This is a genomic window from Flagellimonas iocasae (assembly GCF_042682725.1).
GTDB lineage: Bacteria > Bacteroidota > Bacteroidia > Flavobacteriales > Flavobacteriaceae > Flagellimonas > Flagellimonas iocasae.
The window spans coordinates 864,535-919,327 of the sequence record NZ_JBHUHU010000005.1 but is presented as its reverse complement, the minus strand read 5'-3'; the positions used below and the strand labels follow the sequence as shown (position 1 = coordinate 919,327).

Annotated in this window: 64 protein-coding genes (2 of these 64 running past the window's edge); 44 read left to right on the top strand and 20 right to left on the bottom strand. The window is 41.9% G+C overall.

Features of this window, described 5'->3' with window-relative positions:
• The 4 genes from ACFSJE_RS17985 to gcvP form a co-directional block, all read right to left on the bottom strand.
• Positions 1-611, bottom strand: the 5' portion of a protein-coding gene (locus ACFSJE_RS17985) for a glycosyltransferase family 2 protein (protein ID WP_379832254.1). Its footprint begins 235 nt before the window's first position; only the first 611 of its 846 coding nucleotides appear in the window; its start codon is at positions 609-611; its stop codon lies off the left edge, out of view.
• A gap of 150 nt (positions 612-761) precedes the next feature.
• Entirely contained in the window at positions 762-1,280 is a 519-nt protein-coding gene (locus tag ACFSJE_RS17980) for a methyltransferase domain-containing protein (protein WP_379832253.1), read from the bottom strand.
• 127 nt (positions 1,281-1,407) lie between these two features.
• Positions 1,408-2,466: a 3-oxoacyl-ACP synthase III family protein gene (locus tag ACFSJE_RS17975; RefSeq protein ID WP_379832252.1), complete on the bottom strand. Its 1,059-nt coding sequence runs from the start codon at positions 2,464-2,466 to the stop codon at positions 1,408-1,410.
• Positions 2,467-2,629: 163 nt separating this feature from the next.
• Positions 2,630-5,482, bottom strand: a complete 2,853-nt coding sequence (gene gcvP / locus ACFSJE_RS17970) for an aminomethyl-transferring glycine dehydrogenase (protein ID WP_379832251.1) — start codon at positions 5,480-5,482, stop codon at positions 2,630-2,632.
• Between the two features lie 124 nt (positions 5,483-5,606).
• On the opposite strand from gcvP, the gene ACFSJE_RS17965 reads away from it, so the two are divergent.
• Positions 5,607-6,431 carry a UbiA prenyltransferase family protein gene (locus ACFSJE_RS17965; protein ID WP_379832250.1) on the top strand — a complete coding sequence of 275 codons (825 nt, stop codon included), beginning with the start codon at positions 5,607-5,609 and terminating at the stop codon, positions 6,429-6,431.
• Here ACFSJE_RS17965 and ACFSJE_RS17960 read toward each other — a convergent pair.
• On the bottom strand, positions 6,428-6,658 hold the full coding sequence (locus tag ACFSJE_RS17960) for a hypothetical protein (protein ID WP_379832249.1): 231 nt from the start codon (positions 6,656-6,658) through the stop codon (positions 6,428-6,430). The two genes, ACFSJE_RS17965 and ACFSJE_RS17960, sit on opposite strands and share 4 nt — an antisense overlap.
• Positions 6,659-6,660: 2 nt before the next feature.
• Positions 6,661-7,215 (bottom strand): sigma-70 family RNA polymerase sigma factor, encoded by a 555-nt coding sequence (locus ACFSJE_RS17955; RefSeq protein ID WP_379832248.1) that lies wholly within the window; start codon positions 7,213-7,215, stop codon positions 6,661-6,663.
• A 225-nt stretch (positions 7,216-7,440) separates the two neighbouring features.
• Between ACFSJE_RS17955 and ACFSJE_RS17950 the strand changes: the two genes are divergently transcribed.
• Both ACFSJE_RS17950 and ACFSJE_RS17945 read left to right on the top strand, forming a co-directional pair.
• On the top strand, positions 7,441-7,767 hold the full coding sequence (locus ACFSJE_RS17950; RefSeq protein ID WP_379832247.1) for a hypothetical protein: 327 nt from the start codon (positions 7,441-7,443) through the stop codon (positions 7,765-7,767).
• Between the two features lie 20 nt (positions 7,768-7,787).
• The gene (locus ACFSJE_RS17945; RefSeq protein ID WP_379832246.1) at positions 7,788-8,159 is read left to right on the top strand and encodes a hypothetical protein; all 372 of its coding nucleotides are present in this window, start codon (positions 7,788-7,790) and stop codon (positions 8,157-8,159) included.
• Here ACFSJE_RS17945 and ACFSJE_RS17940 read toward each other — a convergent pair.
• From ACFSJE_RS17940 to ACFSJE_RS17925, 4 genes are all read right to left on the bottom strand, one after another.
• Positions 8,146-10,191 carry a M3 family metallopeptidase gene (locus tag ACFSJE_RS17940; RefSeq protein ID WP_379832245.1) on the bottom strand — a complete coding sequence of 682 codons (2,046 nt, stop codon included), beginning with the start codon at positions 10,189-10,191 and terminating at the stop codon, positions 8,146-8,148. The genes ACFSJE_RS17945 and ACFSJE_RS17940 overlap by 14 nt on opposite strands.
• A complete protein-coding gene (locus tag ACFSJE_RS17935; RefSeq protein WP_379832244.1) occupies positions 10,188-10,583 on the bottom strand; it encodes a hypothetical protein in 396 nt (131 codons plus the stop codon). The genes ACFSJE_RS17940 and ACFSJE_RS17935 overlap by 4 nt, the downstream gene beginning before the upstream one ends.
• A gap of 11 nt (positions 10,584-10,594) precedes the next feature.
• The gene (purE, locus tag ACFSJE_RS17930; RefSeq protein ID WP_379832243.1) at positions 10,595-11,086 is read right to left on the bottom strand and encodes a 5-(carboxyamino)imidazole ribonucleotide mutase; all 492 of its coding nucleotides are present in this window, start codon (positions 11,084-11,086) and stop codon (positions 10,595-10,597) included.
• Positions 11,087-11,160: 74 nt separating this feature from the next.
• A complete protein-coding gene (locus ACFSJE_RS17925) occupies positions 11,161-12,318 on the bottom strand; it encodes a 5-(carboxyamino)imidazole ribonucleotide synthase (RefSeq protein WP_379832242.1) in 1,158 nt (385 codons plus the stop codon).
• A gap of 119 nt (positions 12,319-12,437) precedes the next feature.
• On the opposite strand from ACFSJE_RS17925, the gene ACFSJE_RS17920 reads away from it, so the two are divergent.
• The 7 genes from ACFSJE_RS17920 (at position 12,438) to ACFSJE_RS17890 (ending at position 18,011) form a co-directional block, all read left to right on the top strand.
• Complete coding sequence (locus ACFSJE_RS17920) at positions 12,438-13,544, top strand: adenylate kinase (RefSeq protein WP_379832241.1); 1,107 nt, start codon at positions 12,438-12,440, stop codon at positions 13,542-13,544.
• Between the two features lie 2 nt (positions 13,545-13,546).
• The gene (locus tag ACFSJE_RS17915; RefSeq protein WP_379832240.1) at positions 13,547-14,107 is read left to right on the top strand and encodes a hypothetical protein; all 561 of its coding nucleotides are present in this window, start codon (positions 13,547-13,549) and stop codon (positions 14,105-14,107) included.
• Positions 14,104-15,105: a GTPase ObgE gene (gene obgE, locus ACFSJE_RS17910; RefSeq protein WP_379832238.1), complete on the top strand. Its 1,002-nt coding sequence runs from the start codon at positions 14,104-14,106 to the stop codon at positions 15,103-15,105. Before ACFSJE_RS17915 ends, obgE begins: the two co-directional genes overlap by 4 nt.
• Positions 15,106-15,169: 64 nt before the next feature.
• The gene (locus ACFSJE_RS17905; RefSeq protein ID WP_379832237.1) at positions 15,170-15,694 is read left to right on the top strand and encodes a DUF4136 domain-containing protein; all 525 of its coding nucleotides are present in this window, start codon (positions 15,170-15,172) and stop codon (positions 15,692-15,694) included.
• A 262-nt stretch (positions 15,695-15,956) separates the two neighbouring features.
• The gene (locus ACFSJE_RS17900; RefSeq protein WP_379832236.1) at positions 15,957-16,166 is read left to right on the top strand and encodes a hypothetical protein; all 210 of its coding nucleotides are present in this window, start codon (positions 15,957-15,959) and stop codon (positions 16,164-16,166) included.
• A 193-nt stretch (positions 16,167-16,359) separates the two neighbouring features.
• On the top strand, positions 16,360-17,286 hold the full coding sequence (locus ACFSJE_RS17895; protein ID WP_379832235.1) for a sensor histidine kinase: 927 nt from the start codon (positions 16,360-16,362) through the stop codon (positions 17,284-17,286).
• Positions 17,283-18,011, top strand: a complete 729-nt coding sequence (locus tag ACFSJE_RS17890) for a LytR/AlgR family response regulator transcription factor (protein ID WP_379832234.1) — start codon at positions 17,283-17,285, stop codon at positions 18,009-18,011. The genes ACFSJE_RS17895 and ACFSJE_RS17890 overlap by 4 nt, the downstream gene beginning before the upstream one ends.
• Positions 18,012-18,051: 40 nt before the next feature.
• On the opposite strand, the gene ACFSJE_RS17885 is transcribed toward ACFSJE_RS17890, so the two are convergent.
• The 3 genes from ACFSJE_RS17885 to ACFSJE_RS17875 form a co-directional block, all read right to left on the bottom strand.
• A complete protein-coding gene (locus ACFSJE_RS17885; RefSeq protein WP_379832233.1) occupies positions 18,052-18,429 on the bottom strand; it encodes a DoxX family membrane protein in 378 nt (125 codons plus the stop codon).
• 93 nt (positions 18,430-18,522) lie between these two features.
• Positions 18,523-19,308 carry an SDR family oxidoreductase gene (locus ACFSJE_RS17880; RefSeq protein ID WP_379832232.1) on the bottom strand — a complete coding sequence of 262 codons (786 nt, stop codon included), beginning with the start codon at positions 19,306-19,308 and terminating at the stop codon, positions 18,523-18,525.
• Positions 19,309-19,310: 2 nt separating this feature from the next.
• Positions 19,311-19,622: a cupin domain-containing protein gene (locus tag ACFSJE_RS17875; protein WP_379832231.1), complete on the bottom strand. Its 312-nt coding sequence runs from the start codon at positions 19,620-19,622 to the stop codon at positions 19,311-19,313.
• Positions 19,623-19,718: 96 nt separating this feature from the next.
• Here ACFSJE_RS17875 and ACFSJE_RS17870 point away from each other — a divergent pair, with 96 nt between their 5' ends.
• Positions 19,719-21,077, top strand: a complete 1,359-nt coding sequence (locus ACFSJE_RS17870) for a UDP-N-acetylmuramate--L-alanine ligase (RefSeq protein WP_379832230.1) — start codon at positions 19,719-19,721, stop codon at positions 21,075-21,077.
• Here ACFSJE_RS17870 and ACFSJE_RS17865 read toward each other — a convergent pair.
• The gene (locus tag ACFSJE_RS17865) at positions 21,074-21,523 is read right to left on the bottom strand and encodes a DUF1569 domain-containing protein (RefSeq protein ID WP_379832229.1); all 450 of its coding nucleotides are present in this window, start codon (positions 21,521-21,523) and stop codon (positions 21,074-21,076) included. The genes ACFSJE_RS17870 and ACFSJE_RS17865 overlap by 4 nt on opposite strands.
• A 57-nt stretch (positions 21,524-21,580) precedes the next feature.
• Here ACFSJE_RS17865 and radC point away from each other — a divergent pair, with 57 nt between their 5' ends.
• From radC to ACFSJE_RS17835, 6 genes are read left to right on the top strand one after another with little or no spacing between them, the layout of a single operon-like run.
• Positions 21,581-22,279: a RadC family protein gene (gene radC / locus ACFSJE_RS17860; protein WP_379832227.1), complete on the top strand. Its 699-nt coding sequence runs from the start codon at positions 21,581-21,583 to the stop codon at positions 22,277-22,279.
• Positions 22,280-22,292: 13 nt separating this feature from the next.
• A complete protein-coding gene (locus ACFSJE_RS17855; protein ID WP_379832226.1) occupies positions 22,293-23,588 on the top strand; it encodes a polysaccharide deacetylase family protein in 1,296 nt (431 codons plus the stop codon).
• Positions 23,581-24,270 carry a YjjG family noncanonical pyrimidine nucleotidase gene (locus tag ACFSJE_RS17850; protein WP_379832225.1) on the top strand — a complete coding sequence of 230 codons (690 nt, stop codon included), beginning with the start codon at positions 23,581-23,583 and terminating at the stop codon, positions 24,268-24,270. The genes ACFSJE_RS17855 and ACFSJE_RS17850 overlap by 8 nt, the downstream gene beginning before the upstream one ends.
• A 55-nt stretch (positions 24,271-24,325) precedes the next feature.
• Positions 24,326-24,874 carry a hypothetical protein gene (locus ACFSJE_RS17845; RefSeq protein WP_379832224.1) on the top strand — a complete coding sequence of 183 codons (549 nt, stop codon included), beginning with the start codon at positions 24,326-24,328 and terminating at the stop codon, positions 24,872-24,874.
• On the top strand, positions 24,871-26,325 hold the full coding sequence (locus ACFSJE_RS17840) for a DUF5723 family protein (RefSeq protein ID WP_379832223.1): 1,455 nt from the start codon (positions 24,871-24,873) through the stop codon (positions 26,323-26,325). Before ACFSJE_RS17845 ends, ACFSJE_RS17840 begins: the two co-directional genes overlap by 4 nt.
• A gap of 13 nt (positions 26,326-26,338) precedes the next feature.
• Positions 26,339-27,193 carry a hypothetical protein gene (locus tag ACFSJE_RS17835; RefSeq protein WP_379832222.1) on the top strand — a complete coding sequence of 285 codons (855 nt, stop codon included), beginning with the start codon at positions 26,339-26,341 and terminating at the stop codon, positions 27,191-27,193.
• Here ACFSJE_RS17835 and ACFSJE_RS17830 read toward each other — a convergent pair.
• Complete coding sequence (locus tag ACFSJE_RS17830; protein WP_379832221.1) at positions 27,190-28,467, bottom strand: replication-associated recombination protein A; 1,278 nt, start codon at positions 28,465-28,467, stop codon at positions 27,190-27,192. The two genes, ACFSJE_RS17835 and ACFSJE_RS17830, sit on opposite strands and share 4 nt — an antisense overlap.
• A gap of 119 nt (positions 28,468-28,586) precedes the next feature.
• Between ACFSJE_RS17830 and ACFSJE_RS17825 the strand changes: the two genes are divergently transcribed.
• Positions 28,587-29,315: a rhomboid family intramembrane serine protease gene (locus ACFSJE_RS17825; RefSeq protein ID WP_379832309.1), complete on the top strand. Its 729-nt coding sequence runs from the start codon at positions 28,587-28,589 to the stop codon at positions 29,313-29,315.
• Here the strand turns inward: ACFSJE_RS17825 and rlmB are convergent.
• The 5 genes from rlmB to ACFSJE_RS17800 form a co-directional block, all read right to left on the bottom strand.
• Positions 29,312-30,043 (bottom strand): 23S rRNA (guanosine(2251)-2'-O)-methyltransferase RlmB, encoded by a 732-nt coding sequence (rlmB, locus tag ACFSJE_RS17820; RefSeq protein WP_379832220.1) that lies wholly within the window; start codon positions 30,041-30,043, stop codon positions 29,312-29,314. The two genes, ACFSJE_RS17825 and rlmB, sit on opposite strands and share 4 nt — an antisense overlap.
• 36 nt (positions 30,044-30,079) lie before the next feature.
• Entirely contained in the window at positions 30,080-33,418 is a 3,339-nt protein-coding gene (locus ACFSJE_RS17815) for a VCBS repeat-containing protein (RefSeq protein ID WP_379832219.1), read from the bottom strand.
• Positions 33,419-33,650: 232 nt separating this feature from the next.
• Positions 33,651-34,553: a hypothetical protein gene (locus tag ACFSJE_RS17810; protein WP_379832218.1), complete on the bottom strand. Its 903-nt coding sequence runs from the start codon at positions 34,551-34,553 to the stop codon at positions 33,651-33,653.
• 7 nt (positions 34,554-34,560) lie between these two features.
• Entirely contained in the window at positions 34,561-36,303 is a 1,743-nt protein-coding gene (locus ACFSJE_RS17805) for a SusD/RagB family nutrient-binding outer membrane lipoprotein (RefSeq protein WP_379832217.1), read from the bottom strand.
• Between the two features lie 22 nt (positions 36,304-36,325).
• Positions 36,326-39,577, bottom strand: coding sequence for a SusC/RagA family TonB-linked outer membrane protein (locus ACFSJE_RS17800; protein WP_379832216.1), 3,252 nt, complete (start codon positions 39,575-39,577; stop codon positions 36,326-36,328).
• 469 nt (positions 39,578-40,046) lie between these two features.
• Between ACFSJE_RS17800 and ACFSJE_RS17795 the strand changes: the two genes are divergently transcribed.
• The 26 genes from ACFSJE_RS17795 to rpsE all read left to right on the top strand — a co-directional run.
• Positions 40,047-40,862 carry a hypothetical protein gene (locus ACFSJE_RS17795; RefSeq protein ID WP_379832215.1) on the top strand — a complete coding sequence of 272 codons (816 nt, stop codon included), beginning with the start codon at positions 40,047-40,049 and terminating at the stop codon, positions 40,860-40,862.
• 26 nt (positions 40,863-40,888) lie between these two features.
• The gene (locus ACFSJE_RS17790; RefSeq protein ID WP_379832214.1) at positions 40,889-41,689 is read left to right on the top strand and encodes a hypothetical protein; all 801 of its coding nucleotides are present in this window, start codon (positions 40,889-40,891) and stop codon (positions 41,687-41,689) included.
• Positions 41,690-41,737: 48 nt separating this feature from the next.
• Positions 41,738-42,505 carry a hypothetical protein gene (locus ACFSJE_RS17785; RefSeq protein WP_379832213.1) on the top strand — a complete coding sequence of 256 codons (768 nt, stop codon included), beginning with the start codon at positions 41,738-41,740 and terminating at the stop codon, positions 42,503-42,505.
• 18 nt (positions 42,506-42,523) lie between these two features.
• Positions 42,524-43,294, top strand: coding sequence for a hypothetical protein (locus tag ACFSJE_RS17780; RefSeq protein WP_379832212.1), 771 nt, complete (start codon positions 42,524-42,526; stop codon positions 43,292-43,294).
• Positions 43,295-43,473: 179 nt separating this feature from the next.
• Positions 43,474-43,848 carry a 30S ribosomal protein S12 gene (gene rpsL, locus ACFSJE_RS17775; RefSeq protein WP_013305196.1) on the top strand — a complete coding sequence of 125 codons (375 nt, stop codon included), beginning with the start codon at positions 43,474-43,476 and terminating at the stop codon, positions 43,846-43,848.
• A gap of 19 nt (positions 43,849-43,867) precedes the next feature.
• The gene (gene rpsG / locus ACFSJE_RS17770; RefSeq protein ID WP_116218595.1) at positions 43,868-44,344 is read left to right on the top strand and encodes a 30S ribosomal protein S7; all 477 of its coding nucleotides are present in this window, start codon (positions 43,868-43,870) and stop codon (positions 44,342-44,344) included.
• Between the two features lie 8 nt (positions 44,345-44,352).
• Positions 44,353-46,479, top strand: coding sequence for an elongation factor G (gene fusA / locus ACFSJE_RS17765; RefSeq protein ID WP_379832211.1), 2,127 nt, complete (start codon positions 44,353-44,355; stop codon positions 46,477-46,479).
• An 11-nt stretch (positions 46,480-46,490) separates the two neighbouring features.
• Entirely contained in the window at positions 46,491-46,796 is a 306-nt protein-coding gene (gene rpsJ / locus ACFSJE_RS17760) for a 30S ribosomal protein S10 (RefSeq protein WP_013073266.1), read from the top strand.
• A gap of 163 nt (positions 46,797-46,959) precedes the next feature.
• Positions 46,960-47,583, top strand: coding sequence for a 50S ribosomal protein L3 (gene rplC / locus ACFSJE_RS17755; RefSeq protein ID WP_379832210.1), 624 nt, complete (start codon positions 46,960-46,962; stop codon positions 47,581-47,583).
• Positions 47,583-48,212: a 50S ribosomal protein L4 gene (gene rplD / locus ACFSJE_RS17750; protein ID WP_379832209.1), complete on the top strand. Its 630-nt coding sequence runs from the start codon at positions 47,583-47,585 to the stop codon at positions 48,210-48,212. Before rplC ends, rplD begins: the two co-directional genes overlap by 1 nt.
• A gap of 7 nt (positions 48,213-48,219) precedes the next feature.
• Entirely contained in the window at positions 48,220-48,510 is a 291-nt protein-coding gene (gene rplW / locus ACFSJE_RS17745) for a 50S ribosomal protein L23 (protein ID WP_379832208.1), read from the top strand.
• 9 nt (positions 48,511-48,519) lie between these two features.
• Positions 48,520-49,344 carry a 50S ribosomal protein L2 gene (gene rplB, locus ACFSJE_RS17740; RefSeq protein ID WP_379832207.1) on the top strand — a complete coding sequence of 275 codons (825 nt, stop codon included), beginning with the start codon at positions 48,520-48,522 and terminating at the stop codon, positions 49,342-49,344.
• A 12-nt stretch (positions 49,345-49,356) separates the two neighbouring features.
• On the top strand, positions 49,357-49,635 hold the full coding sequence (gene rpsS / locus ACFSJE_RS17735) for a 30S ribosomal protein S19 (protein ID WP_090293755.1): 279 nt from the start codon (positions 49,357-49,359) through the stop codon (positions 49,633-49,635).
• Positions 49,636-49,642: 7 nt separating this feature from the next.
• Positions 49,643-50,050, top strand: coding sequence for a 50S ribosomal protein L22 (gene rplV / locus ACFSJE_RS17730; RefSeq protein WP_379832206.1), 408 nt, complete (start codon positions 49,643-49,645; stop codon positions 50,048-50,050).
• 10 nt (positions 50,051-50,060) lie between these two features.
• On the top strand, positions 50,061-50,780 hold the full coding sequence (gene rpsC, locus ACFSJE_RS17725; RefSeq protein WP_207096767.1) for a 30S ribosomal protein S3: 720 nt from the start codon (positions 50,061-50,063) through the stop codon (positions 50,778-50,780).
• Positions 50,781-50,799: 19 nt separating this feature from the next.
• A complete protein-coding gene (rplP, locus tag ACFSJE_RS17720) occupies positions 50,800-51,219 on the top strand; it encodes a 50S ribosomal protein L16 (RefSeq protein WP_379832205.1) in 420 nt (139 codons plus the stop codon).
• A gap of 19 nt (positions 51,220-51,238) precedes the next feature.
• On the top strand, positions 51,239-51,430 hold the full coding sequence (rpmC, locus tag ACFSJE_RS17715) for a 50S ribosomal protein L29 (RefSeq protein ID WP_379832204.1): 192 nt from the start codon (positions 51,239-51,241) through the stop codon (positions 51,428-51,430).
• A gap of 13 nt (positions 51,431-51,443) precedes the next feature.
• Entirely contained in the window at positions 51,444-51,701 is a 258-nt protein-coding gene (gene rpsQ, locus ACFSJE_RS17710; protein WP_014032003.1) for a 30S ribosomal protein S17, read from the top strand.
• Positions 51,702-51,703: 2 nt separating this feature from the next.
• On the top strand, positions 51,704-52,072 hold the full coding sequence (gene rplN, locus ACFSJE_RS17705) for a 50S ribosomal protein L14 (RefSeq protein WP_036379836.1): 369 nt from the start codon (positions 51,704-51,706) through the stop codon (positions 52,070-52,072).
• 16 nt (positions 52,073-52,088) lie between these two features.
• Entirely contained in the window at positions 52,089-52,400 is a 312-nt protein-coding gene (gene rplX / locus ACFSJE_RS17700; protein ID WP_036379834.1) for a 50S ribosomal protein L24, read from the top strand.
• 2 nt (positions 52,401-52,402) lie between these two features.
• Positions 52,403-52,954, top strand: coding sequence for a 50S ribosomal protein L5 (gene rplE, locus ACFSJE_RS17695; protein WP_379832203.1), 552 nt, complete (start codon positions 52,403-52,405; stop codon positions 52,952-52,954).
• A gap of 1 nt (position 52,955) precedes the next feature.
• Positions 52,956-53,225 carry a 30S ribosomal protein S14 gene (rpsN, locus tag ACFSJE_RS17690; RefSeq protein WP_036379829.1) on the top strand — a complete coding sequence of 90 codons (270 nt, stop codon included), beginning with the start codon at positions 52,956-52,958 and terminating at the stop codon, positions 53,223-53,225.
• Between the two features lie 18 nt (positions 53,226-53,243).
• On the top strand, positions 53,244-53,642 hold the full coding sequence (rpsH, locus tag ACFSJE_RS17685; protein WP_379832201.1) for a 30S ribosomal protein S8: 399 nt from the start codon (positions 53,244-53,246) through the stop codon (positions 53,640-53,642).
• 19 nt (positions 53,643-53,661) lie between these two features.
• Entirely contained in the window at positions 53,662-54,204 is a 543-nt protein-coding gene (gene rplF / locus ACFSJE_RS17680; protein WP_379832200.1) for a 50S ribosomal protein L6, read from the top strand.
• Between the two features lie 11 nt (positions 54,205-54,215).
• Positions 54,216-54,569, top strand: a complete 354-nt coding sequence (gene rplR, locus ACFSJE_RS17675) for a 50S ribosomal protein L18 (RefSeq protein WP_379832199.1) — start codon at positions 54,216-54,218, stop codon at positions 54,567-54,569.
• A gap of 7 nt (positions 54,570-54,576) precedes the next feature.
• Positions 54,577-54,793 carry the 5' portion of a 30S ribosomal protein S5 gene (rpsE, locus tag ACFSJE_RS17670; RefSeq protein ID WP_379832198.1) on the top strand. The gene runs 308 nt beyond the window's last position, so 217 of the gene's 525 nt are visible here — the first part of the coding sequence; the start codon lies at positions 54,577-54,579; its stop codon lies off the right edge, out of view.

Below are 54,793 nucleotides of genomic sequence, written 5' to 3'. Positions count from 1 at the left end.
GAACTATACCCATGGCCTGTGGGGCGGAGGTGTTTTACTTGAAGTTCGGGAACGGTCTGGGTGTCAAAGTCATGGTATTGGGCCAATAGCACGTCCACCGTGTCCCAGCCAACACCGGGTCGTAGTCCACCTATCTTGTCAAAACAGGCTTTATGATACATTTTTATGGGACCGCGAATATGGGTTTTGTCCGCAATGTTCTCGTACACCCAATCATTGTTTTTTTGGATATACAGTAGTCCAGAACACATGCCCAATTTCCAATTGGACTGAAAACGATTCAGAATAGCTTCAAAATAGTTGGTTGGGAGGATGATGTCCGCATCAAATTTGCCAATTAAATTGTAAGCGGAAGCATGTTGCAGTCCAAAATTAAAGGTGTCCACCACTTTTTTGCCGGGAATGTGCTCATCTACTGAGTTTCGTTGCACCGCTTTTATCCAATCATGGGATTGGGCAAATTCCGAAGCAATCTGGAAGGTTTCATCAGAAGAATTATCATCCACGATAATGACTTCATCCGGTCGGTGGGTTTGGGCCACAAAAGAATCCAAGCAATCCTTGAGGTAGGAAGCTTCGTTGTGGGCGGGAATGACAATGCTGATTCGCATCCGCTAAAATTCCAAAAAACAATTCACAATTCCCAAAGATGTTTGGCTTTTGAAAGCATCGAGCAGATATACTAATAGATTTCTCGACTGCGCTCGAAATGACAATACCGTATTGAACATTGGTAATTGTTTATTGTAAATTGATGAGAATCACCGTTCGGCGTAAACAATATAATATCGGTCGGTAAAAAGACGGAGTAGGGGCCTCAATCCTATTTTTTTGGTGGGATTAGTCCATTTGGCCGAGTCTTTTATGGTCCATCCGGCTTTTTCCAAGAGCCAATCAAACTGCCAGTCCTCAAACTCGTGATAATGTCGGTCCCAGGGGTCGGTTTTACTTCGGTAGGCAGAAGAAAACCATAATCGCATGGGTATGCTGGTCACCAGTTTTTTTGCCTTCACTTCCTTGAGTACATTGAAAGGGGCCACCAAGTGTTCAAAAATCTCAAAGGCGGTGACCACCTCGGCATTGGATTGGGCAACCTCATCAAAATCGACATCCAAATCCTCACCTTTGGTGTTTTTCACCCGATAGCCTTGGGTTTTCATGATTTCAGAAAATGGATTTTCAACACCTAAATCCAAAATGGACTCCGAAGTGCTGATGTGTTTTTGAAGAAACGCCAGCGTATGTCGGTAGCGCTTATTGGGAAAATTGTTCTCGTACATGGGCTAAAATTCCAAAAAACAAACCACAAATCCCAAAGAAGTTTTCATGTTATTGCGTTGTTTTGATTTGTTGGGATTAGTGAAATTCGTGTCCGGCCAAAAAGGGGATTTTTATTTCAACCTAGTTTTAATATCTATAAACCATGGCGTTGATGTTCATTCCAGCACCAACGCTTGCAAAGATAACAACATCTCCTTTTTTTAATTTGTGTTCTGGCATTTCTCCTTTGGTGACCAAATCGAATAGGGTAGGAACGGTTGCCACGGAACTATTTCCCAATTTGTGGATGCTCATGGGCATAATATTTTGGGGAACTTCTTTTTGATAAAGTCGATAAAAGCGTTTTACAATCGCCTCATCCATTTTTTCATTGGCCTGATGGATAAAAATCTTTTTTACGTCTTTAATTTCCACACCGCTTTTATCCAAACAGTCCTTCATGGCCTGAGGCACATATGTACAGGCAAATTCGTAGATTTTACGTCCATTCATTTTGATGTAGCGCGTATCGGCACAGGCATCCTCGTCGTTGGATTTATCAAAGTAGAGGTAATAGGCCTCTTCATTGGCGTAGGTGGCCGAGGCATGTGCCAAAACATTCCCTGATTTAGGATTTGCTTCAAAGATGGCCGCGCCAGCACCGTCCGAAAAAATCATGCTATCGCGATCATGTTTGTCCACAACCCTTGAAAGTGTTTCCCCTCCAATCACCAAGCATTTTTTTGCCATGCCACTTTTGATAAAAGCAGTGGCTTGAATGGCACTTTCTATCCACCCAGGGCATCCAAAAATCATATCATAGGCCACACATTTTGGATTTCTAATGCGAAGGAGATGCTTTACTCGCGTAGCGAGACTGGGTAGCGTATCCCCTTGAATCTTTCCAGGAATAAGGTCTCCAAAATTATGGGCGAAGATGATATAATCCAGCCCTTCCGGGTCTATTCCGGAGTCCTCAATGGCTTTTTGGGCAGCCAAAAAACCTAAATCCGATGTTTTTAAATCGGATGGGGCGTAGCGCCGTTCCGCGATTCCTGTGATGGATTTGAATTTTTCAATAATCACAGCATTTCCTTGTGGAAAGTGGGAGCCATCATTTTCTAAAAAAGTGTGCCCCAAAAAATCTTCATTCTTTGTAATGATGGATGGAATATAACTTCCAATCCCTGTAATGCCAATCTCCATGGTAGAGGTTTTATCTAGAAAAGATAGCAATCAAAAATTTAAGTGCTATGCATGCATAATATATTTTACACTGTCCAAGACATCCAAAAGACCGGTTTTGTATAAAAAAAAGCCTTGAGTTTGTTTTGAATCAAGGCTTTTTACCAATAAAATCATGGTTTTGCTATGCTTCCGCGTACGCTTCGATGGGAGTACAGGTACATATCAAATTACGATCCCCAAACGCTTCATCCGTTCTTCGAATAGAGGGCCAAAACTTATTTTCAGCTACATAGGACAATGGGAATGCTGCTTGTTGTCTGCTATACGGAAACTCCCAAGCATCATTGGTGACCATTTCCAACGTATGTGGTGCATTTTTAAGCACGTTATTGGGTTGGTCCGCAGTTGCTTCATCGATTTCCCTTCGGATGGACAACAAAGCATCACAAAACTTATCCAATTCGGCGAGACTTTCACTTTCGGTGGGTTCCACCATCAAGGTTCCAGCCACAGGGAAAGATACCGTTGGAGCGTGGAAGCCATAGTCCATAAGTCGTTTGGCGATATCCGTTACTTCAATGCCATTGGCTTTGAAAGGTCGGCAATCAATGATCATTTCGTGGGCAGCTCTACCTCGTTCTCCAGTATAGAGCACATCAAATTTTCCTTTCAATCGGTCTTTGATGTAGTTTGCGTTAAGAATTGCAGCTTTTGTAGCATTCGTAAGACCTTCTGCCCCCAACATTTTAATATAACCGTAGGAAATCAAACAGACCAAAGCACTTCCCCAAGGGGCTGCAGAAATGGCTGTGATTGCTTCATCACCGCCTGTTTTTACCACAGGATTTGAAGGCAAAAAGGGTTTCAACTGCTCCGCTACGCAAATAGGGCCAACTCCCGGACCTCCACCTCCGTGTGGAATGGCAAAGGTCTTGTGCAGGTTGAGGTGACATACATCCGCACCAATAGTCGCTGGATTGGTCAAACCCACTTGAGCATTCATGTTAGCGCCATCCATATAAACCTGACCTCCATTGTCATGGATTAATTTTGTAATCTCTTTGATGGAGGATTCAAACACGCCGTGAGTGGATGGATAAGTCACCATCAAAGCCGCAAGATTTTCAGAATGAAGCTTTGCTTTTTCTTCCAAATCGGCCATGTCAATATTTCCCTTTTCATCGGTTTTGGTGACGACCACCTTCATTCCGGCCATAACAGCAGATGCCGGGTTGGTTCCGTGGGCCGAAGCAGGAATCAAACAAATATTTCGGTGCCCTTCGCCTCTACTTTCATGATAGGCACGAATCACCATAAGTCCCGCATATTCGCCTTGCGCACCGGAGTTGGGTTGCAATGAGGTGGCGTCAAAACCTGTGATGACATTCAATTGCTGTTCCAAGGTCTTCAACATTTCTTGGTAGCCTTCAGCCTGATTCAAAGGTGCAAATGGGTGAATATTGCTCCAATGGGCCCAGCTCAACGGAAGCATTTCCGAGGCAGCATTCAACTTCATGGTGCAGCTACCCAAGGAAATCATGGAATGGTTCAGGGCCAAATCCTTTCGCTCCAATTTTTTGATGTAGCGCATCAACTCCGTTTCGGAGTGATAGCTGTTAAACACTTCATGTTCAAGAAATGGAGCTTTTCGTTGGAGTGCAACTGGAATAACCTGACCATTCTCGATATCTAGTCCACTGTGATTTTTACTGTCGTGTGAATCAGCAAAACAAGCAATCAATGTTTTCACATCTTCGTTTGAAACGGCCTCGTTCAAAGAAATGGAAACAGTATTGGCATCCACATAATTTAAGTTGATGCTCTTACTTTCGGTAGTTTCTTTAAGCCTTTTGGCATCTTTAACAGCCACTTTGATGGTGTCAAAATAAGCGGAATTCAATTGCTCAAAACCGAGGGCTTCCAAACTTTTGGCCAATTTTTTGGTTTGGGAATGGACTTTTTCGGCGATATATTTTAATCCATTTGGACCATGGTAAACGGCATACATTCCAGCCATAACCGCTAAAAGCACCTGAGCGGTACAGATGTTGGAGGTGGCCTTGTCCCTTTTGATATGCTGTTCCCGTGTTTGCAACGCCATACGCAATGCGGGATTGCCATCAGTATCTTTTGTTCGTCCGATAATTCTACCGGGGATACTTCGTTTGTACTCATCCTTGGTGGCAAAAAAGGCGGCGTGTGGGCCTCCATAACCCAATGGAATTCCAAAACGTTGGGTGGTGCCCACCACAACATCAACACCCCACTCTCCGGGAGGCGTAAGTAATACCAAACTTAAAATATCGGCAGCAACGGCTACTTTTATTTCCTTGGCTTTGGCTTTTTCCACAAACTCGGCATAGTCATACACCTGTCCATATTTTCCGGGATATTGAAGTAGGGCTCCGTAAAAATCCTCCGAAAAATCAAAGGTTTCGTGATTGCCCACCACCAATTCAATACCTAAAGGTATTGCTCTGGTTTTCAATAGACTCAAGGTTTGAGGAAGGATTTCTTCGGACACAAAAAACTTTACAGTTTCCTCCTTTTTTTGTTGACGTGAACGAAGTTCAAACAACATGGTCATTGCTTCCGCTGCGGCAGTACTTTCATCCAAAAGGGAAGCATTGGCGATTTCCATTCCAGTAAGGTCGCTAACCATGGTCTGAAAATTCAGCAGGGCCTCCAAACGACCTTGGGCAATCTCAGCCTGATATGGCGTATAGGCCGTATACCATCCTGGGTTTTCCAAAATGTTCCGTTTGATCACGGAAGGGGTAAGGGATTCATGATATCCCAACCCAATATAGGTTTTGAAAACCTTGTTTTTCTGCGCGAGTTCCTGAATGTGGCTCAAGAATTCATGCTCACTTATCCCTTCCGGAAGGTCCAAGTTTTTTTTCAATTTAATATCATCTGGAATAGTCTCATGAACGAGTTGTTCCATGTTTTCCACCCCTATGGTTTCAAACATTTGGGGCAGGTCTTTTTCAGCAATGCCAATATGTCTGGCGGCAAAAACTTCTGTATTCATCTAAATCCAATAAAGTGCACAAAATTAGGGATTAATTCAATGAAAATAAGCAATTTTGAGGGTCTCTAAACCAAAGTTGTTAACCACAAATTAACCTTTGTGGTTGCAGCAAAGAATCTGTTCCATGCGAACTTTGAAATCCATTTTTGATTTTTATCTGGATGCTTGTATCCATGTGGCTTTGGCAGTGATATCACTTGCTGGCGTGACTTTTTATCTGTTGGATGCCTCGTTTGACCCGTCACTTTTGGGTTTTATCTTTTTTGGGGTGATAGTTTGCTACAATTTTGTGAAGTATGGGGTAGAGGCCCATAAATATTTGATTGTTTCCAACGCCTATCATAAAGTCATCCAAATCTTTAGTTTTTTGGCCTTTGGTTTTGCTGTTTATTTTTTATTACGGCTGGATACGGATTTATGGGTTGTAATAGGGGTGATGACCTTACTTTCCGCTCTTTATGCGGTCCCCATGTTACCGAGTACCAAGAATTTGAGAAATCTCGGAGGATTCAAAATTTATATTGTGGCCTTGGTTTGGGTGGGATTCACCGTTATTATGCCGGCGATGGATGCCAATTTGCCATTGGATTGGGATATTTGGGTACTGTCTTTACAACGTTTCATTTTTGTAGTGGTACTGATCCTTCCGTTTGAGATTAGGGACTTACAATGGGATGATATTAGCTTGAGAACACTGCCACAGGTATTTGGAGTTGAAAAAACCAAGGGAATTGGGATGGTTCTGACGGTGATTTTATTTTTTTTGACGTTTTTAAGGGATAGGGTGCATCAGTCTGAAATCCTATTGCGGCTTATCCTTTGTGGAATGTTAATTTTTGGATTGCTTTCCAGCAGAAGGATACAGTCCCGCTATTTTGTGTCATTTTGGGTAGAAGCTATTCCTATTATTTGGGTGGGCTTATTTTGGGTGGCTAAAAATTATTTCTAGAGGCGTTTTTCCAAATCGCGCTTCATGCACTCCTTGTCGTTTTCGGTAAGTGAAGTCAACCCAGCCTTGTCACAAAGGGATGTTAGTTGGGTGTTCTTTTTTGAATATTTAGCACATGCTTTGCAATATAAAACATGCAAGCGAAGCTTAAGAACCTCCCAAAAGCTTGCCTCATTATATTGTGATTTGGTGCAAATATGTGATGCCTCCTCGCATGTAATCTTCATAATTAAAACCAATTTTCATTTAAACAACCCATGAGAGCCGTCCTTGCCCGGTGGAGCATTACCCACAGATTGGACGGATTTATATCCAGTTCATTACAAATATCCTCCGTGCTCATTCCCTGCATCGTCTTCATTTTAAAAACCTCTGACTGCTTTTTGGGCAGTTTGTCAATGCACTCTTGGAGTGCCATCCCCAACTCTTCATTTTCAAGAATATTGTCGCCGTCCTTACTAAAAGGGTCGGCTACTTGCTCTTCAAGCCAATCACCATCTGAATCCGTTTCGGTGGAATAATTTATTCGAACTTCTGCTTTTCCTTTTTTTGAATTGACTTTCCGATAATGATCAATCACTTTTCGCTTCAAGATTGCGATGAGCCAAGTACGCTCCGCGGCGTCACCTTTAAAGTTTTTGGCGGAGTTAAGTCCAGCAAAAAAAGTTTCCTGCACCAAATCCTTGGCAATTTCCGAATCGCTTACGCGGGCCACAGCATAATTAAACAAGTAATCTGCATACAGGTCTACCCAATTCTCGGGATGAAGTTTGTGCTCTGCCATACTTTTAAGAAGTACCAAAAATAATGGTTTTTAATTATGCTTTGTGATTTGTGCAAGGTAAAAGACTTTAAAATTAGGTTGATGACTTTCAGGCTAAATCTAAGATTGGCAAAATCCAATGGAGAGACTATGTTTTTCGTATTCCAAAACAAGTTGGGATTTTGTTTTGAAATTTTTCATAAATTTATGAAAACCAATACACTAACTATTCTTTAATCCACTTCAATGGGAAAAAAACTAACCTTTATTTCCATTTTACTTTTCCTAAGTGGGTGCTACACCTATAAATCGATACCATCCTATGAAAATGATTTTGTGGTCGGCGAAAAGTATGAAATCAGGATTGGAGACCGTCCCATGCAACGTGTTTTTGTGAATTCGGTGACAGATTCAACTTTGGTGGTACGAAGAGGAAGAACAGAATTGGTGGTGCAAAAGGATATGATTACGGAAGTTAAGTACCGAAAAGTGTCCACTGGAAATACTGTGTTTGGGGTAGTTGTGGGAGGTCTTTTGGCGCTCGTCCTTGTTGGTACTTTGAGCTGGTTGTAAAATTAGTAAAGTGTTATACTATGAAAATTGCTGCATTTTGTCTCGTTATTCTGGTTCTGTTCAATAGCTGTTATACCTATCAACAAATAAATCCTGTGAAAGATGAATTCATCGTCAGTGAAAAGTATGAGATTAGGATTGGGAATAGGGAAAAACAAAGGGTTTATGTAAAGGAAGTAAAAGAAACTACTTTGCTGGTAACACATGGCAAAACGGACATGGTTGTGCAAAAGGCAATGATTACAGAGAGTAGAAAAATGAAGCCTTCCACCGAGAAAACGGTTTTGGCAGTCGTTGCAGGTTCATTGGCATTACTGGGTGCCATGGTATTGATTGTTGAAAGGGAGGGAGGCTTCGTGGATGGAGATTTTCTAGATTCTAAAAACCCTTAGGCACTTTTCCCAATAATCCCGCCCTCTCCAACAATGCATCAATTTTGGGTTCTGCTCCTCTAAAACGCTTATAGAGTTCCATGGGATTTTCAGTTCCGCCTTTGGATAAGACATGCTCCTTGAACTTATCCGCAACCGATCTGTTAAAAATGCCCTGTTCCTTGAAATAAGCAAAAGCATCTGCATCCAAAACCTCAGCCCATTTGTAGCTGTAGTACCCTGACGAATATCCACCTTGAAAAATATGCGAAAACGAAGTACTCATACACGTCTCAGGAGTTTTTGGGAACAAATCGGTGCCCTCAAAAGCTTTGTTTTCATATGCTTTTACATCCTTGATGTTGGTAGGGTCGGTGCCATGCCATGCCATGTCCAAAAACCCAAAACTCAATTGGCGTACGGTGGCCATACCTTCTTGGAAAGTCGCCGATTCCTTTATTTTTTCAACATATTCCATGGGAATTAACTCCCCAGTCTGATAGTGGTGTGCAAAAAGCTCAAGTGCCTCCTTTTCATAGCACCAGTTTTCCATAACCTGACTGGGTAACTCCACAAAATCCCAATATACCGAAGTACCCGACAAGGAAGGATAGGTAGTATTTGCCAACATTCCGTGAAGACCATGACCAAACTCGTGGAATAAGGTGGTGACCTCATTAAAAGTGAGTAAGGAAGGCTTTGTGCTTGTTGGTTTGGTAAAATTGCAGACATTGGAAATGTGGGGTCTGCTGTTTTTGCCATTCAATGTGAATTGTGATTTGTACGAAGTCATCCAAGCGCCACCGCGTTTTCCAGCACGAGGGTGAAAATCAGCATAGAAAAGGGAAATAAAATTGTTTGAATCATCGTACACCTCATAGGTTTTTACATCCTGATGGTACTTGTCAATAGTGGAGACTTCCTTGAAGGTAAGTCCGAAAAGCATTTCAGCAACTTTAAAAACCCCATTGATTACATTTTCCAGTTTAAAATAAGGTTTCAACTTTTCATCGTCCAGATTGAAGAGTTTCTGCTTTAATTTTTCAGAATAATAGGCACTGTCCCATTTTTCCAATCGGTCAATGTGGTCCAATTCCTTTGCAAAATCCTCTAATTCTTTAAATTCCCTTTCCGCAGCAGGTTTCGCTTTTTCCAGAAGCTCGTTCAAGAAATCTGTCACTTTTTCTGGAGTTTCCGCCATCCGTTCTTCCAAAACAAAATGGGCATGGGTGGGGTAGCCCAACAAGTTGGCCCGTTGATGTCGAAGTGCAACAATTTTCAGTACGTTTTCCTGATTATCCAATTCATCATTGTGGAAACCTTTGCTGCCAAAAGCAATGGAAAGCTCTTTACGCAATTCCCGGTTCTTGGCATATTTCATGAATGGGATGTAGCTGGGGTAATCCAATGTGATCAGCCAACCTTCCTTCCCTTTGGATTGCGCTAGTTGTTCCGCAGCTTCTTTTTCGCCTTCAGGCAAACCTTCAACATCTTTTTCGTTGGTCAGTAGCAACTCATATTTGTTGGTTTCGGCCAAAACATTCTCTCCAAAGGTCAGTTTCAACTTGGAAAGCTCGGCATCAATTTTTCGAAGCTTCTTTTTGTCCTCTTCATTCAGGTTGGCGCCGTTGCGACTGAACTTTTTATAGGTTTTTTCCAGTAGGGTATCCTGTTCTGGGGAGAGACTGAGTTCATCTTTTTTTTCGTAGACCGATTTTACCCTGTGGAAAAGTCCTTCGTTTAAGATAATATCGTTGCCGAATTCAGATAATAAAGGAGAAATTTCTTGGGCAATCTTTTGGATTTCCTCGTTGGTCTCGGCGGAATTCAGATTGAAAAAGACACTGGAAATACGATCTAGTTGGTGTCCTGAAAAGTCCAAAGCCTCCAAAGTGTTTTCGAAGGTGGGTGCATCGGGGTTGTCAACGATGGCATCAATTTCCGCTCTGGCATCTTCAATGGCTTGAATAAAAGCCGGTTTAAAATGTTGGTTCTTTATTTTTGAAAATGGAGCTTGGTCAAAAGGCTCCAACAATGGATTTTTTTCACTCATTTCTTGAATTCTTTGTTTTTTAATCGAAACACCATAATATCACTCATTAAAAAGGAAAAACCAACAATTGCGGATAGCGCTGCCATGGTCAATGAGGCATAGATTCTAACAGTGGCACCGTACGTTTTTCGGTTCATGGCTTTTATGGCCTCCTCGGAATATTCGCCAAGATCAACAAAGCCATTTCCATTAACATCGAACTTACTTGCATATTCTGATATGAAATGCCAGCGTACTTCAATAAAAATCAATAAAACGGCGTACATTGAGAAAGCCAGTAAACTACTTTTCCAGAGACTTTTTAAATAGGGATTATGGACTTTTTTCCAAGTCAGAAGTATAAAAAGGACAGCACATATCCCCAATAAAATTCCTATTTGGTTGTAGTTCATGTGATTTTAGACTAGCCTTTTTTCTTGACTTCTTCGGCTCCTTTAATGACTTTTTCCTTTAATCCTTGCTTGTAGGCTTCCATTTTACTCAAAATTTCAGTATCTGAACTTCCCATGATTTGGGCTGCAAGAATTCCTGCATTTTTGGCCCCATTTAAAGCAACGGTGGCCACGGGAACACCTCCTGGCATCTGTAGGATGGAGAGCACTGAATCCCATCCATCAATAGAATTGCTACTTTTTACTGGGACACCAATCACGGGCAGTGGTGATAATGAGGCCACCATTCCTGGAAGGTGTGCTGCTCCGCCAGCCCCAGCAATGATGACAGCATAGCCATTTTTGTGGGCGTTTTTGCCAAAATCAAATAATTTCTCTGGAGTGCGGTGGGCGGAAACGATATCCACGTCCACATCAATCCCAAATTCCTTTAAGATATCAATGGCATCTTGCATAACAGGAAGGTCGCTGGTACTTCCCATGATTACGGCTACTTTTTTCATAAAATTTCAATCTATAAATTCCAAATAACAAATTTCAACTTGAACTTGAAACCTGAACTTGAACTTGATTCTTCCTATTTGTTCGTCATTACCTTAATGGTTTCCTTCACTTTTTGTGCCACTTCCCGAGCTCGTGTCATATCTTCATCCACAATGGTCACATGGCCCATTTTACGAAAGGGTCGGGTTTGTCTTTTTCCATAGATGTGAGGGGTGACGCCATCCATCTCTAATATGGAGGCTATATTCTCATAAACCACATCTCCGGTATGGCCTTCGGCTCCCACCAAATTGACCATAATTCCGGCTACTTTGCTATCTGTTTTACCTAAAGGTAAGCCTAAAATGGCACGGATATGCTGTTCAAATTGATTGGTATAACTGGCCTCAATGCTATAATGTCCGCTATTGTGGGGTCTTGGGGCTACTTCGTTCACCAAGATTTCATCGTTATGGGTTTGGAAAAGTTCTACCGCCAATAGCCCAACATGCTTCATGTGTTCTGATACCTTCAGGGCCACATCTTTGGCTTTTTGGGCCACAGCATCATCAATTCGGGCGGGGCAAATAACATATTCCACTTGGTTGGCTTCAGGGTGAAATTCCATTTCCACCACGGGATAGGTTTTGATTTCTCCTGTAGAACTTCGAGCCACGATGACGGCCAACTCGTTTTTAAAATCCACCAAATTTTCGGCAATACACTCCACGTTGGGCAGACCTTTAAGGTCATCCATTTTTCGGACCACTTTTACACCCTGTCCATCATAACCAAATTGAGCACTTTTCCAAACAAAGGGAAGTTGAAGTCCACCGTTGGATATACTGTCTTCGATTTCTGAAGTATAGGCAAACCGGGTGAAAGAGGATGTTGGAATCCCATGGTCGGTATAAAAAAGTTTTTGAGTAGCCTTATTTTGAATGGTCCTCAGGGTTTTGGTGGGTGGATAGACGGTAATGCCTTCATGCTCCAGCTTTTCCATCGCATCCAAATTCACGTTTTCAATTTCAATGGTGAGGACATCCACGTCCTTTCCAAAGTTGTAAACCGCGTCAAAATCCATAAGACTGCCTTCCACAAATTCATTGCAGGCGATTTTGCAGGGAGCTTCGGGAGAGGCATCCATCACTTTGGTGTAAATGTCCCATTTTCGGGTTTCGTAGAGCATCATTTTGCCCAGTTGTCCACCTCCTAAAATTCCCAGTTTAAAGTCCGAAGAGAAAAATTGCATTGATCAGCGAATTGGAATAACAGCAAAAATACGTGAATTCCTTGAAGGGATAAAAGACTGAGGTCAATACCACCCCCAAAAAATGCTATCTTTGCCAACCTGACTAAAATAATGTTGCCTTGATCAAGCTTCACGACAAGTATTTTAAACCCTATCTCAGGGAAGAGCAGATTCTGGAGGCCATAGATAAAATGGCTGCTGAAATTGCCGAGGACTATAAAGATGAGATCCCACTATTCGTGGGCGTGCTCAATGGAGCTTTTATGTTTGTCTCCGATTTTTTAAAGGCCTATCAATACCCCTGTGAAGTTTCTTTTGTGCGGTTGAGTTCATATCAAGGACTTACCTCAACAGGAATTGTGGAAACCTTGTTGGATGTCACGGAAGAAATCGAGGGGAAGAGTGTCATTATTTTAGAAGATGTGGTCGATACAGGAAGGACACTAAAACAATTGGTGCACCTATTTTCCCAGACCAATGCAAAGGAATTTAAGATTGCCACGCTTTTTTATAAATCGGACATGTACAATGGGGAATACCCTATTGATTATGTGGGCCTGGACATCCCCAATAATTTTATTGTGGGCTATGGGCTGGATTATAATGAGCAAGGGCGAAATCTAAGAGAAGTATACCAATTAAACCAAGCAGATATGATCAACCTAGTGCTTTTTGGAAAACCAGGCGCAGGAAAGGGAACTCAAGCGGAGTTCCTTAAGGAAAAATACAATTTAAAACATATTTCTACCGGGGATGTGTTCCGTTACAACATCAAAAATGGAACAGAACTGGGCAAATTGGCCAAATCCTATATTGACAAAGGTGATTTAGTGCCCGATGAAGTTACCATCAACATGTTGAAGAACGAGGTGGAGAAAAATCCAGAAGCCGCAGGCTTTATTTTTGACGGATTTCCAAGAACCGATGCCCAAGCAGAAGCTTTGGACAACTTTTTGGAATCCAAGGATATGAAAATAAACGCCACCATTGCTTTGGAAGCAGAAGAAGATATTCTGGTGGCTCGATTGTTGGAGCGTGGCAAAAGCAGTGGTCGTTCTGATGATCAAGACGAAAGTAAGATTCGCAACCGTTTTGATGAATACAACCAAAAAACAGCTCCATTGAAGGCCTTTTACGAAAAGCAGGGCAAGTTTCATTCCGTTAACGGGATAGGAGAAATCAATGAGGTGACCGCCCGGTTGTGTGCCATTATTGATACCCTGTAATTATGAGGCGCATTCTTTTCCTTTTCATCCTTTTTTTAGGAGTTTCTTGCAATTCAAAAGACCAATGGATTGACGACATAAACGATCAGGTGAAGGAATATAACAGGAATGCTGAACTTGCGGAGGAGGAGTATTTGGTTGATTCTGGGACATCTACAGCAATCTTTGTAGCTCCCTACAAAGAACAAAATGGCATTCGGAAGACCGTTTATAGACATATGCGTACCGAAGTCATGTACTTTGAACGACATATTTTTTTCAGAGGGGATACGATTATTTACGAACATCATGTAGGGATTGCCCCAAGATTGGTTGAGGCCGAAGGTAGAGGTGTAAAAGCTTCCAACTATGCTATTTTCAACAAACAAAGTTTCTTTAAAAACAAGGAAGCCGGAAAGCAATACCGCCAACAAACCTTGGTTGAAGAATTTGTGCCAAAAGATTCCGTGTTGTCCATTGTAAAAGACCTGGATATTGAAGAATCTTTCCTTTATCTTAAGGATTATCTTGAGATAAATAATTACCTTAAAGATATTGCAGCTTTTGAACGTATAGAAGAATGACCGAAGGCAATTTTGTGGATTATGTAAAGGTGTATGTCTCTTCCGGAAATGGGGGTAAAGGCTCTGCGCATTTACATCGTGAAAAATACGTAGCCAAAGGTGGCCCGGATGGCGGTGACGGTGGACGTGGTGGCCATGTCATCATAAAAGGGAACAAAAACCTTTGGACGCTCTACCATTTTAAGTTTAAGAAGCATTTTAAAGCCGGTCATGGAGAGCATGGCAGTAAAAATAGAAGTACCGGTGCCGATGGTGCCGATGTATATATGGAGGTGCCATTGGGAACCGTGGTGCGAGACACCGAAACCAATGCCGTTTTGTTTGAAATAACCGAGGACCAAGAAGAAAAAGTAATCCTGGAAGGTGGAATGGGCGGCCGAGGGAACTGGCATTTTAAGAGTCCCACCAACCAAACCCCAAGATATGCCCAACCCGGAATTAAAGGTCAAGACACCCAAATAACATTGGAGTTGAAGGTCTTGGCAGACGTTGGTCTAGTGGGCTTCCCCAATGCTGGAAAATCAACCTTGCTTTCCGTGGTGACCTCAGCAAAACCGAAAATTGCCAACTACGAGTTCACTACGTTAAAACCCAACTTGGGGATTGTGGAGTATCGCGACTTTAAGAGTTTTGTGATGGCCGATATCCCTGGAATCATTGAAGGTGCCGCCGAAGGAAAAGGATTGGGTCACTACTTTTTGCGCCATATAGAACGAAATGCTACTTTACTTTTTCTGATTCCGGTAGATAGCAAGGATATCAGTCAGGAATACGCGATTTTGTTGGACGAATTAAGACGTTACAATCCAGAATTGCTGGATAAAGGCCGATTGGTGGCCATATCCAAGTGTGATATGCTGGATGAAGAACTCATCGCAGAAATGCGAGAGGATATGGAGGAGGATTTTAAGGATGTGCCTTATATGTTCATCTCTTCAGTGAGTCAATTGGGTATCCAAGAACTCAAGGATAAACTCTGGGAGCTGTTGAACGAATAACAGCGACAATTCCCATTCAAAAGCCAAATATTCATTAATTTTAATGGTAATCCAGAATCTTGCTATGAGATACGTATTGCCTATACTGTTTTGTTGTCTGCTGGCATCCTGCACTTCCATCAGGGTGAATTATGATTATGATAAGGGCACGGACTTTTCCAACTATACCACCTATAATTACTTTTCGGATATGGAGACGGGCCTCACCCAGTTGGATGAACGCCGTTTGATTCGCATCTTGGATTCTACCCTGCAGTTCAAAGGATATCGTTTGGCAGAGGAGCCTGAGTTTTTCATCAATATCCTCAGCAGTGAATACCAAAGTGCCCCTAATAGCGGTCTTGGGGTCGGTATTGGTGGAGGTGGCAGAAATGTTGGTGGAGGAGTTTCCGTAGGATTGCCTATTGGCAACACAGGAATTCAACGTCACATTCAGTTTGATTTTGTGGATGCACAGCGTGATGCTTTGTTCTGGCAAGCATCTACAGAAAGTGGGTATCGAGACAATGCCTCACCGAGTGTTCGGGAGCAACGATTAAGAGCCTTGGTTAAAAAGGTCTTTTCCAAGTTTCCTCCAGAGACCAAATAATTAGGGTGTTCTTCCCTAGAAAAGCCAAATAAATCTCTTTCTTCTTTTTGTAAATGGTTTATATGCAGTGGGTTTACCGTTCGCACAATCATTTTTACCACTGGCCATAATCTCCTTTCAGGCTGATGTAAAGCCCACTACTTTAGCATCATACAAAACCATTAAAGCAACAAACGATGATAGCACTTGCAAAAATTATGATATCCGTATTGATTGATATCCTGCTGTAAATCGGTCATCAAAACTTTTAAAAATCCATACAATGAGAAAATTGACAACTACACAAAAAGTAATTTTGGGAATGGGAATTGTAGGAGCGCTAACAGGTTTCTATGGCAAATGGACCGGATGGGCCTATGATGACTATTTTGTGTTTTTCTACACCGGAATGACTTTTGTTTGGATAGCATTTTTACCGTCCAGCAAGTCCTGCTGTTTCCCTTTTTGGAAAAAGAATGCCCAAAAACAGTAAGACAGCTATTCTACAAGTTGAATAGCAAAGAGTATATTTGGATTATCGCTGGTACCGTTACATGGAATTAAATACAAGAAAAGGAAACATTGTTTTTTGGGTTCTTCAACTTTTGGGTTGGGGTTTTATTAATACAATATCCATTTTTGTAGTCAAGGGAATAAGTCCACAATTGCTATTTTACTCTGTGGTAATGGGCACTTTTCTAGGTATTTTCACCACGTCCATGCTCCGTTGGTATTTAAAACAAAATGTCCAGTTTGAGTCCTTCGGGGGAAAGGAGTTTATTAAGATTCTTGTCGCTTTTTTACTTACCGCACTTCTCTTTGGTGTCTTAAATACTTTTTTTGGTTTCCTCTATGTAAAATTTGGTCCAACATTGACGGAAACAGAGCATCAGATGTTCAAGAACTATGATAACGTGGGTATTCAAATACTAAACTCACTGTTTTTGATGGGGGCATGGACGGTGACCTATTTGGTCATTAAATTATTGCTCAAGCTCAACCAAGACCGAATAGAGCGTTTGGAAATGAACACCCATTTAAAACAAGCGCAGTTGAATACTCTTAAGGGGCAAATCAACCCACATTTTATGTTCAATAGTCTCAACAACATCCGTGGGCTCATGTTGGAGGATGTGGAGAAATCCCGCGAAATGTTGACGAAGCTCTCGGAGATTTTACGATACTCTCTTACCAAAAACAACAGCAATGGAATTGCTGTTCGGGAAGAGCTGGAGGTGGTGGACAATTATATCGACCTTTCCAAAATTCAGTTTGAGGACCGATTGGAGTTTATAAAAAATATTGACGGGGACACGCTAGATATGCAGATTCCGCCCATGATCATACAATTGTTGATTGAGAATGCCATTAAACATGGAATTTCCAATCTAAAGCGAGGAGGAACAGTTACCCTGGACATAAAGAAGAAAGACAGCGTTTTGGTCATTGAGGTGCGTAATACGGGCCAGCTTCAAATTTCCAAGGATTCTACCAAATTGGGATTGAAAAACATTGAGCAACGCCTAAAATTGCTTTATGCAGATAAAGCCTCTTTTAATTTGGAAGAAATATCCAATGAGGTTGTGGCGCTCATAAAAATTCCGTTGGCATGAAGATAAAAGCAGTTATTGTTGAAGATTCCCGTTTGGCCAGGAACGAGCTGAAAGAACTCATCAAAAAACATGAGGAAATTGAGCTGGTCGGAGAAGCTGAAAATGTGGACAATGGATTTGAACTCATTCAAAATACAATACCAGACCTTTTGTTTTTGGATATCAACATGCCAGAAAAAGACGGTTTTGAGCTTTTGGAAATGTTGGATGAGGTACCTATCACCATTTTTACCACCGCTTTTGATGAATACGCCATAAAATCCTTTGAGTATAATGCGTTGGATTATCTTTTAAAACCGGTCAGTGAAAAGCGATTCGCCATGGCCATGGATAAAGTAAAGGCCAAATTAGAAGGTAGAGGTGAGGATAAGGTTGCAGAAACCAAAAAATTATCAGAAAGCAGCCAGATTTTCATCAAGGATGGAGAGGCGTGTTGGTTGGTGAAGATTGGTGACATTGCTTTGTTTGAAATTGTAGGTAACTATACCCGTGTATTTTTTGAAGATAAAAAACCACTGCTGTACAAATCGCTCAACCAAGTAGAGGAAAAACTTCCCGAAGCCTCTTTTTTCAGGGCAAACCGACAGCAAATTGTAAATACCAACTTTATTGAAAACGTAGTGCCTTGGTTTAATGGAAAACTCAAACTGACCCTTAAGAACGGAGAAGAGGTTGAAGTCTCACGAAGGCAATCCTATATCTTCAAGGATAAAATGAGCCTTTAATCAAAAAAAGCCTTCAATTGTTGAAGGCCCTTTTTGAGTTTTAAGGTTGTAATAGGCTTTTATATCGGTCTTTATACCCAATGAGGACCAAAATATTCAGTATCAATAGTGCTAGTGCCGGACCAATACCTTCTGGTAACAAGGTGGCATGGAACAATACCGCATTTATTGATACGCTCATTAAAATTATGGCCATTAAAGCACCATATTTGTTGAAAATAAACGATAGGCCTGCCAAAATTTCAACAATGGCTACCAATTTTAGGGTGTACGAGGATGAAACCGCACCAAAAAAGGCAATTACGGAATCAGGCATTTCGCCACCCATAGGAATGAAGCTTAAAAACTTGTTCAGTCCAAAAACAAGCACGAAAATCCCCAATAAAATACGGACTACCATAAAAACTTTTGAATTCATAGTTTTAATTTTTGCTGGTTACCTAATAAATGTATGCAAAAATTACGAATTTGATAATTTTTAAGTCGCTTAATTTGGAGGATAACCGTTTAACTACAAGGATTTTAGCAATCCGCCATCAATGGGAATATTGGTCCCCGTAATGTAGGCAGCTTGGTCCGAAGCCAAAAAGGTGGCCAGATATCCGTATTCCTCTGGTTTTCCGATACGTTTTGCTGGTATCAAGTCTTCCATGCTGGAGCGGACTTCTTCCTCTGGAATCCCCATTTTTTCGGCTTTTTTGGAATTGATTTGCGCTATCCGGTCCGTATCAAAATAACCCGTCAAAACACTGTTTACCGTTATGCCATCTTTGGCCACATCATACGCCAAACTCTTTGCCCATGTGACCACCGCTGCTCGTATGGTGTTGGAAAGTGCCAAATAACTCAAAGGTTCCTTTACCGATACAGAGGCCACATTAATGATGCGCCCCCATCTGTTCTTTTGCATATGTTTCAGGGCAAGTTCTGTAGTGTAGACCACGGATTTAAACAATAAGTCGAACGCGTTTTGATAATCATCCACATTCTTTTCCAAGGCTCCACCACCTTCAGGACCTTGTGTATTGTTTACCAAAATATCGATGGTATTGTGCTCAAAAAAGGATGAAATAGTGCTTTTAAAAGTATCGAAGTTGGAAAAATCCACCACCAAATACTGATGCTTTTGACCTTCATCAGTGTTTAATTGGCTAACGATGCTCTTCATGCGTTCTTCATTTCTGGCCATAAGCGTGACACTGGCACCACTTTCGGCCAATTGCCGGGCAATGGCTTCACCGATTCCTTTACTGCTCCCTCCCACAAGGGCTTTTTTTACTTTTAATGATATCTCCATAACTATCTATATTCTTCCCGAACAGGACTAAAAATGTCCATTAATTTACATTTGGTGAGCGCTTTTCCGCTATGCGGTGCATTGGACGGAATGATAACTACATCTCCAGGATGGTAGATGTTGGTTTTTCCATCCAGCGTAAATTCAAAAGTACCTTCCACTACATGCATAATTTGCTCGTGAATGTGAAAATGTTCAGGTACTTCGGCATCTTTCTCAACATCCCAAAACACCCAACTCATGGTATTGGCATGCACCATTTTGCCATGATATCCAGGCATAATTTCCTTGGATTTGATTTCTGATAGGTTCATCGGTTTCAATTTTCCACCAAGATAAAAATTAATAAGATGGATTCTTTGTTTGGATTGGTTTTGCCATTGGCTATTTTTGAAGGATAAACGCGTTTGATGAACATCCATTTTATTGCCATTGGCGGAAGTGCCATGCACAATCTGGCCCTTGCCTTAGAGCACAAGGGGTACAACATTACAGGAAGCGATGATGTGATTTTTGAACCTTCAAAAAGTAGATTGGGGGCAAAAGGATTGCTGCCAGAAAGTTTTGGCTGGTTTCCTGAAAAAATCCATGACGGATTGGATGCCATCATTCTTGGCATGCATGCCAAGCCGGACAATCCAGAGCTGCTACGGGCACAAGAAATGGGCTTGAAGATTTATTCCTATCCCGAGTTTTTGTTTGAACAGTCCAAATACAAGACCAGGGTGGTTATTGGTGGGAGTCACGGGAAGACTACCATCACTTCGATGATTTTACATGTATTGGACTATAACGACATTGAGGTGGATTATATGGTTGGGGCCCAGCTGGAAGGTTTTGACCGTATGGTGCATTTGACCGAAGAAAATGATTTCATCGTTCTCGAAGGTGATGAGTATTTGTCCTCACCGATTGACCGAAGACCCAAATTCCACCTTTATCAGCCAAACATTGCTCTTTTGAGTGGGATTGCTTGGGACCATATCAACGTATTTCCAACCTTTGAAAATTATGTGGAACAGTTCCAAATTTTTGTGGATGGAATTGTAAGCGGGGGTAGTATCACGTACAATACGGAAGACCCGGAGTTGGTAAAGGTTATCGATGCCACACAGAATACCATTCGTAAGTTTCCCTATCAAACACCTGAATATTCGGTTGAAGATGGGATTACGTTGCTAAACACCCCAGAGGGTGACATGCCCATCGAGGTTTTTGGTAGGCACAACCTGAACAATCTGGCCGGCGCCAAATGGATATGTCAGCAAATGGGTGTGGATGAAGCCGATTTTTATGAGGCCATTGCTACATTCAAAGGTGCTTCAAAACGATTGGAAAAGATTGCTGAAAACAAGAACAAAGTTGCCTATAAAGATTTTGCGCATTCGCCCAGTAAGGTAAAGGCAACCACCCAAGCGGTAAAGGAGCAGTATCCTGAGCGTAGATTGCTTGCTTGTCTGGAACTCCATACCTACAGCAGCTTAAATGCTGGATTTTTGGAAGAATACCAAGGAGCTTTGGATACTGCCGATGAAGCTGCGGTTTTTTATTCCCCGGATGCGGTTAAAATCAAGGAGTTGGAAGAAGTTACGGCTGACCAAATAGCCCTAGCGTTTCAGAGAAAGGACATTAAAATCTTTACCAATGCCCAAAGTTTTCAAGAGTATCTTTTTGGACAAGATTTTGAAAATTCCACCTTGTTGCTGATGAGTTCTGGAAATTATGGAGGACTGGATTTTGAACGGTTAAAATCAATATTTACAGCTTAAACCCCAAACTGACGTAAATGATGGTCTAAGTGTTTATATTCCAATTGGCCCCATTGATCATAGGTCAAATCTCCAAACGCGGGGTGCGGGTCCCTATCCTTTTTGGTCCGTTCACCATAAAAATCATTGATCAAAACAACCAGCTTATCCTTTTCCTCTTTGAAGTCCCGATTATCTTGCACCTTAAACCCTGGAGCGGTGGGTAGATTGTGTTTCCACGGTTTGTCGTCATACATGCTTTTTTTGAACCCTTTGTACAACAATCGCATAAAAATGTTGGGCTTTTTTATTGTATGTTTGCCTAAAGCGACCTTCAAGGGATACTGACAGTGGCGCAGCATTTGTCCAACCTCCATTTTGCCCCACTCCCCTTGAGAGGATTCAGAAAGTTTATCAATTCGATTTAGAATTTCAGCGTGGGTTTCAGAGTCAAATAGGGATTTCATATACCTTGATTTCTTTACCCAGTAAATTACATAAATTTAATCTCCTATCTTTAAAGCATGCAAGAAAAAGTGGTCTCCTTTTCCATCAAACATTGGGCAGATGATGACAAACCAAGGGAGAAATTGGTTCAAAAAGGAAGTTTTGTCCTTTCCGATGCAGAACTGATAGCCATTCTCATCGGTTCTGGAAACAAGGATGAAAGCGCTGTGGAACTCTCCAAACGTATTTTGGCTTCGGTAAGCCATAACCTTAATGAGTTGGGGAAGCTCTCGGTTAACCAATTAAAGAAATTTAAGGGCATAGGTGAAGCAAAAGCCGTTACCATTGCAGCAGCCTTGGAAATGGGCCGCCGCCGAAGAGGCGAAGAAGCCCAAAAAGTAACCAAAGTTTCGGGAAGCAAAGATGCTTTTGAATTGCTGTATCCGTTGATGGGCGAATTGCAACACGAAGAATTTTGGATTGTCTATTTGAACAACTCCAATAAAGTGATCCATAAATCGCAATTGAGCAAAGGAGGCATTACAGGAACATTGGTGGATGTACGATTGGTGCTCAAACAAGCTTTGGACCTTGGGGCAGTGGGAATCATTCTGGCGCACAACCATCCATCAGGCACCTTAAAACCAAGTGCTGCGGACAAACAGATCACACAAAAGTTGAAAAAGGCGTCCGAAGCTTTGGACATTAAAATATTAGATCACTTAATTTTGGCCCACCAACATTATTTTAGCTTTGCAGACCAAGGAATACTTTAGTTGATTCAATTTTATGCTGTTACTCTTTACCCATAAGGTCACCAATAGACTTACCTATACGGCAAGGCATATTTTTGAGAAGATATTGGGTGTTGAAATCGCTTTCACCACCAAGGTTGAGGATTTCATTAAGCATTCCGGTCCAAAGATGACCTACTCCAAGCAGCCCTTGCAGAATGAGTTTTTTATCCGAAGTAATGATTTGCTGTTTGAGCAGGGTATCAATGATCTTGATATAAAAGTATCAGACTGGGAGGGAATTCCCTGTTTCTTCGCTTGCGGAGAGAAAAGCACAGTTCCTTATGATATTTTTTCAGCAAGTTTCTTTTTATTAAGTCGGTATGAAGAGTATTTGCCCCATGTCAAGGACAGCGTAGGCCGCTTCCCCGTAAAGGAGAGTATTGCCTACCAAAACAAATTTCTGGAGCTTCCCGTGGTGGACTTATGGGCCCATAAATTGTTGGACCTGCTTAAGGAGCGGTTTCCCAATATAAAGGGGAAGGAACGAACTTATAATTTTACCTCCATTATCAATGTGACTACTTCACATTGCTATGCGATGCGTGGTGTGGCGAGGAGCTTGGGTGGTTTTTTTCTGGATTTGGGGAACCTTAAATTCAGAAGTTTTGTGGACCGTTTTTCTGTGCTTTTGGGGTTGAAGAAGGATCCTTTCGACAATTTCTATGAGTTGGTGGATATCCACAAGAAGTTTCCCATCAAGACCATGTTCTTTTTTCAGTTTGCAAAGCATTCGGCCCACGATAAGAATGTGTCACCCAACAATAATAAGTTCAGGTATCTCATAAAATCCGTGGCAGATTACAGTGCTGTATCACTTAGCACTTCTTTTCTGTCTTCTACGGATAAATCGGTTTTGTTGGAAGAGAAAAAGCGTCTCAGCAACCTTATTAACAGACCCATCAGTTATTCCCGACTGCGATATAATCGGGTCAGCGTACCTACTACCTATCGGAATTTGGTGGAAACTGAGTTTACCGATGATTTTTCAATGGGGTACACCCATGAAATTGGATTTCGGGCAGGGACCTGTACCCCGTTCCATTTTTATGACATCAATATGGAGGTGAGGCAACCCTTGAAGGTGCATCCTTTTGCGGTGCATGATTATGCTCTGGTAAATTTCAAGAATAGGGATGAGATTTTTGATAAAATGGACAGGGTCTATCGCTTGGTAAAGCAGGTGAATGGAGACTTTATCATCATATTTTCCAATGAGCTTTTGGGAGGTAAACACAGATTGGACTGGATGGACCTTTATCAGTCTTTTTTAAAGCGCTACTATGTTTGAGCACAGCGTTACCGATATCTTTTTTGATTTGGACCACACCCTGTGGGATTTTGAAAAAAACTCTGCACTCACTTTTGAAAAAATCTTTGTGGACAATAGCGTGGAAGTTATGATGGCGGATTTCCTAGCAGTTTATGTACCTATCAATCTGGAGTATTGGAAACTGTATCGGGAAAACAAAGTCACCAAAGAAGAACTCAGGTTTCAACGCTTAAGGCGTACTTTTGATTCGGTTGGGGCAGTGGTGGCCGACGACCAAATCCATATTTTGGCGCATCAATATATTGAACATCTTTCCTCATTTACCCATTTAGTGCCCAATGCCGTCGAAATTCTGGAATATCTGTCGCCAAAATACAGGCTGCATATTATCACCAATGGATTTCAGGAAGTACAGGAAAAGAAATTGATGGGGAGCAAAATCCATCATTATTTTGACCAAATCGTCAACTCAGAAATGGCAGGTGTAAAAAAGCCCCATCCCTATATTTTTGAGCTGGCCCTCACCAAGGCCAATGTGAATCCAATAAATACCATAATGGTAGGCGATAGCTTGGAAGCCGATATCCTAGGGGCAAAGGGTATGGGCATGCAAGTACTGCACTTTAACAGCAATGGGGAGCCCGACCATGATCATTGCGTGATGATTAACGATTTAATTGAAATAAAAAGCTTTTTATAGAGTTATAGTAGGGTATGGTCCACTTCTACTGTTTGTAAAAAAATGCTTTTTAGATATGAGAAGGTTGTTTTTCCAATTTTTGGGTGGACTAATGCTTTGCTTTTTCCTCCAATCCTGTTCCGAGGAGCAGAATTTTGATCAGTTCGATGATCTTTCCATAACCCCTACAGTAGCCTCCAGTATTTTTTATTTAGAATCGGATGAAGCATCCATCAACGAAGTTGACTCGGGTCCCTTCTACTATCAAACGGTAAATTTTGATGCTTTTAATGAGGAGTTCGTGGCAGAACGACTTATTGAGGGAACCATAAGCTATGAAATTGAGAACACTACCAGCAAAAGTTTACAGGTATCCATCGAGTTTTTGGATGAAGGCGGAAACGTTCTCGATATCGAGAATTTTAATATTGAACCCAACCTTCCTGAACCCTCAACGCGGGATGTCACCTATGGCCCAACAGGAAAGAGTTTAAATATTTTGGCTGCCACCAGTGGACTTCGTGTCACAGGTAATAACATGAGTGATGACACAAGTGTTTCCAACGCTTCGGACCCAAAAGTCATTCTGCGCTCTGCCGCTGAATTCATATTTCGACTAAAATGAGAAGAATTCGGCTGTTTTTTTTCCTCACACTTCTTGCAAGCGCATCTATATGTGCGCAAAATAAGGAGGTGCTTTATGATTTCTATGAGATTCCGCAATCATTGATGGTTAATCCAGGCGTAAAAACTTCTGAAAAATGGCATACCGGCGTTCCGTTCATTTCTGGGTTTTCGTTTCAGGCTGGGACCAGCGGTGTAACCGTGAACGACCTATTTGCCAACGATGGAATTGATTTTACCACAAAGGTTCAGGAGCGCGTTTTGGATGCCATGACGCATAAGGACGATTTCAGCACCACCACTCAAATAGAAGGGTTCAATGTTGGCTTTCGGGGAAGAAATAGGCCCGATGACTATTACTCATTTGGAGTGTATGGCGAAACTGACATCATTGTGTACTGGCCCAAGGATTTGGCCATTTTAGCCTTTGAAGGAAATGGAGGAGCCAATATTGGCCGAAGCTTTGATTTAGGACATTTAAGTTTGCGAGGCGAAATGGTAAATGTTTTCCATTTTGGAATCAATCGGAAAATAAGCAATACCTTAACTGTGGGAGCTAGGGCTAAATTATATTCCAGTGTTTTCCAATTTCAATCCAAGGGAAATTCCGGTTCTTTCAGAACAACGCAAGGTCAAAACAATATTTACGTGAGTACACTTTCTGCCGATATGCAATTGCGAACGGCGGGAGCCAAGGAAATTTTTGACATTCTCGACGACGAGACCAGAAGTGCACGAGACGAACTGCCCTCACTTTTCACCAAACGAGTTTTGCTGGGGGGTAACCTTGGACTTGGTTTTGACGCTGGTTTCAGCTACAATCTAAATCCACAGACTACCATTACCGCAAGTGTTCTGGATGTAGGCTTTATTTATCAGTCCAAAGATGTGCAGAATTATACCCTTCGTGGTACGGCAAGTACTGAAGGAATTACGGTTTTTATTCCAGAGGATATAGACAATGTGGACAATGATCTTTGGGAGGAATTGTTGGATGACATTGAGGAAGCCCTTCCTTATGAGGAAAATACACAGGGTTATATTTCGCTCAGACCCGTCAAGGCGTATGGATCTATTCGATATGATTTTGGCGAAGGAGGGCGAGGATTTGATAACTGCGGATGCGGTATTAATGCGGGGGGTGGAAGTAATAGTGACTATTACCGGAATAGTGTTGGTGGACAACTCTTTATGATGAAACGCCCTCGAGGAATTCAGGCGGCATTGACCGGATTTTACCAGAGAAGATTTGGACGGGTACTTTCATTGAAAGGAACTTACACCGTGGATAAATATTCATTATCCAATGTTGGTCTGGGCCTCAATTTTCAGGCAGGCCCCATCAATTTTTATATCATGGGAGATAACCTTTTGAGCTATCGCAACGTGGCCGACAGCCATTATGCCTCTTTACAGTTCGGATTTAATATCATATCTTGGAACGGTAATTGAGGAATCACTTAATATGAAAAGAAGAGTAGTAGTTGTGTTGTTGTTTGCTTTTATGGCAAGCATGACCATGAGAGGGCAGTTGAACGGATATAAATATATCATCGTTCCGAAAAAATTTGAGACGTTCAAGTCAGAAAATCAGTATATGACCAGCACCATGGTCAAATTTCTATTTACCCAAAAGGGATTTACCCCGGTTTATGATGATGAATTACCAGCGGATTTAGCCAACAATCGTTGTTTGGGTCTTTTGGCCAGTCTGTCCGACGATTCCTCCATGTTTTCCACGAAGGTGACGGTTATATTGAAGGACTGTCAGTCTATCGAAGTTTTTAGGACTAGGGAAGGAAAAAGCAAAATCAAGGAGTACACCGCTGCTTACAAAGATGCGTTGGAAGATGCCTTTGGTTCTTTTGATGGAATGGATTATGCCTATGTTCCCAAAGAAAAGGAAACAAATCAACCAACGGAGCAACCCATTACGGTTAGCTATAAGGATGACGTCAAGAAATTGGAAGAAAAGAAGGAGGTTCCTGTTGTAAAACAAGTGGCCACTACAGAAACCCAAAGCTATGAAAGTGTAGAGCCAAAAACGTCCACATACACCAAAGCGGAGCCCCAGCAAAAGACAGAGACAGCTGCTAAGGTTTCAGGATTGTTGTACGCCCAGCCCATTGAAAATGGATATCAATTGGTAGATAGCACACCCAAAGTTGTCATGAAGCTTATGTCAACCTCCGTTGAAAATGTGTTTTTGACCGATTATCAAGGGAACAGTGGTGTTGTGCTTCAAAAAGATGGAAAGTGGTTTGTGGAGTACTCCGAAGGCGGGGAGAAAAAGTTGAAAGAACTCAACATCAAGTTTTAAAACCCATATTTGTCCTTCCAGCGTTTTTTTAGGAATTCCCGCATGGCATTTTCCCGAGGATTGTTTCCGGGACGGTAAAAGGCGGTGCCCGAAATCTCTTCAGGAAGGAATTCAAAATCAGCAAAGTTATTTTCGTGGTCATGGGCATATTGGTAACCTTTACCATAGCCAATGTCTTTCATGAGCTTTGTTGGGGCGTTTCTTATGGCCAATGGCACTGATAAATCTCCTGTCAATCGTACTTTTTGTTGCGCTTCGTTGATGGCCGCATAGCTTGAATTGCTCTTGGGCGAACTGGCCAAATAGGTGGCGCATTGGCTTAAAATGATTCGTGCCTCAGGATAACCAATGGTGTTCACGGCCTGAAAGGTGGTATTGGCCAAAACAAGGGCTGTTGGGTTGGCGTTGCCTATATCTTCAGAGGCTAGAATGACCATTCTCCGAGCGATGAACTTTACATCCTCACCACCCTCAATCATGCGGGCCAACCAATACACGGCGGCATTGGGGTCACTTCCGCGAATCGATTTGATAAAAGCCGAAATGATATCATAGTGTTGCTCTCCCGTCTTGTCGTAAAGCACCGTATTCTTCTGCACTTTACTGAGCACTAAATCATTGGTAATGGTGACTTCTTTTGCATTTTCGGAATTGACGATGAGTTCAAAAATGTTCAATAATTTTCTCCCGTCTCCACCCGAAAGTCGAAGCAAAGCTTCGGTTTCCTTCAGATTGATTTTTTTGTCTTTCAGCACACTGTCAGTCTTTATGGCCCTGTTCAACAGGGCTTCCAAATCCTCCTTGTCAAACGGATTCAAAATGTAGACCTGACATCGGGATAAAAGTGCGGGAATCACCTCAAAGCTTGGATTTTCGGTGGTAGCACCAATTAAAGTTACCCAGCCCTTTTCCACCGCACCCAATAGCGAATCTTGTTGCGATTTACTGAATCGATGGATTTCATCAATGAACAAAATCGGATTCTTGGCCGTGAACAATCCACCACTCTGCTTGGCCTTTTCAATTACCTCTCTAACGTCCTTTACACCACTACTGATGGCGCTCAACGTATAGAAAGGACGTTGGCTTTCACTGGCAATGATGTTGGCCAACGTGGTTTTTCCAGTTCCGGGGGGACCCCAAAAAATCAATGAGGGAATTACACCATTTCGTATTTGGTTCGTCAACGCGCCTTGCGGGCCCACCAAATGCTGCTGACTGATGTAATCCTCCAATGTTTTGGGGCGTATTCGTTCTGCCAAGGGTTCATTCATGCTGATAAAAATAAGACAATTTTAGGGGTCTAAATACTTTAAACTCGAGGGCATTTTCAACAAACCTGACAATTTGTGTAAATTCATATCCGTGGTTAGATAATTGCTATATGAGGCATATGCAAAGCAATGAGCATTTTAAATTCTCCAATGGGGTTGTATTGGCTCCCTTGTTGGCTGTGCTGTCTATTTGGACTGTTTTTTGGGTCGAGGTAAAATTTGGAATCAACTTTAACGATTATGGCATTTATCCTAGAAAACTATCGGGATTGCAAGGGGTGGTGCTCAGTCCTTTTATCCATGGGTCAGTGGAACATTTGTACAACAACACCATTCCGCTTGCCATTTTAACGGCCTTTTTGTTTTATTTCTATCAAACGGCGGCGCTACGTGTCTTTGTGTTTGGGGTGCTCATTTCTGGATTATTGACTTGGCTGATTGCCCGCCCATCATACCATATTGGAGCTAGTGGAATAATATATGTTTTGGCCAGTTTCATTTTTTTTAAAGGCGTCTTTGCCAAACATTTTAGGTTGGTGGCTCTCTCCTTGGTTGTCGTCTTTATTTATGGCAGTATGCTTTGGTATATTTTTCCAGTGAAGGAGAACATTTCTTGGGAAGGACATCTTGCTGGATTTATCACCGGTTTTTTATTGGCATTGACCATCAAGGTTAGAGTGCCCGTAGAAAAGAAATATGATTGGGAGCGTGAGGATTACAACGAGGAGAATGATCCTTTTCTAAAGCATTTTGATGAAGACGGCAATTTTATTGAATCCACGGAAGAACCTGAAAATCACATTCAAATAAAATACCATTACAAGAAGAACAACGAAGGCGATACTTAGGCTCTTCGTTGACGTACCACTTCATATAGAAATACACCACAGGCCACAGAAACATTGAGGGAACCTATGCTGCCCAAAAGAGGGAGTTTTGCCGTTTGGTCCAAAACACCAAGAATGGAAGGAGAGATGCCTCTATCCTCTGATCCCATGACAACTGCACAGGGCTGATTAAAATCCATCGTATAAATTTCATCTTCGGTCTTTTCAGTGGCTCCAACAACACTTATTCCAGAAGATTGCAGGTAAAAGATGGCATCTTTTAGATGGTCTACTTTAGCGATTGGGACATTAAACGCAGCCCCGGCAGAAGTTTTTACGGTATCATCCGTGATAGGGGCGGCCCCATTCTTTGGAACAATGATTCCATGTACCCCGCAGCACTCCGCAGTTCGGATGATGGCGCCAAAATTGCGCACATCAGACACTTGATCCAACAGCAGGAAGAAGGGCATTTTTTCCTCCTCCATGACCTTTTCCACAAGACTCTCGAAATCTTGAAACTTTACAGGCGAAATTTGGGCCACAACCCCTTGGTGATTGTTTCGGGTGAGTCGGTTAAGTTTTTCAATGGGAACGTAGGAAGCACTAATTCCGTTTTTCCGGATGGCAGTTTCCAATTCCTTAAAAAGTTCGCCTTTAAGACCTCTTTGTAGAAATATTTTATTGATTGGCTGATTGGCTTCCATGGCCTCCATAACAGCCCTGATTCCATAAATTTGGTCACTCATCTCCTTCGGTTCAATTGCGTAGATGCTGCAAATATATCACGAAGAGATTTTGTGGACACCAACTGGGCCATTATTTGCTGTATTTAGTAAGAATATTTCGTTTTTGGCATTGGTAATTAGCTCTGCACTCTTCACGTTGGCATCCATGTACAATCCGGAATCTGGGTGTGAGACACTTATATATCCATCTTTACCGTTGGAAAGCAAGACTACCCCCGAAAGCGCATCAAGTCTAGGTGTTTCAACTTCGGTTTCGTATATGTTGCCCACTGCAACAATATCTTCAAATCCATCTTGGTTAAGGTCGGTAACAACACAATGGAGGATTGGGATGGTTTGTGCGGCCACAGGAAGAACCTGTTTTTCAAAAACTAGATTGCCCTTGTTGATAAGAATGATGGATTGCAATTCCGTGACCGTACTTTCATAGGAAGTCTTCAGCTTTTCACCATAAATATCCACCAAACTGGCATTGGCAAATTCGGAATACGTTTGAAACTTCTCTTTGATAAAAGGCATTTGTTGGGATGAACATTCCCTACCTCGGACAGGAACATAAGTGCCATGGTATTTCTTGCTCAACACAATGTCATTGGTGCCATTTTCATCAAAATCTGTGGCGTAAACCTTAAAGGGCTTTTCTTCTGATGCCTTAAACTTGATGTTCAACCCAACATTTCCAAGAACATAGTCTTTTAGGCCATCATTGTTGATGTCTGTTTCCGTTACGGAGAACCACCATCCATGTTCGTTGAGCAGGATATCTTCAGTTCCAATATTTTTAAATGTTCCCTGTTCATTGATGAAAACTCCGATTCCGGTCCATTCACCCACCGCAATGAAATCGGGCCAACCATCATTGTTCACATCTGTGGTTTGAATGTCATTAACAATGCCAAAATCCTTAAATTCTGGGGCGATTTGTTCGGTAACATCCACAAGTTCACCATTTCTGTTCTCGAACAATGTGGAAGTCTGGGGTTTGGGATATTGTTTGGGAACTACCCGGTTGCCTACCAAAATATCGTTGTCGCCATCCTTGTCAAAATCGATGATGGACACGGATTTTCCATTTTTGGGAAGTTTGGAGAGGGCATCGCTTTGTAGCCTTTTGAATTGCCCACGGCCATCGTTGATATAGATTCGGTCTGAATGATAGGAGGAGTTTTCGGCAAACTCGTTTCCACCACTTACCACATAAAGGTCCATGTCGGAATCACCATCGAAATCAAAAAATACGGACTCCATATCCTCAAATTGGGCATCATCGGATAGGGCGGGGGAGTTCAGCTTGGAAAATCTTCCATTGGATTGTACATAAAGCTGCCCAGATTGCCCAGAGGCGCCTCCTATGTGAATATCTTCCAGACCATCTCCATTGACATCACCTTTGGCGATAAAAGGGCCTAAATTGGATTGTTTATAGGGGAGTAGGATTTCTGTTTCAAAATCGTCGTACACGTTTTCATGATGGATAAAATCCAGTTCCAGTGCTTTGGCATCCATATCCATAAAGTACTTGCCTTTTTTGGATTTGGAGGGAATTGACTGGGTAGCTTCACTTTTGTTGAACGTCAATGTAGTATTGACAGGTACATTGAATTTTTGCTCCATTTTACCTGATTTCCAGTATACGGTAACCGTATCCACTATGGTTTCATGGGCAAGTCCGAAAAAGGCTTTGGTTTCTTGCGCAGACCGATATCCGCGAACCCTTTTTACCTCTATCATTTGGGATTTCCCTCCCGAGCTTATTTTAACCTTTGCAAATTCTTCCGAAGAATCCCCATGGGTGACAACTTTTAAATAATTACCAAGTTCTTCTTCCACAGAAAGGTTTTTATAGACAAAAGCGGCTTCATCCATGTTGTTGATCACAATATCGAGGTCCCCATCATTGTCCAAATCACCGGAAGCGGCCCCATTACTGAACGAAAAATCGCCCAAGCCCCAATCTTTGGCTACATCATCATAAATGAGCTCGGAAGTTTGTTTGTACATGATATTGGGAAGTTTTTCCGAAGGCATGGACTCGTAGAGTTGTTGTTTTACCTCCAACGGCACATTTTGGCCATATTTTTGACGCGCCTCAAAAACTTTCATTTGCAAGTCATTATCCAAAGCATATCGTCGATATCCATTGGTGACATGGATTTCTTTTTGTCCGTCAAGATCAAAATCGTTCATGAGCACGGACCAACTCCAATCGGTATTGGCCACTCCGGATAGCTGCGAAATATTACTGAACAGGTTCTTGCCCATGTTCTTCTGAAGGGAATTGTACATGTACTGGTAATGGTATCCTGCCTTGTTCACCAAGTAGTCGAAGCGTGCCGTATTCATGGAGGCCATCAATGTTTTGGAGCGAACGTGGTCATTGGCGGCCATATCGAGCACAAAAATGTCCTGTAAATCGTCATTGTCCAGATCGGCAATGTCTATACCCATGCCATAAAAGGATATTTGATCGGTGGCTTCCTTTATCTGGTCGGAAAAGGTACCATCATGATTGTTGATGTACAGCGCATCGGGAAGGTAATAATCGCTGGCCATATAAATGTCCATCCATCCATCTTCGTTAATGTCTGCAACGACAAGACCAAGCCCAAAAATGGGTTTGTTGAGCCCAGCTGCTTTGGTAATATCCGAGAAGACACCACCATCATTTCGGTACAAATGGGATGAATTGAAATAGGCCGTTTCCTCATCGGTATTTACATAATGGTTAAAGCTAATGGGGTCCATACCATACAACTCATTTTCGTTCATTACGAGACAGTCGAGGTCACCATCTTTATCCAAATCAAAAAAAACGGATTGGGTACTAATGCCCATGTCCGCTAGGCCGTATTGTTCTGCTTTTTCTTCGAAGGTTCCGTCTTGCTTGTTGATGAACAATAGGTTTTTGCGTTTATCCCGGGTGTTGGGTCCGCCTTGTGAAACATAGATGTCCATCCACCCATCCGAATTGATGTCGGCAAAGGTGACACCGTTGGACCATACTTTTCCTGTGTTGATTTGGGCTGTTTCGGAGACATCTTTGAAGGTTAGGCCGCCTTGATTGAAATACAGGGTATTGTTCACTTGGTTTCCAGAGAAAAATACATCTAAAAGACCGTCGTTGTTCAGGTCTTCAAGGCCAACTCCGGCCCCGTTGTAGAAATAATCGTAATCAAAAAGATTGCTTAAAGTGGACACATCATGGGTGATGGTGTTGGAAAAGGTGATTTGGCTCTGGTTGTAATCTAATTTTTTGAATAATGCAATACTTTTTTCAGTGGTATTATCTGAGTCTTTAGAAGCTTCGTTCTTCTTTTGATTATTACAACTCAGTAGGAAAATACCAAGAAATAGGGGGGTTAATGCCTTAGTCATTTTTTTAAGAGAATTTTATGTTAATATATCATAAAATTCTCTTAAAAGCCAAAGTTATCCCATTGGATTTCCGATCAATATGATTTCGGTTAAAATCACATCGCTAAATTCATAACCTCATAAGGGATGTTCTACTATTTTGAGATTATTAAAACTATGGATTCTAATTTTGTGTACTTAAAAAAAAAGCTCCCAAAAGGGAGCCTTTAAATAAACTATGATTTAACGGTATTTACTGTTTGACAATTGAAAATGCATAATCTCCGTATCCAACAAAGGTGAGAGTAACATTAACATCACCGGTACAAGTACCAACGCTACCATCTACTTCAACATCGATAGGAACCCCATAATCAAAAGGTTCGTTTGATCCTCCAGTTGCTGTGCCGTCGGATGGATCGATTGTAATCTCAATATAGGCTGTATCGGTATTGGCGATATAAGGGTTGTTTGTGGACAATATTCTGAACGTATATTCAGAAACGAATTCCACAGGTATAACATTCCCAGCTGCGTAATCTTCCCATGCATCCACCACTATAACGTAGTTTCCATCAAATGCAGAGGCATCATCCAGTGGACAGAAAAACTGTACTGAATATGCAAAAGGTGAGCTAAAGAATGAACCTCCTGTAACCGTACCATTGGCATTGCTGGTAAAGCTTCTACCGTCGGTTAAATTAGCTACCAACCGAACGTTAAAACTGTCGGCACTGTCGTAATCTCCATCTACTAAACCTAATGCAGCCAAAGCTTCATTAAGAGTGATGGAAATATCTCCCCTAGGCAAGCCAAAAGGCCCTGGTGAGAAAGTGGAGGCATCAACGGTCTTTAACAGTGTTTCTGTTCCTGCATCTCCGTCATCGACAAAAGTAATGTATATATCGATGTCGCTTAAAAGAGCTCCATTTTCTTCATCTTGAACCTCTAGTGTTGTCACCCAACTTGCCGTTGGGTCAAAAAAGTCAAATGTGGCCGTTGGCTGTGCAACAGTCCTAAGAACGAGCCCTCTTGTCGTTTGATCATATATGTCATCTATTAGCTTTTCCTCGCTACACGAAAGGGCAATGCAAACGAAAAAAAGCAGTGTGATATGTTTTTTCAAATTTTTCATGATTTTAATTTTTACGTTCATTGCCTATTTAGTTAGAGTATGGGAATCCTGTAGCTGGATTTGTATCCCAGAACACCTGTACGGACTGATTTGTCTTTTGGGTGATATTAGGGTTACTGGTCACTGCCTGATTAGGGTAATACATGGAACGGATGAACGCTCCTGGATCTGGCTCCCTATTGGGCTGCAATGTTGTAGGATACCCTGTTCTTCTATAGAAATTATAGGTTTCTATACCATTTCCGTAGTGGCTAACCAAGAATTGTTCAGCTAGAACATCCCACTTGTCGTCACCAACGGCAGCATTGAAATCTGCAACAATATCGGCGATAAAGTCGGTAACTTCAGTAGAAGTTGGCTCGAAAGACACATCAGCATTGGCATCATTGGCAATGAAAGACTGTGTTTTTGCAATCTGCTTGGTAAGGGCACTTTCCAAGAAAGTGGCCGCATCACCTGGATTGTTGGCAGCCAATGCCATCTCTGCTCTCCAGAAATCCACCATAAAGGCATCTAAAATAGGTGTAATACCTTTTCCGTTGGCTCCGAAGGAAGCTGGGTTGTCATCCTGAGCAATCGCTTCAAAACTATCATCGTCGAAACGACCTCCTGCTGGATAAACACCGAAGGTTGTTTTCAACAAACCGTCTGGTGGGCCACCTTCATCATCACCACTATCTCTACCCCAATAACCATTGGGTAGGGCGCAGAAGGTAAACCCTCCTGTTACATAGTGTGCTGGTGGAGTCTGCAATGAGCACGTCAAAAGTTCCTCGTCTGGTGGGAAACCATCTTGCCCAGGGACGTCCAGGGTCTGACGATAAAAGTAGTATCTTAACCTTGGGTCACCACTAGTATCCATCAAGTTGGCCAACCAGTTTGAGATATAGTCGCCGGCACCGGCTGATGCATAATTAAGACCGTATCTTGGATGTCTGGTATCTGGCTGGGAAGCACTTGTCCCTGGCCATTTCCAATCGAAATCCTCAGCGGTTTCGGTAATATAATCACCTGAAGCAATGATGGCATTGAAACTGGCGGCGGCAGAAGGATCTACCAAACGTGTCTGAACATAAATCTTCAATTTCAATGTGTTCGCGGCCTTGATCCATGCATCGTAACCTGCATTGTTCTGAGCTCCGTAATAGTAATCAGTTGGAGGAAGAACAGCGGCATTGGTATTGAAATTGGCAATGGCCTGATCTAATAAGTCCAAAGCGGCAGCATATACAGACTCGCCACTGTCCAAACTTGGATTCAAAATCTCAGGAGCCTGTAATGCCTCAGTATAAGGTACATCCCCGAAGAAGTCCACCAAGGTAACAAGGGTGTAGGCTTCCATCAATTGGGCAACGCCCAAGTGTTTTGTAAGTCCACCTTCGTTAGCGGCAGATTCCATGGAACGAATATCGAAAAGGATTCCGCGATAGGCATTATCCCATTCATCATCTGTATCAATGTCTTGATATCCTCCTCGGTAGTCACGAGAACCGAAAGGCATCAAACGGGTAAGTTCCATACCCAAAATGGAGAATCCATCACCGTTCACGTTACCACCTGTGGTAAAGTTATCATCTGCAGCCCCAGTGGCGTCCCCATCTATCTGTCTTGCGAAATCTTCCTGAATCGAGTTCAGAAAGAAATCTGGGCTTGCCTGCTCGGGAGTCAAAAAGTTTGGGTCTTGTGTGAGGTCTAACTCTGTAGACTCACAGGACACCATCAATGACCCAACAAACAAGACCGATGCTATATATGTGCTTATGTTTTTCATTTTTATAACTATTTTTTTCATCTTAGAATGTTGCTTTAACACTAAATCCATATCTCCTAGAGCTTGGTCCGTTCAAGAAATCGAATCCGAATCCGTTACCAACACCGGTACCAGATGTGTTAGGGTCAAAATTGGCACCGTCTGGTGTATTGATGGCATCATACCAAAGGTTGAATCCAGAAACTGTGAAGGACAAGGAACCTAATGGTGTTTTGTCCAAAAACTTCTTAGGTACTGAATAACCCAAGGAAACTTCCTGAAGCCTTAGCAAGGTTGCATCATATACCTGAAGCTCACTAGGACCGAAAAGTACGTTGTTAAAGAAGTAATCCGAGTTGTTGATCTGAACATCGTTGACTTCACCATTGCTCTGCTTAACCCCTGGAAGAATGTATGTGTTCTCCCTGTCAACGGTCTCTTCAATAAGACCTCTACCCAATAGAGTAGCAATCGTTCCAGAGTAGATATCTCCTCCTTGGGTCCAGTTGAACTGGAATCCAAGGTTGAAGTTCTTATAGGAGAACTGGTTGTTGAAGTTAAAGGTAAAGTCAGGGTTTGGATCTCCGATGACACCATCTTGAGAATCAAACACATAATCTCCAGCGGAGTTTACTACAAGATTTCCTGCATCATCCCTCAATACCCGGCTACTATAGATTACCCCAAGAGGCTCACCTTCGATGGCCGCATTACCCAAGTTGGAATAACCGGAGTAAACGATCAAATCAGTATCAGCTCCCAAATCCTCAACGGTTGTTTCGGTAGCAGAGAAATTCACGTTTGAGTTCCAGTTGAAACCGTCGCTATCACTTCTGATCAAGTTCAATCCAAGATCGACCTCCACACCTTCACCTTTAATCTCACCAACGTTAGTTGTGGTTCTGTAATATCCTGAAGAAGGATCTAGAGGCTGTGATACAATAAGGTCAGTGGTAGTTCTTTGATAGATGGAGGCATCCAATGTGATTCTACCATCCCACCATCTTGTTTCAACACCCAATTCAATCTCGGATACCTGCTCAGGCTTAAGTTCAGGGTTACCCAAGGTCAACGGTGTGGTATTGGTAACAACGTTTCTTCCGGTTTCATCTTGGAAATCTTGAGTGTTCAAAGAAAGTCTGGAAGCAACGGGATATGAATCTGAGTTCTGGTCAGGGAAACCTGCTGAGGTTCCGTAACCAGCTCTAATCTTAAGATAGTTTAGGGCGTCGCCTTTAAGACCATCAAAAGCAGTGGTCGGAACAAATGATAAACTCGCACTTGGATAGAACAGTGATCTATTCGCTTTGTCCAAGTTGGATACCCAGTCGTTACGTCCTGCAAGGGTAACGAACACAAAGTTGTCATAATCAAATTCCAACTGACCATACAAACCAATTACGTTACGTTCCGAAGTTCCCTGGATTTCATTGTTGTTCAAGAAGTTGAAGTGGCGAAGTACACCAAATACTTGTTGACCATCACTGGATACACCATTTTGGTTGAACACTTCCCTTCTTCCATTGAAACCAACGTTAAAGGTGCTTCCAACAGTTTCGGTCAAATCAAAATCACCATTGAATGAAAGGTTGTGGTCCCAAATGGTGTTGGTGTTGTTCCAGGTTTCGTAGATACCACTCTGTAACCTGATATCGTTACTGTTGCTGTTTACACCACCTTTGTTTTGGTAGTTCAGGTTGTTCTCGCTATAGTTGTCGATACCAACTCGGTAAGACAAGTTCAAGTTCTCGCTGATGTCATACTGAATGGCCATATTACCGAACACCCTGTTGGTCTCCTGTTGTGTACCCGCATTGTTCACGGTCCACAAGGGGTGCTGGATGGAGTTGTTCTGACGATAGTATACGCTTGCTCCTGTAAGAGGGTTTTGGTAGGGCAATCCTAGAACGTCAACCGAACGAGGTGTAAAGTAAAGGTCACCGAATACGGAAGAACCGCTACCCGTGGCACCGTTACCCAAACTCAAGGCAACTGGTGGGGAGATAAATTTGGTCCTTGCATAGTTGATGGTACCAGATACGGTAAACTTGTTGCTTAATACCGCTCTACCACCAACGCCAAAGTTGTTACGGTTAAGGCTGTTGCCAGGGGTAAACCCTTGATCCTTCAAATAACCGTAGTTCATATTATATGAAATTTTCCCATCTGAGGAGGCTCCTGCCACATTGATAGAGGTATTTGCTACCGTACCGGTCTTGAAGAAGTTCTCAAAACTTTTGTAGGGCTTCCACTCATATCTTGCATTGGCATATTCGGGAAAAGCTGCCTGGATAGAAGACGTAGAGGTTGAATAAGGGTGGGGTAATGTTCCGTTGGCATCAAAGGATGCACTGTTTCCCCAACCAGAGAGACCATCTCTACTGAAACTTGGACCCCAGTTACTGAAGAACCATCCAAAAGCTTGGTCAAATCCGTTACCGTATTCATTCTGATATTTTGGAGTTGAAGCTATCTCGTTGAAGAACATGGAAGAAGTAACCGTAATTTCGGTCTTTTTGGCTCCTTGCCCTCCAGATCCTGCTTTGGTGGTAATCAAGATTACACCATTTCTACCCAGAGATCCGTAAAGGGTAGAGGCCGCAAGACCTTTCAATACGTTTACGCTTTCAATACTGTTGGGATCCAAATCCAAGAACCTTGAGGAACCGTTGTTACCGTTGACAAAGTCGTTACGGCTACCTTGTCTACCCGATGGGTTGGTGTCACCATTGAAAGGAACACCGTCCACGATGAACAAAGGTTGGTTACTTTGGCTAAAGGAGTTGAAACCCCGAATGATGATGTTGGTTCCTGATCCGGACAGACCACTTTGCTGGGTGATGTTCACCCCAGAGGCCTTACCCATGAGCACACGACCAAGATCACCTTCAGCTTTCTCCTCAAGTTGCTCGGAGCTTACTTCGGCGACCGCGTATCCCAAGGCTTGTTTCTCCCTCTTGATACCAAGAGCGGTCACAACAACCTCCTCAAGAGCCTGTGTGTCCTCTTCCATCTGAACATTAATCACACTTCCTGCACCAACAGCTCTACTAGCGGGTCTCTGCCCTATATAGGTAAAAAGTAGTGTTTGACCTTGACTTGCACTGATCGAATAGTTACCATCAAAATCCGTTTGGGTACCGTTGGTGGTCCCTTCGACGACAATGTTGACTCCAGGCAGCGGAAGGCCGTCGGCATCCGTAACAGTACCTGTAATCGTCTTGTCTTGTGCAAAGGATACATGCACAACAAACGCCAATAACAGCGTTAACAATCCATTAAGTTTTGTTCTCATTTTTAAATTATTTGAATTAGCTAGCCGCTAAAATCATAATTTCATGTTAATAATCCAAACTAATTTTACTAAATTTTTAAGATGGTGTTGGCAAATGCAAGAACCATAAAATGAGCCCAACTATTTGCAAGACTTGTTAATTTTCACCCCCAAAAATTGAATGTTGTTAAAAAACAGGCTCGTATTGCGGGTGGGAGTGGGATTTTGTAACAATCCTTAACTTGGGTGTTAACGGAGTATTTAGGACTTCTTTTTTATACCTTAATATATATCCTAAAGTTTCTTTCTCAATTTAAGGGTGATGGGCTTTTTTAGATTTCAGGTTGTTTTTGTTAATGTAAAAACACTCAAAAGTTAATAAAATCTTAAAATTTCCTATGGATATTTTCACTTTTCAAAATTGATGAGGAGCTTCCCATGTTTAACTATCTAATTTTTATATATTTAATAGATATCCAAATTTTAAAAAATGATGAAAATGTATGATTTGAATAAATCTGTTGTTTTAACATTTGCAATATCGGTGTTTGCGCTGTCTTATTTGAGTGCCCAAGGGAACATCCATTCTCCAGGTGAAGGAGGGGTGTTTACGCAGGATAGATTAGCTTTAATGAAGACTTATGCCGAGGAGGCCGATCTAGGAAACAATCCATGGATGATGGATCTCTATAGTGATATGAGGACAAAGATGGGGCGCCTTGGAGAAGAGGTGAATATTGACTTGGCAGATATTGAAGGGACTATTTATTTGAATGAAACTTTTCAATTGGGAGGCCTTTACCAAAATGGAGTGGTTTTCAAACGAATCTACATGCGCTATAATGCCTATAACGATGAAGTTGAGCTGAAGATAGACCCAAAATCTGAAAACACATATGCCATGATAAAGAATAAGGAGTACTCTTGTTCTTTTGGTGGGGATGATTTTGTCTATACGGATTATGTCAACGAGGATCATGAAACCGTTGAGGGTTACCTATCTCCGTTGGTCAGAGGGGGTGAATATGTGCTTTATCAAAAGCGTGTAAAAACCTTTAAGGAGGGGAAAGCTGCAAAGACGTCCATGGAAAGAGGGTTTCCACATCGATTCTTGGATGATACAGAATACTACGTGTCCGTGAATGGAAGCGTGCCCAAGTTTATTAAGAGCAAAAAATCAGAAGTGCTTTCGGTATTCTCCGAAGAGGACCAAAAAAAAGTAAAACAGTTTATAAGAGATAAACAAATTGATCTGGGAGACAGCCTTGGGCTCACAAACTTGTTTGCGTATGCCAATACCTTATAATTATGTTAACCGAAAAAGAAATTAAGATGATAAAAAAGACTTTGCTTATTGCTTTTTGTTCACTGGGGTCAGTATCGTATTTGCAGGCCCAAGGTAATATCCATTCACCGGGAGAAGGTGGTTTTTTCACAGCGGATAGGTTGGCCGGTTTCAAAGGGCCAGATGCTGAGAACTATGACAATGGAAATAACCCATGGATGATGGACCTCTATAATGACATGCGAACCAAATTGGGGGTCATGGGAGAGGAAGTCAATCTTACCCTTGAAGATATCGACGGTACAATCTATTTGGATGAATCGTTCCAATTAGGGGCATTGCATGAAGATGGTGTGATTTTTAAGCGGATGTATATGCGATATGATGCCTATAACGATGAAATTGAATTGAGGGAGAGTCCGGATTCTAAAGTTACCCGCGCTATGGTGAAGAATCAGAAATACTCCTGTTCCGTAAATGGCTCAAAATTTGATTACCTGCAATATAAAAATGATGAAGGTGTATTGGTAGCAGGTTATTTGGAGCCTTTGGTCAATGGAGGTGATTATGTGCTTTACCAAAAGCAGTTAAAAATCTTTAAAGAAGGCAAGCCAGCAAAAACTTCATTGGATAGAGGTTTTCCACATCGCTTTTTGGATAAAACAGAGTATTATTTATCTGTAAACGGGGATACCCCTCAATATTTTAAGGCCAAAAAGTCCGAAGTTATGGCACTGTTCCCCGATGAAGATCAGAAGGTTATAAAACAATTCATTAAGGAGAAGCAAATAGATTTAGGAGAAAGTTTAGGTCTCACCAATTTGTTTGCCTATGCCAATACCTTATAATAAAATAATAAAGTAGTGTAATTGTCGACGGCCAAAAACATAGAATTCATGAAAAGACGACATATAATATCAATATTTATGGTTCTGGGGATGTCTTTAGGTTTGGCCCAAAACAAAATTATTCAACCTTGGAATGTAATTCTAACACCACCCAATCGTGAACAGGCATGGGGCAACAATCCCTCCTTGGAAAACCTCTATAATGATATGCGAGTCAAATTTGGCCGTCTGGGTGAAGAGGTCAATCTTACTTTGGAAGATATCGATGGTACCATTTACCTTAATGAAAACTTCACCTTGGGAACATTGTACGATGAAGGTGTTGCCTTCAAGAAGTTATACATGCGTTACGATGCCTATAATGATGAAGTGGAGCTAAAGGAAAACTTGGGGTCCGATGTGGTCCGATCCATGGTGAAACATCCAATGTATTCATGTGCTGTAAATGGCAACGAATACTATTACTCCGTATATATTGATGAGGATGGAGTTTCGCAAAAGGGCTATTTGACGCCGATTGTAAAAGGGGAGGAGTATACGCTTCTTGTAAAACATAGAAAAGTCTTCAAAGAAGGCAAAGCCGCTCGAAATTCCTTGGAGAAATCATTTCCACATCGATTTTTGGACAAAACCGAATATTACGTTTCTGTAATGGGTGAGCCGGCTGTTTTCATGAAGACCAAAAAAGCGGAGGTTCTTTCCCTGTTTTCAGAAGAGGACCAAAAGGCAATCAAAGACTATTTCAAAGACAGGCGACCCAATGTGAACGATGATCACGACCTGTTGAATCTGTTCACTTATGCCAACACACTTTAAAAATCAAAAAAAGAAGAAATGGATAAGAAAAAATTAATGGTAACCATGGGGTTCGCTTTTTTAGCGATTACACTTGTAATGGGGCAGGCCCAAGTTCAATCCTATAGTGTCATCTCAGGTTCGTGGAATAAGGAACAGTCATTTGGTAATAACCCATCCATGGAAAATCTATATAGCGATATGAGGATAAAGTTCGGTCGCTTGGGTGAGGAGGTCAATCTTACGCTCGAGGATATCGACGGGACAATCTACCTTAATGAAAACTTCACCATGGGTACGCTGTATGACGAAGGTGTGGCCTTCAAGAATATGTACATGCGCTATGATGCCTATAATGATGAAGTAGAGCTAAAGGAAAGCTTGGATTCCGATGTTGTGCAAGCCATGTTGAAACATCCCGTTTACTCCTGCTCCGTGAATGGTAATGACTATTTTTATGCATTGTATACTGATGAGGATGGTAACTCGCAGAAAGGATATCTAACACCAGTGGTAACAGGGGAGGGTTATAATCTTTTTGTAAAACATAAAAAAGTCTTCAAAGAAGGTAAAGTAGCCAGAAATTCATTGGAAAAATCATTTCCACATCGATTTTTGGACAGGACCGAATACTACGTATCAAGGGCGGGAGAGTCGCCGGTTTTCATGAAGACCAAAAAATCGGAAGTGTTGTCCATGTTTTCAGAAGAAGACCAGAAGGCAATCAAAGATTATATTAAGGATAAGCGGCCCAATGTGAACGATGACCAAGACCTGTTGAATCTGTTCATGTATGCCAATACGTTATAGATAAGAGTAGGGGTGTTTAAATGCCCCTTTGATTTCAAAAAAGATATAAAAAGGTGCGTTTCAGCACCTTTTTTCATTTAAGGGGCAAAATAAATTATTCAGGATTTGAATTATTCCGAAATATCACTACATTTGCAGCCCTCAAAATGAGGGTTATTTAGTTTTTAACAGAGATTTTAATGCCAACAATTTCACAATTAGTACGAAAAGGAAGGGCCACAATTACCAAGAAGAGTAAATCGGCTGCTTTGGATTCGTGTCCTCAACGAAGAGGGGTTTGTACGCGGGTTTATACCACTACGCCTAAGAAACCAAACTCTGCAATGCGTAAAGTTGCAAGGGTAAGGTTGACCAACGGTAAAGAGGTGAACGCATATATCCCTGGTGAAGGTCACAACCTCCAAGAGCACTCGATAGTATTGGTTAGAGGTGGAAGAGTAAAGGATTTGCCTGGTGTGCGATATCATATCGTTCGTGGCGCGTTGGATACTGCCGGTGTGGCAGGAAGAACGCAAAGACGATCTAAGTATGGTGCAAAGCGTCCTAAAAAGTAATCAACTTTAAGAAGAAGCGATGAGAAAAAAGCAGGCAAAGAAAAGACCGTTATTGCCAGACCCAAGATTTAACGATCAGCTAGTTACACGTTTCGTGAACATGATGATGTGGGATGGTAAAAAGTCAATTGCATTCAAGATTTTCTATGATGCAATTGATATTGTTGACGAAAAGAACACAGACGAAGAAAAAACCGCATTGGAACTTTGGAAAGATGCTCTTTCCAATGTTATGCCACACGTTGAGGTAAGAAGTAGAAGAGTAGGTGGTGCAACATTCCAGATTCCTATGCAGATTCGTCCAGATAGAAAGATATCCACTGCAATGAAATGGTTGATTCTTTACGCAAGAAAGCGTAACGAGAAATCCATGGCGCAGAAATTGGCTTCAGAAATTTTGGCCGCTGCCAAAGAAGAAGGCGCTGCAGTGAAGAAAAGAGTAGATACACACAAAATGGCCGAGGCCAATAAAGCATTCTCACACTTTAGATTCTAATCATTACAATGGGAAGAGATTTAAAATATACAAGGAATATAGGTATTGCAGCACACATTGATGCTGGTAAAACAACTACTACAGAACGTATTCTTTTCTATACAGGTGTGAGCCACAAAATTGGTGAGGTGCACGATGGTGCGGCTACTATGGACTGGATGGAGCAAGAGCAAGAGCGTGGTATTACCATTACCTCTGCCGCTACTACCTGTACATGGAAGTTCCCCATGGAAAATGCACAAACACTGCCTGATACCAAAGATTACCACTTTAACATTATCGACACCCCCGGACACGTTGACTTTACCGTTGAGGTAAACCGTTCCCTTCGTGTATTGGATGGTTTGGTATTCTTGTTCAGTGCAGTTGATGGTGTTGAGCCTCAGTCAGAGACGAACTGGAGGTTGGCCGACAACTATAAAGTGCCACGTATTGGTTTCGTAAACAAAATGGACCGTCAGGGTTCCAACTTCTTGAACGTATGTAATCAAGTTCGTGAAATGTTGGGTTCCAATGCGGTGCCAATCGTTTTGCCAATCGGTGACGAAGCTGATTTTAAAGGTATCGTTGACTTGGCAAAAAACAGGGCTATTGTATGGCACGATGAGAACTTTGGTTCTACATTCGATGTTGTGGATATTCCTGCTGAAATGGAAGCTGAGGTTAGGGAGTACAGAGCTGCTCTTATCGAAGCTGTTGCCGAGTATGATGAGAATTTGATGGAAAAATTCTTCGAAGATGAAGATTCCATTACTGAGGAAGAAGTGCATGCCGCTTTGAGGGCAGCAGTTATGGATAGGGCTATTATCCCTATGATCTGTGGTTCGTCTTTCAAAAATAAAGGAGTACAGTTCCTTTTGGATGCTGTATGCCGTTACTTGCCTTCTCCAATGGACAAAGAGGCAATTATAGGTGTTAATCCCGATACTGAAAAAGAAGAGAAAAGAAGACCAGACCCAAAAGAGCCTTTTGCTGCATTGGCGTTTAAGATCGCTACCGATCCTTTCGTAGGTCGTTTGGCATTCTTCAGAGCGTACTCTGGTCACTTGGATGCAGGTTCTTATATCTTGAACAACCGTTCTGGAAACAAAGAGCGTATTTCCCGAATCTATCAAATGCATGCCAACAAGCAAAATGCCATCGATTTTATCGAAGCTGGAGATATTGGTGCTGCTGTCGGATTTAAGGACATCAAAACAGGGGATACCCTTTCAGATGAGAAACACCCAATTGTTTTGGAGAGTATGCAATTCCCTGATCCCGTTATCGGTATCGCGGTTGAGCCAAAAACCAAGGCGGATGTGGATAAATTAGGTATGGCTTTGGCCAAATTGGCCGAAGAAGATCCAACCTTCCAAGTGAAAACTGATGAGGCTTCCGGCCAGACCATTATTTCTGGTATGGGTGAGCTTCACTTAGATATTATTGTTGACCGTTTAAGACGTGAGTTCAAGGTTGAAGTAAACCAAGGGCAGCCTCAAGTGGAATACAAAGAAGCAATCACTAAATCCGCTGATCACAGAGAGGTTTATAAGAAACAGTCTGGTGGTCGTGGTAAATTTGCTGACATCGTATTTACAATGGAGCCTGCTGAAGAAGGTAAAGAAGGTCTTGAATTTATAAACGTGATTAAAGGTGGTAATATTCCTAAAGAATATATCCCGTCTGTAGAAAAAGGATTTAAAGAGGCTATGAAAAATGGTCCTTTGGCCGGATTCGAAATGGATAGCATGAAAGTTACCCTTAAGGATGGATCTTTCCACCCTGTGGATTCTGATTCTTTGTCCTTTGAATTGGCTGCCAAAATGGGGTATAAAGCTGCTGCTAAATCTGCACGATCTGTATTGATGGAGCCAATCATGAAAATTGAGGTATTGACCCCAGAAGAAAACATGGGTGATATTGTAGGTGACCTTAACAGACGTAGAGGAACTATTAGTAGTATGGGTGATAGAGCCGGTGCCAAAGTGGTAAAAGGCGAAGTTCCCTTATCTGAAATGTTTGGATATGTGACCTCTTTGAGAACATTGTCCTCTGGTAGAGCTACATCCACTATGGAATTTTCACACTATGCAGAAACTCCTTCCAACATTGCGGAAGAGGTGATTAAAGCAGCTAAAGGAGTAACCGCTTAATTTTCAGCAAGATGAGTCAAAAAATTAGAATAAAATTGAAATCTTACGATCACAATTTGGTGGACAAATCTGCTGAAAAGATCGTGAAAACAGTAAAAACAACCGGTGCTGTGGTAACTGGACCCATTCCATTGCCAACGCACAAAAAGATATTTACAGTTTTGCGTTCACCCCACGTGAACAAAAAATCTAGAGAGCAGTTTGAATTGAGTTCTTACAAGAGATTGTTGGACATTTACAGCTCTTCATCAAAAACCATCGATGCCCTTATGAAGCTTGAACTTCCAAGTGGTGTTGAGGTTGAGATCAAAGTCTGATAAGTTTCTGCCCTAAAGCAGGGACGAACATGTCCTGAACGATGGTTCAGGAAAAACGGTGAAAGAAAAAATCTGGGTCAGAGCAGAATCTTTTCTTGACCCAATTTTTTTGCCAAGAAATTGGCGCAATAAAAAAGAGTAAACAATTAATAATTAAGTAAATATGTCTGGGTTAATAGGAAAAAAAATCGGCATGACCAGCATCTTCGACGAGAATGGAAAAAACGTTCCATGTACCGTTCTTGAAGCTGGACCATGTGTGGTTACCCAAGTCAGAACCGAAGAGGTTGACGGGTACAAAGGCCTGCAACTTGGTTTCGATGACAAGGCAGAAAAACGTGCTAACAAGTCCGAGTCCGGTCACTTTAAAAAAGCAGGTACTTCTCCAAAGAAAAAAGTTGTCGAGTTCCAAGGATTTCAAGGCGAATACAAATTAGGTGACACCGTAGGTGTTGACATTTTCATGGAAGGTGAGTTTGTTGATGTTGTTGGTACATCTAAAGGAAAAGGATTCCAAGGGGTTGTAAAACGTCATGGATTTGGTGGAGTTGGTCAAGCAACCCACGGTCAGCACAACAGATTAAGAGCTCCAGGTTCCATTGGTGCTGCTTCTTACCCTGCTCGAGTTTTCAAAGGAATGAAAATGGCCGGTAGAATGGGTGGAGAAAGAGTAACCGTACAAAACTTAAGAGTATTGAAAGTGGTTCCAGAGAAAAACCTTTTGGTAGTAAAAGGATGTGTACCTGGTCACAAAAATTCATATGTAACTATTCAAAGGTGGCAATAATGAAGGTAGCAGTATTAGATATCACAGGAAAAGAGACCGGAAGAAAGGTAGACCTTTCTGACGATGTTTTTGCCATAGAGCCGAATGAGCATGCCATCTATTTGGATGTTAAGCAATACTTGGCCCATCAAAGACAAGGTACACACAAAGCAAAGGAAAGAGCTGAGATTGCTGGAAGTACCCGTAAAATCAAAAAGCAAAAGGGAACTGGTACCGCAAGAGCCGGTAGCATCAAGTCCCCTGTGTTTAGAGGTGGTGGTAGAATTTTCGGTCCAAGACCAAAGGATTACACCCAAAAATTGAACAAAAACGTAAAGCGATTGGCCCGTAAATCGGCCTTGAGCCTTAAGTCCAAAGACAACGCATTGGTAGTTGTGGAAGACTTTAATTTCGAAGCGCCAAAGACCAAGGATTTTGTAGCTTTCTTGACCTCTTTGGGTCTGGAAAACAAAAAGTCCCTAGTTGTGTTGGGTGATACAAATAATAATGTATATTTGTCGTCGCGTAATTTGGAACGCTCTAAAGTCGTAACTAGCTCACAATTAAATACTTACGGAATTGTTAACGCTAACAGTTTAGTATTGACCGAAAGCGCTTTGGAAGGAATTGAATCGAACCTAAAGAAATAAAAGTATCATGAGTGTGTTGATAAAACCGATAATTACGGAGAAAATGACCGCTGACAGCGAGCTTTTCAATCGTTATGGTTTCTATGTTGACCCAAAAGCCAACAAATTGGAGATCAAAGACGCAGTTGAAGCCACTTATGGTGTTTCTGTTGAAAAGGTAAGAACCATGAACTATGGTCCAACGCGTAAGAGTCGCTATACAAAAACCGGAATCCAACACGGAAAAACAAATGCTATGAAGAAAGCAATTGTTGATGTGGCTGAAGGTGATATTATTGATTTTTACAGTAATCTATAAAGACGAGAAATGTCAGTTAGAAAATTAAAACCGATAACCCCTGGGCAGCGTTTTAGAGTAGTAAACGGATTTGACGCGATTACTACTGATAAGCCGGAGAAAAGCTTGCTTGCTCCGTTAAAAAAGTCAGGTGGTAGGAACAGTCAAGGAAAAATGACCATGCGCCACAGAGGTGGGGGTCATAAGAGAAGATATCGTATCATCGATTTCAAAAGGGACAAACAAGGAGTGGAAGCCACTGTGCAATCCATCCAGTACGATCCAAACAGAACTGCATTTATCGCTTTGGTGGAATACACCGACGGAGAAAAAAGATATGTAGTTGCCCAAAATGGAATGCAAGTAGGACAAGCTATCCAATCTGGAACAGGTTCTGCTCCAGAAATTGGAAATGCACTTCCATTGAGTGAAATTCCATTGGGTACCATTATCTCTTGCATAGAGTTAAGACCTGGTCAAGGCGCAATTATGGCACGTAGTGCCGGTACTTTTGCCCAGTTGATGGCCAAGGACGGTAAGTTCGTTACCATTAAGCTTCCTTCTGGAGAAACCCGTATGATTTTGGCCACTTGTTTGGCTACCATCGGAGCGGTTTCCAACTCAGATCACCAATTGTTGGTATCTGGTAAAGCCGGTAGGAGCAGATGGTTGGGTAGAAGACCAAGAACAAGACCAGTAGCCATGAACCCCGTGGATCACCCAATGGGTGGTGGTGAAGGAAGGGCTTCCGGAGGTCATCCAAGATCTAGAAACGGTATTCCTGCAAAAGGATATAGAACCCGTTCCAAGACCAAGGACACCAATAGATATATCATAGAACGTAGAAAGAAATAAAAGAAAAAGTAAATGGCACGTTCGTTAAAAAAAGGACCATACGTTCATTTTAGTTTGGAGAAAAAAGTCCAAGCCAATATAGAATCAGGAAAGAAATCGGTTATCAAGACATGGTCAAGGGCCTCAATGATAACCCCGGATTTTGTGGGACAGACCATCGCAGTGCATAACGGGAGACAATTTGTTCCTGTATATGTAACCGAGAACATGGTAGGTCACAAACTTGGAGAATTTTCACCTACAAGATCTTTTAGAGGTCATGCAGGGGCTAAAAACAAAGGTAAAAAGTAAGTAAGCTATGGGAGTTCGTAAAAGACAAATGGCCGAAAGGTTAAAGGAAGAGAAAAAGCAACTTGCTATTGCAAAGCTTAACAATTGCCCAACGTCTCCAAGAAAGATGCGTTTGGTAGCTGATTTGGTAAGAGGGAAACAAGTAGAAATGGCTTTGGCTATTTTGAAGTTCAACCAAAAAGAAGCCTCAAGAAAGTTGGAAAAGCTTTTGCTTTCCGCTATCGCCAATTGGGAATCCAAGAATGAGGAGGCTAATATTGAAGAGGCTGATCTTTACATCAAGGAAATCCGTGTAGACGGAGGAACTATGTTGAAGCGTTTGAGACCAGCTCCCCAAGGTAGGGCTCACAGAATCAGAAAGCGTTCCAATCATGTTACCATGATCTTGGAAGCCAATAACAACGTTCAAAGCTAGAAAATAGAATATGGGACAGAAGACCAATCCAATAGGAAATCGCTTAGGAATTATCAGAGGATGGGAATCCAACTGGTACGGAGGAAACGATTACGGCGATAAGCTGGCTGAGGATGATAAAATAAGAAAGTACGTGCATGCACGTTTGGCCAAGGCCAGTGTATCACGAGTGATCATAGAGAGAACTTTGAAATTGATCACCATTACCATTACCACCGCAAGGCCAGGTATCATTATCGGTAAAGGAGGTCAAGAGGTTGATAAACTTAAAGAAGAGCTTAAGAAAATCACCAACAAAGAGGTTCAGATCAATATTCATGAAATCAAGAGACCTGAGTTGGATGCCAATTTGGTTGCTGCTAGTGTGGCAAGACAGATTGAAAGCAGGATTTCATACCGTAGAGCCATTAAAATGGCCATTGCAGCAGCAATGCGTATGAATGCAGAGGGAATCAAGATTCAGATTTCTGGACGTTTGAACGGAGCTGAAATGGCACGTTCTGAGTCCTACAAAGAAGGAAGAATTCCATTGTCTACCTTCCGTGCCGATGTAGATTATGCCTTGCACGAAGCTCACACTACCTATGGTAGATTGGGTATCAAGGTTTGGATCATGAAGGGAGAGGTTTATGGAAAAAGAGAACTTTCCCCATTGGTAGGATTGAGCAAGAGTCAAGGAGCAAAAGGCGGTAAACAAGATGGTGGTAAAAAACCACGCCGTAGAAAGTAATAAGATAAAGTAAGGTAAGATGTTACAGCCAAAAAGAACGAAATTTCGTAAGACCCAGAAGGGGCGTATGAAAGGAATCTCACAAAGAGGACACCAACTTTCCAATGGAATGTTCGGTATCAAGTCCATGGATTCACACTTCATTACTTCCCGTCAAATAGAGGCTGCGCGTATCGCTGCAACAAGATACATGAAGAGACAAGGGCAGTTGTGGATCAAGATTTTTCCAGACAAGCCCATCACCAAGAAACCTCTTGAGGTTCGTATGGGTAAAGGTAAAGGTGCCCCAGAATATTGGGTGGCCATTGTAAAACCGGGAAGAATCATGTTCGAAGTTGCCGGAGTTCCCCTGGATGTTGCCAAGGAAGCTTTGAGACTAGCGGCTCAAAAATTGCCGGTGAAGACGAAATTTGTCATAGCTAGGGATTATTCCGCTTAATTTTTAATTGAGAAGAAAGATGAGACAATCAGAAATAAAAGAACTTTCAATTGAAGAGCTAAAGGAGCGATTGGGCGAGTTCAAAAAGCAACATGCCGATCTAAAAATGGCTCACGCCGTTACTCCTTTGGAAAATCCTTTACAGATTAGAAAGGCGAGAAGGACGGTGGCAAGACTTGCAACAGAATTAACTAAAAGGGAATTACAATAATTGGTTCTGCCTTATGGAAAACAGAAATTTAAGAAAAGAAAGAATAGGCGTTGTTACCAGCAACAAAATGGAGAAATCAATTGTGGTTTCTGAGGTAAAACGAGTGAAGCACCCTATGTACGGGAAGTTCGTTTTGAAGACCAAGAAATATGTTGCCCATGACGAAAAGAACGATTGCAACGAAGGTGATACCGTCAAAATAATGGAAACCCGTCCCTTGAGCAAAACAAAATGCTGGAGGTTGGTTGAAATCCTTGAAAGAGCTAAATAATTATGGTACAGCAAGAATCAAGATTAAAGGTTGCGGACAATACTGGTGCAAAAGAAGTTTTGACCATCCGCGTATTGGGAGGAACAAAAAGAAGATATGCTTCATTGGGTGACAAAATTGTTGTTACCGTAAAAGAAGCTACTCCAAACGGTACTGTAAAAAAAGGTTCTGTATCAACAGCAGTTGTTGTTCGTACCAAAAAGGAAGTAAGAAGACCAGATGGTTCTTACATCCGTTTTGATGACAATGCCTGTGTATTGTTGAACCCAACCGGCGAAATGAGAGGAACCCGTGTCTTTGGACCGGTTGCTAGAGAGCTTAGGGACAGACAGTTCATGAAGATTGTTTCATTGGCACCTGAAGTGCTGTAATAGAAATATCAGAGAGATGAAGTTGAAAATAAAAACAGGGGATACGGTAAGAGTCATTGCGGGAGACCACAAAGGCAGCGAAGGTAAAGTACTTCGTGTGGACCGTGAAAAGAACAAGGCCATCGTGGAAGGCATCAATGAGGTGTCCAAACACGAAAAGCCAAGTGCTCAGAACCCTCAAGGAGGCATAACAAAGAAGGAAGCTCCTATCCATATTTCTAACCTATCGTTGATCGATCCAAAATCTGGTGACGCAACACGTGTTGGTTACGAAGTACGCGATGGAAAGAAAGTTAGGGTTTCCAAAAAATCCAATGAAGTAATTTAGTCATGAGCTACATTCCAAGATTAAAGCAAGAATATAAAGAGCGCGTGATCAAGGCGCTGACCGACGAGTTTGGTTACAAGAACGTAATGCAGGTTCCAAAGTTGCAGAAGATAGTAGTGAGCCGTGGAGTTGGAGCTGCAGTTTCTGATAAGAAGCTTATTGATCATGCTGTGGACGAGTTGACCAACATTACAGGTCAAAAAGCAGTGGCTACCCTTTCTAAGAAGGACGTTGCAACCTTCAAATTGAGAAAAGGAATGCCCATTGGTGCCAAAGTAACCTTGAGAGGGGAGCGCATGTACGAATTTTTGGATCGTTTGATCACCACAGCCCTTCCAAGGGTACGTGATTTCCAAGGGGTAAGAGCTACCGGTTTTGATGGTAGAGGAAACTACAACTTGGGTGTTGAAGAGCAGATCATCTTTCCAGAGATCAATATTGACAGAATCAACAGAATCAACGGAATGGACATCACATTTGTGACTTCCGCTGAAACTGATAAAGAAGCAAAATCATTGTTAACCGAATTGGGAGTACCCTTTAAAAAGAACTAGTATGGCCAAGGAATCAATGAAAGCCCGTGAAAGAAAAAGGGCAAAAATGGTTGAGAAATACGCCGAGAAGAGAAAAGCTTTAAAAGAAGCTGGAGATTATGAGGCTTTGCAAAAGCTGCCTAAGAATGCATCTCCTGTGCGTATGCGCAACCGTTGCAAATTGACCGGAAGACCAAGAGGGTACATGAGAACCTTCGGTATCTCTAGGGTGATGTTCAGGGAAATGGCCAACAAAGGCTTGATTCCAGGAGTTAAAAAGGCAAGTTGGTAATTTAGATATAGAAAAGAAATGCTTACAGATCCAATTTCAGATTATTTGACCAGAATCCGGAATGCCAGCAAGGCAGGCCATAGGGTAGTAGATATCCCTGGTTCAAACCTTAAGAGACAGATTACCAAAATATTGTTCGATCAAGGCTATATTTTGAGTTATAAGTTCGAGGAGGACAAAGTACAAGGGAACATTAAAATCGCCCTTAAGTACGATAAGGCCACCAAAGAGCCCATCATTAAAAAACTAGAGCGGGTAAGTAAGCCCGGTCTTCGTAAGTACTCCGGTTCTGGAGACTTGCCAAGGGTCTTGAACGGTTTGGGTATTGCTATCATTTCAACATCTCACGGTGTAATGACCAGCAAACAAGCCAAACAAGAGAATGTAGGTGGTGAAGTATTGTGCTACGTATATTAATTGAGAAAAGAGAAGAAAAATGTCAAGAATAGGTAACAATCCAATCGCAATTCCTGAAGGAGTAACCGTAGAGGTTAAGGATGCCTTGGTTACCGTAAAAGGTAAATTGGGGGAACTTTCCCAAGATTTTTCAGATGTTGATGTGAAGATTGAAGAAGGAAAGGTTTTGGTTGAAAGACCTTCTGACTCCAAAGATCACAAAGCAAAACACGGTTTGTACCGTGCTCTTGTTGCCAACATGATTAAAGGTGTATCCCAAGGATGGACCAAACAATTGGAGTTGGTCGGAGTTGGATACAGAGCCAGTAACCAAGGACAGAAATTGGATTTGGCCCTAGGATTTTCTCACAACATCGTTATGGACATTGCTCCAGAGGTGCAGATTGAGACAATTTCAGAAAAAGGGAAAAACCCTATCGTAAAACTAACATCTCATGACAAACAATTGGTAGGTCAAGTAGCTGCCAAGATCAGAGGTTTCCGTAGGCCAGAGCCTTACAAAGGAAAAGGTATCAAGTTTGTTGGTGAGCAACTAAGAAGAAAAGCAGGTAAATCAGCTTAATAATTAAGACTATGGGATTATCTAAGACTGAAAGAAAACAGCGCATCCGAAGAAGAATCCGTAAAGTATCCTTCGGAACTGAAGCAAGACCAAGATTGGCCATCTTCAGAAGCAACAAAGAAATATATGCCCAGTTGATTGACGACAACAAAGGGGTAACCTTGGCTGCTGCCTCATCCAGAGATAAGGATGTGGATGCAAAAGGAACCAAATCTGAAGTCGCAACTGCAGTGGGCAAGGCCATAGCAGAAAAGGCCCTTAAGCTTGGTGTAGAAGCCGTGGCTTTTGATAGAGGTGGAAACCTTTATCACGGAAGAGTAAAATCATTGGCTGAAGGAGCTAGGGAAGCAGGACTAAAATTCTAATAAGACTATGTACCAGAAATACAAAAACGTAGAGATAGTTAAGCCAGGGGGACTGGAGTTGAAAGACCGTTTGGTTGGAGTACAAAGGGTTACCAAGGTAACAAAAGGAGGTAGGGCCTTTGGTTTTTCAGCAATTGTTGTTGTTGGTGACGAGAACGGTGTTGTTGGACATGGTTTGGGTAAATCCAAAGAAGTAGCTACTGCAATTGCAAAAGCTATCGAGG

What these genes read in the sequence shown, in the direction of transcription:
- ACFSJE_RS17980 (WP_379832253.1), bottom strand. Translation starts at nt 1,280, where the DNA reads ATGTACGAGAACAATTTTCCCAATAAGCGCTACCGACATACGCTGGCG.
- ACFSJE_RS17975 (WP_379832252.1), bottom strand. Translation starts at nt 2,466, where the DNA reads ATGGAGATTGGCATTACAGGGATTGGAAGTTATATTCCATCCATCATT.
- gcvP (WP_379832251.1), bottom strand. Translation starts at nt 5,482, where the DNA reads ATGAATACAGAAGTTTTTGCCGCCAGACATATTGGCATTGCTGAAAAA.
- ACFSJE_RS17965 (WP_379832250.1), top strand. Translation starts at nt 5,607, where the DNA reads ATGCGAACTTTGAAATCCATTTTTGATTTTTATCTGGATGCTTGTATC.
- ACFSJE_RS17960 (WP_379832249.1), bottom strand. Translation starts at nt 6,658, where the DNA reads ATGAAGATTACATGCGAGGAGGCATCACATATTTGCACCAAATCACAA.
- ACFSJE_RS17955 (WP_379832248.1), bottom strand. Translation starts at nt 7,215, where the DNA reads ATGGCAGAGCACAAACTTCATCCCGAGAATTGGGTAGACCTGTATGCA.
- ACFSJE_RS17950 (WP_379832247.1), top strand. Translation starts at nt 7,441, where the DNA reads ATGGGAAAAAAACTAACCTTTATTTCCATTTTACTTTTCCTAAGTGGG.
- ACFSJE_RS17945 (WP_379832246.1), top strand. Translation starts at nt 7,788, where the DNA reads ATGAAAATTGCTGCATTTTGTCTCGTTATTCTGGTTCTGTTCAATAGC.
- ACFSJE_RS17940 (WP_379832245.1), bottom strand. Translation starts at nt 10,191, where the DNA reads ATGAGTGAAAAAAATCCATTGTTGGAGCCTTTTGACCAAGCTCCATTT.
- ACFSJE_RS17935 (WP_379832244.1), bottom strand. Translation starts at nt 10,583, where the DNA reads ATGAACTACAACCAAATAGGAATTTTATTGGGGATATGTGCTGTCCTT.
- purE (WP_379832243.1), bottom strand. Translation starts at nt 11,086, where the DNA reads ATGAAAAAAGTAGCCGTAATCATGGGAAGTACCAGCGACCTTCCTGTT.
- ACFSJE_RS17925 (WP_379832242.1), bottom strand. Translation starts at nt 12,318, where the DNA reads ATGCAATTTTTCTCTTCGGACTTTAAACTGGGAATTTTAGGAGGTGGA.
- ACFSJE_RS17915 (WP_379832240.1), top strand. Translation starts at nt 13,547, where the DNA reads ATGAGGCGCATTCTTTTCCTTTTCATCCTTTTTTTAGGAGTTTCTTGC.
- obgE (WP_379832238.1), top strand. Translation starts at nt 14,104, where the DNA reads ATGACCGAAGGCAATTTTGTGGATTATGTAAAGGTGTATGTCTCTTCC.
- ACFSJE_RS17905 (WP_379832237.1), top strand. Translation starts at nt 15,170, where the DNA reads ATGAGATACGTATTGCCTATACTGTTTTGTTGTCTGCTGGCATCCTGC.
- ACFSJE_RS17900 (WP_379832236.1), top strand. Translation starts at nt 15,957, where the DNA reads ATGAGAAAATTGACAACTACACAAAAAGTAATTTTGGGAATGGGAATT.
- ACFSJE_RS17895 (WP_379832235.1), top strand. Translation starts at nt 16,360, where the DNA reads ATGGGCACTTTTCTAGGTATTTTCACCACGTCCATGCTCCGTTGGTAT.
- ACFSJE_RS17890 (WP_379832234.1), top strand. Translation starts at nt 17,283, where the DNA reads ATGAAGATAAAAGCAGTTATTGTTGAAGATTCCCGTTTGGCCAGGAAC.
- ACFSJE_RS17885 (WP_379832233.1), bottom strand. Translation starts at nt 18,429, where the DNA reads ATGAATTCAAAAGTTTTTATGGTAGTCCGTATTTTATTGGGGATTTTC.
- ACFSJE_RS17880 (WP_379832232.1), bottom strand. Translation starts at nt 19,308, where the DNA reads ATGGAGATATCATTAAAAGTAAAAAAAGCCCTTGTGGGAGGGAGCAGT.
- ACFSJE_RS17875 (WP_379832231.1), bottom strand. Translation starts at nt 19,622, where the DNA reads ATGAACCTATCAGAAATCAAATCCAAGGAAATTATGCCTGGATATCAT.
- ACFSJE_RS17870 (WP_379832230.1), top strand. Translation starts at nt 19,719, where the DNA reads ATGAACATCCATTTTATTGCCATTGGCGGAAGTGCCATGCACAATCTG.
- ACFSJE_RS17865 (WP_379832229.1), bottom strand. Translation starts at nt 21,523, where the DNA reads ATGAAATCCCTATTTGACTCTGAAACCCACGCTGAAATTCTAAATCGA.
- radC (WP_379832227.1), top strand. Translation starts at nt 21,581, where the DNA reads ATGCAAGAAAAAGTGGTCTCCTTTTCCATCAAACATTGGGCAGATGAT.
- ACFSJE_RS17855 (WP_379832226.1), top strand. Translation starts at nt 22,293, where the DNA reads ATGCTGTTACTCTTTACCCATAAGGTCACCAATAGACTTACCTATACG.
- ACFSJE_RS17850 (WP_379832225.1), top strand. Translation starts at nt 23,581, where the DNA reads ATGTTTGAGCACAGCGTTACCGATATCTTTTTTGATTTGGACCACACC.
- ACFSJE_RS17845 (WP_379832224.1), top strand. Translation starts at nt 24,326, where the DNA reads ATGAGAAGGTTGTTTTTCCAATTTTTGGGTGGACTAATGCTTTGCTTT.
- ACFSJE_RS17840 (WP_379832223.1), top strand. Translation starts at nt 24,871, where the DNA reads ATGAGAAGAATTCGGCTGTTTTTTTTCCTCACACTTCTTGCAAGCGCA.
- ACFSJE_RS17835 (WP_379832222.1), top strand. Translation starts at nt 26,339, where the DNA reads ATGAAAAGAAGAGTAGTAGTTGTGTTGTTGTTTGCTTTTATGGCAAGC.
- ACFSJE_RS17830 (WP_379832221.1), bottom strand. Translation starts at nt 28,467, where the DNA reads ATGAATGAACCCTTGGCAGAACGAATACGCCCCAAAACATTGGAGGAT.
- ACFSJE_RS17825 (WP_379832309.1), top strand. Translation starts at nt 28,587, where the DNA reads ATGCAAAGCAATGAGCATTTTAAATTCTCCAATGGGGTTGTATTGGCT.
- rlmB (WP_379832220.1), bottom strand. Translation starts at nt 30,043, where the DNA reads ATGAGTGACCAAATTTATGGAATCAGGGCTGTTATGGAGGCCATGGAA.
- ACFSJE_RS17815 (WP_379832219.1), bottom strand. Translation starts at nt 33,418, where the DNA reads ATGACTAAGGCATTAACCCCCCTATTTCTTGGTATTTTCCTACTGAGT.
- ACFSJE_RS17810 (WP_379832218.1), bottom strand. Translation starts at nt 34,553, where the DNA reads ATGAACGTAAAAATTAAAATCATGAAAAATTTGAAAAAACATATCACA.
- ACFSJE_RS17805 (WP_379832217.1), bottom strand. Translation starts at nt 36,303, where the DNA reads ATGAAAAACATAAGCACATATATAGCATCGGTCTTGTTTGTTGGGTCA.
- ACFSJE_RS17800 (WP_379832216.1), bottom strand. Translation starts at nt 39,577, where the DNA reads ATGAGAACAAAACTTAATGGATTGTTAACGCTGTTATTGGCGTTTGTT.
- ACFSJE_RS17795 (WP_379832215.1), top strand. Translation starts at nt 40,047, where the DNA reads ATGATGAAAATGTATGATTTGAATAAATCTGTTGTTTTAACATTTGCA.
- ACFSJE_RS17790 (WP_379832214.1), top strand. Translation starts at nt 40,889, where the DNA reads ATGATAAAAAAGACTTTGCTTATTGCTTTTTGTTCACTGGGGTCAGTA.
- ACFSJE_RS17785 (WP_379832213.1), top strand. Translation starts at nt 41,738, where the DNA reads ATGAAAAGACGACATATAATATCAATATTTATGGTTCTGGGGATGTCT.
- ACFSJE_RS17780 (WP_379832212.1), top strand. Translation starts at nt 42,524, where the DNA reads ATGGATAAGAAAAAATTAATGGTAACCATGGGGTTCGCTTTTTTAGCG.
- rpsL (WP_013305196.1), top strand. Translation starts at nt 43,474, where the DNA reads ATGCCAACAATTTCACAATTAGTACGAAAAGGAAGGGCCACAATTACC.
- rpsG (WP_116218595.1), top strand. Translation starts at nt 43,868, where the DNA reads ATGAGAAAAAAGCAGGCAAAGAAAAGACCGTTATTGCCAGACCCAAGA.
- fusA (WP_379832211.1), top strand. Translation starts at nt 44,353, where the DNA reads ATGGGAAGAGATTTAAAATATACAAGGAATATAGGTATTGCAGCACAC.
- rpsJ (WP_013073266.1), top strand. Translation starts at nt 46,491, where the DNA reads ATGAGTCAAAAAATTAGAATAAAATTGAAATCTTACGATCACAATTTG.
- rplC (WP_379832210.1), top strand. Translation starts at nt 46,960, where the DNA reads ATGTCTGGGTTAATAGGAAAAAAAATCGGCATGACCAGCATCTTCGAC.
- rplD (WP_379832209.1), top strand. Translation starts at nt 47,583, where the DNA reads ATGAAGGTAGCAGTATTAGATATCACAGGAAAAGAGACCGGAAGAAAG.
- rplW (WP_379832208.1), top strand. Translation starts at nt 48,220, where the DNA reads ATGAGTGTGTTGATAAAACCGATAATTACGGAGAAAATGACCGCTGAC.
- rplB (WP_379832207.1), top strand. Translation starts at nt 48,520, where the DNA reads ATGTCAGTTAGAAAATTAAAACCGATAACCCCTGGGCAGCGTTTTAGA.
- rpsS (WP_090293755.1), top strand. Translation starts at nt 49,357, where the DNA reads ATGGCACGTTCGTTAAAAAAAGGACCATACGTTCATTTTAGTTTGGAG.
- rplV (WP_379832206.1), top strand. Translation starts at nt 49,643, where the DNA reads ATGGGAGTTCGTAAAAGACAAATGGCCGAAAGGTTAAAGGAAGAGAAA.
- rpsC (WP_207096767.1), top strand. Translation starts at nt 50,061, where the DNA reads ATGGGACAGAAGACCAATCCAATAGGAAATCGCTTAGGAATTATCAGA.
- rplP (WP_379832205.1), top strand. Translation starts at nt 50,800, where the DNA reads ATGTTACAGCCAAAAAGAACGAAATTTCGTAAGACCCAGAAGGGGCGT.
- rpmC (WP_379832204.1), top strand. Translation starts at nt 51,239, where the DNA reads ATGAGACAATCAGAAATAAAAGAACTTTCAATTGAAGAGCTAAAGGAG.
- rpsQ (WP_014032003.1), top strand. Translation starts at nt 51,444, where the DNA reads ATGGAAAACAGAAATTTAAGAAAAGAAAGAATAGGCGTTGTTACCAGC.
- rplN (WP_036379836.1), top strand. Translation starts at nt 51,704, where the DNA reads ATGGTACAGCAAGAATCAAGATTAAAGGTTGCGGACAATACTGGTGCA.
- rplX (WP_036379834.1), top strand. Translation starts at nt 52,089, where the DNA reads ATGAAGTTGAAAATAAAAACAGGGGATACGGTAAGAGTCATTGCGGGA.
- rplE (WP_379832203.1), top strand. Translation starts at nt 52,403, where the DNA reads ATGAGCTACATTCCAAGATTAAAGCAAGAATATAAAGAGCGCGTGATC.
- rpsN (WP_036379829.1), top strand. Translation starts at nt 52,956, where the DNA reads ATGGCCAAGGAATCAATGAAAGCCCGTGAAAGAAAAAGGGCAAAAATG.
- rpsH (WP_379832201.1), top strand. Translation starts at nt 53,244, where the DNA reads ATGCTTACAGATCCAATTTCAGATTATTTGACCAGAATCCGGAATGCC.
- rplF (WP_379832200.1), top strand. Translation starts at nt 53,662, where the DNA reads ATGTCAAGAATAGGTAACAATCCAATCGCAATTCCTGAAGGAGTAACC.
- rplR (WP_379832199.1), top strand. Translation starts at nt 54,216, where the DNA reads ATGGGATTATCTAAGACTGAAAGAAAACAGCGCATCCGAAGAAGAATC.